The 53,820-nt window shown below is 66.4% G+C and carries 55 protein-coding genes, 3 tRNA genes and 2 pseudogenes (2 of these 60 cut by a window edge); 11 read left to right on the top strand and 49 right to left on the bottom strand.

From position 1 onward, the window contains the following. The 3 genes from ybgF to tolB all read right to left on the bottom strand — a co-directional run. Positions 1–629 carry the 5' portion of a tol-pal system protein YbgF gene (gene ybgF, locus ACVMK0_RS03220; protein ID WP_476464279.1) on the bottom strand. The gene continues 208 nt to the left of window position 1, outside the view, so only the first 629 of its 837 coding nucleotides appear in the window; its start codon is at positions 627–629; its stop codon lies beyond the left edge, outside the window. A gap of 1 nt (position 630) precedes the next feature. Continuing rightward, on the bottom strand, positions 631–1,266 hold the full coding sequence (pal, locus tag ACVMK0_RS03215) for a peptidoglycan-associated lipoprotein Pal (protein ID WP_476464278.1): 636 nt from the start codon (positions 1,264–1,266) through the stop codon (positions 631–633). A 200-nt stretch (positions 1,267–1,466) separates the two neighbouring features. Further along, on the bottom strand, positions 1,467–2,780 hold the full coding sequence (tolB, locus tag ACVMK0_RS03210; protein WP_432715229.1) for a Tol-Pal system beta propeller repeat protein TolB: 1,314 nt from the start codon (positions 2,778–2,780) through the stop codon (positions 1,467–1,469). A gap of 243 nt (positions 2,781–3,023) precedes the next feature. Between tolB and msbA the strand changes: the two genes are divergently transcribed. After that, the gene (gene msbA / locus ACVMK0_RS03205) at positions 3,024–4,814 is read left to right on the top strand and encodes a lipid A export permease/ATP-binding protein MsbA (protein ID WP_476464277.1); all 1,791 of its coding nucleotides are present in this window, start codon (positions 3,024–3,026) and stop codon (positions 4,812–4,814) included. 41 nt (positions 4,815–4,855) lie between these two features. On the opposite strand, the gene ACVMK0_RS03200 is transcribed toward msbA, so the two are convergent. The 12 genes from ACVMK0_RS03200 to sbcB all read right to left on the bottom strand — a co-directional run bounded on the left by ACVMK0_RS03200 (position 4,856) and on the right by sbcB (position 16,825). Further along, positions 4,856–6,433 (bottom strand): Rne/Rng family ribonuclease, encoded by a 1,578-nt coding sequence (locus ACVMK0_RS03200; protein ID WP_476464276.1) that lies wholly within the window; start codon positions 6,431–6,433, stop codon positions 4,856–4,858. A 93-nt stretch (positions 6,434–6,526) separates the two neighbouring features. After that, positions 6,527–7,156 (bottom strand): Maf family protein, encoded by a 630-nt coding sequence (locus ACVMK0_RS03195; RefSeq protein ID WP_476464275.1) that lies wholly within the window; start codon positions 7,154–7,156, stop codon positions 6,527–6,529. 6 nt (positions 7,157–7,162) lie between these two features. Further along, positions 7,163–7,630: a 23S rRNA (pseudouridine(1915)-N(3))-methyltransferase RlmH gene (gene rlmH / locus ACVMK0_RS03190; protein WP_476464274.1), complete on the bottom strand. Its 468-nt coding sequence runs from the start codon at positions 7,628–7,630 to the stop codon at positions 7,163–7,165. After that, a complete protein-coding gene (gene rsfS / locus ACVMK0_RS03185) occupies positions 7,627–8,298 on the bottom strand; it encodes a ribosome silencing factor (RefSeq protein WP_476464273.1) in 672 nt (223 codons plus the stop codon). Before rsfS ends, rlmH begins: the two co-directional genes overlap by 4 nt. After that, on the bottom strand, positions 8,299–9,090 hold the full coding sequence (nadD, locus tag ACVMK0_RS03180) for a nicotinate (nicotinamide) nucleotide adenylyltransferase (RefSeq protein WP_476464272.1): 792 nt from the start codon (positions 9,088–9,090) through the stop codon (positions 8,299–8,301). Continuing rightward, a complete protein-coding gene (hemF, locus tag ACVMK0_RS03175) occupies positions 9,087–10,007 on the bottom strand; it encodes an oxygen-dependent coproporphyrinogen oxidase (RefSeq protein ID WP_250961145.1) in 921 nt (306 codons plus the stop codon). Before hemF ends, nadD begins: the two co-directional genes overlap by 4 nt. After that, positions 10,004–11,296: a phosphoribosylamine--glycine ligase gene (gene purD, locus ACVMK0_RS03170; RefSeq protein ID WP_250961144.1), complete on the bottom strand. Its 1,293-nt coding sequence runs from the start codon at positions 11,294–11,296 to the stop codon at positions 10,004–10,006. The genes hemF and purD overlap by 4 nt, the downstream gene beginning before the upstream one ends. After that, entirely contained in the window at positions 11,293–12,021 is a 729-nt protein-coding gene (locus ACVMK0_RS03165) for a YebC/PmpR family DNA-binding transcriptional regulator (RefSeq protein WP_045534935.1), read from the bottom strand. The genes purD and ACVMK0_RS03165 overlap by 4 nt, the downstream gene beginning before the upstream one ends. 164 nt (positions 12,022–12,185) lie before the next feature. Beyond that, entirely contained in the window at positions 12,186–12,515 is a 330-nt protein-coding gene (locus tag ACVMK0_RS03160) for an AzlD domain-containing protein (RefSeq protein ID WP_476464271.1), read from the bottom strand. Beyond that, complete coding sequence (locus ACVMK0_RS03155; RefSeq protein ID WP_045531114.1) at positions 12,512–13,195, bottom strand: AzlC family ABC transporter permease; 684 nt, start codon at positions 13,193–13,195, stop codon at positions 12,512–12,514. Before ACVMK0_RS03155 ends, ACVMK0_RS03160 begins: the two co-directional genes overlap by 4 nt. Before the next feature lie 12 nt (positions 13,196–13,207). Next, positions 13,208–15,241 (bottom strand): helix-turn-helix domain-containing protein, encoded by a 2,034-nt coding sequence (locus ACVMK0_RS03150; RefSeq protein WP_476464270.1) that lies wholly within the window; start codon positions 15,239–15,241, stop codon positions 13,208–13,210. Between the two features lie 90 nt (positions 15,242–15,331). Then, positions 15,332–16,825, bottom strand: a complete 1,494-nt coding sequence (sbcB, locus tag ACVMK0_RS03145; protein ID WP_476464269.1) for an exodeoxyribonuclease I — start codon at positions 16,823–16,825, stop codon at positions 15,332–15,334. A 171-nt stretch (positions 16,826–16,996) separates the two neighbouring features. Between sbcB and ACVMK0_RS03140 the strand changes: the two genes are divergently transcribed. Beyond that, positions 16,997–17,968: a WD40 repeat domain-containing protein gene (locus ACVMK0_RS03140; protein ID WP_476464268.1), complete on the top strand. Its 972-nt coding sequence runs from the start codon at positions 16,997–16,999 to the stop codon at positions 17,966–17,968. 43 nt (positions 17,969–18,011) lie between these two features. Here ACVMK0_RS03140 and clpA read toward each other — a convergent pair whose 3' ends face one another. The 3 genes from clpA to icd all read right to left on the bottom strand — a co-directional run bounded on the left by clpA (position 18,012) and on the right by icd (position 22,122). Next, positions 18,012–20,360, bottom strand: coding sequence for an ATP-dependent Clp protease ATP-binding subunit ClpA (clpA, locus tag ACVMK0_RS03135; RefSeq protein ID WP_045534924.1), 2,349 nt, complete (start codon positions 20,358–20,360; stop codon positions 18,012–18,014). Positions 20,361–20,438: 78 nt separating this feature from the next. Beyond that, positions 20,439–20,777, bottom strand: coding sequence for an ATP-dependent Clp protease adapter ClpS (clpS, locus tag ACVMK0_RS03130; RefSeq protein WP_045534922.1), 339 nt, complete (start codon positions 20,775–20,777; stop codon positions 20,439–20,441). Positions 20,778–20,868: 91 nt separating this feature from the next. Then, positions 20,869–22,122 (bottom strand): NADP-dependent isocitrate dehydrogenase, encoded by a 1,254-nt coding sequence (icd, locus tag ACVMK0_RS03125; protein ID WP_476464267.1) that lies wholly within the window; start codon positions 22,120–22,122, stop codon positions 20,869–20,871. Between the two features lie 126 nt (positions 22,123–22,248). Here icd and ACVMK0_RS03120 point away from each other — a divergent pair, with 126 nt between their 5' ends. Continuing rightward, entirely contained in the window at positions 22,249–22,782 is a 534-nt protein-coding gene (locus ACVMK0_RS03120; RefSeq protein ID WP_476464266.1) for a DUF192 domain-containing protein, read from the top strand. Between the two features lie 60 nt (positions 22,783–22,842). On the opposite strand, the gene ACVMK0_RS03115 is transcribed toward ACVMK0_RS03120, so the two are convergent. From ACVMK0_RS03115 to ACVMK0_RS03085, 7 genes are all read right to left on the bottom strand, one after another. Beyond that, positions 22,843–24,051 (bottom strand): ABC transporter permease, encoded by a 1,209-nt coding sequence (locus tag ACVMK0_RS03115; RefSeq protein WP_476464265.1) that lies wholly within the window; start codon positions 24,049–24,051, stop codon positions 22,843–22,845. Positions 24,052–24,054: 3 nt separating this feature from the next. Then, entirely contained in the window at positions 24,055–24,819 is a 765-nt protein-coding gene (locus ACVMK0_RS03110) for an ABC transporter ATP-binding protein (RefSeq protein ID WP_476464264.1), read from the bottom strand. Further along, positions 24,816–26,195, bottom strand: a complete 1,380-nt coding sequence (locus ACVMK0_RS03105) for an efflux RND transporter periplasmic adaptor subunit (RefSeq protein ID WP_476464263.1) — start codon at positions 26,193–26,195, stop codon at positions 24,816–24,818. Before ACVMK0_RS03105 ends, ACVMK0_RS03110 begins: the two co-directional genes overlap by 4 nt. Further along, complete coding sequence (locus ACVMK0_RS03100; RefSeq protein WP_476464262.1) at positions 26,182–27,624, bottom strand: efflux transporter outer membrane subunit; 1,443 nt, start codon at positions 27,622–27,624, stop codon at positions 26,182–26,184. Before ACVMK0_RS03100 ends, ACVMK0_RS03105 begins: the two co-directional genes overlap by 14 nt. 236 nt (positions 27,625–27,860) lie before the next feature. After that, complete coding sequence (locus ACVMK0_RS03095; RefSeq protein WP_476464261.1) at positions 27,861–28,805, bottom strand: metal ABC transporter solute-binding protein, Zn/Mn family; 945 nt, start codon at positions 28,803–28,805, stop codon at positions 27,861–27,863. A 4-nt stretch (positions 28,806–28,809) separates the two neighbouring features. Further along, positions 28,810–29,682, bottom strand: coding sequence for a metal ABC transporter permease (locus ACVMK0_RS03090; RefSeq protein WP_045534911.1), 873 nt, complete (start codon positions 29,680–29,682; stop codon positions 28,810–28,812). Beyond that, positions 29,682–30,782 carry a metal ABC transporter ATP-binding protein gene (locus ACVMK0_RS03085; RefSeq protein WP_476464260.1) on the bottom strand — a complete coding sequence of 367 codons (1,101 nt, stop codon included), beginning with the start codon at positions 30,780–30,782 and terminating at the stop codon, positions 29,682–29,684. Before ACVMK0_RS03085 ends, ACVMK0_RS03090 begins: the two co-directional genes overlap by 1 nt. 30 nt (positions 30,783–30,812) lie before the next feature. On the opposite strand from ACVMK0_RS03085, the gene ACVMK0_RS03080 reads away from it, so the two are divergent. Genes ACVMK0_RS03080 through ACVMK0_RS03060 form a run of 5 tightly spaced genes read left to right on the top strand, consistent with a single transcriptional unit; the run spans position 30,813 to position 34,099 of the window. After that, positions 30,813–31,316 (top strand): Fur family transcriptional regulator, encoded by a 504-nt coding sequence (locus tag ACVMK0_RS03080; protein ID WP_476464259.1) that lies wholly within the window; start codon positions 30,813–30,815, stop codon positions 31,314–31,316. Further along, positions 31,313–31,969, top strand: a complete 657-nt coding sequence (locus ACVMK0_RS03075; protein WP_476464258.1) for an ABC transporter ATP-binding protein — start codon at positions 31,313–31,315, stop codon at positions 31,967–31,969. The genes ACVMK0_RS03080 and ACVMK0_RS03075 overlap by 4 nt, the downstream gene beginning before the upstream one ends. Beyond that, the gene (locus tag ACVMK0_RS03070; RefSeq protein WP_476464257.1) at positions 31,966–33,177 is read left to right on the top strand and encodes an ABC transporter permease; all 1,212 of its coding nucleotides are present in this window, start codon (positions 31,966–31,968) and stop codon (positions 33,175–33,177) included. Before ACVMK0_RS03075 ends, ACVMK0_RS03070 begins: the two co-directional genes overlap by 4 nt. A 6-nt stretch (positions 33,178–33,183) precedes the next feature. Next, complete coding sequence (locus tag ACVMK0_RS03065) at positions 33,184–33,498, top strand: hypothetical protein (RefSeq protein ID WP_349496561.1); 315 nt, start codon at positions 33,184–33,186, stop codon at positions 33,496–33,498. Beyond that, on the top strand, positions 33,488–34,099 hold the full coding sequence (locus ACVMK0_RS03060; RefSeq protein WP_476464256.1) for a DUF3299 domain-containing protein: 612 nt from the start codon (positions 33,488–33,490) through the stop codon (positions 34,097–34,099). The genes ACVMK0_RS03065 and ACVMK0_RS03060 overlap by 11 nt, the downstream gene beginning before the upstream one ends. A gap of 312 nt (positions 34,100–34,411) precedes the next feature. Here the strand turns inward: ACVMK0_RS03060 and ACVMK0_RS03055 are convergent, their stop codons facing one another. The 15 genes and pseudogenes from ACVMK0_RS03055 to ACVMK0_RS02985 all read right to left on the bottom strand — a co-directional run bounded on the left by ACVMK0_RS03055 (position 34,412) and on the right by ACVMK0_RS02985 (position 45,240). After that, positions 34,412–34,735, bottom strand: coding sequence for a helix-turn-helix domain-containing protein (locus ACVMK0_RS03055; RefSeq protein ID WP_045534907.1), 324 nt, complete (start codon positions 34,733–34,735; stop codon positions 34,412–34,414). Positions 34,736–34,890: 155 nt separating this feature from the next. After that, positions 34,891–35,241, bottom strand: a complete 351-nt coding sequence (locus tag ACVMK0_RS03050) for a hypothetical protein (protein ID WP_476464255.1) — start codon at positions 35,239–35,241, stop codon at positions 34,891–34,893. A gap of 27 nt (positions 35,242–35,268) precedes the next feature. Further along, positions 35,269–35,781 carry a Wzz/FepE/Etk N-terminal domain-containing protein gene (locus tag ACVMK0_RS03045; protein WP_476464254.1) on the bottom strand — a complete coding sequence of 171 codons (513 nt, stop codon included), beginning with the start codon at positions 35,779–35,781 and terminating at the stop codon, positions 35,269–35,271. A gap of 9 nt (positions 35,782–35,790) precedes the next feature. Further along, positions 35,791–35,973 (bottom strand): hypothetical protein, encoded by a 183-nt coding sequence (locus tag ACVMK0_RS03040; protein ID WP_144400248.1) that lies wholly within the window; start codon positions 35,971–35,973, stop codon positions 35,791–35,793. Between the two features lie 62 nt (positions 35,974–36,035). Then, the gene (locus tag ACVMK0_RS03035) at positions 36,036–36,488 is read right to left on the bottom strand and encodes a putative toxin-antitoxin system toxin component, PIN family (protein ID WP_082027191.1); all 453 of its coding nucleotides are present in this window, start codon (positions 36,486–36,488) and stop codon (positions 36,036–36,038) included. Further along, complete coding sequence (locus ACVMK0_RS03030; RefSeq protein ID WP_045534896.1) at positions 36,485–36,727, bottom strand: hypothetical protein; 243 nt, start codon at positions 36,725–36,727, stop codon at positions 36,485–36,487. The genes ACVMK0_RS03035 and ACVMK0_RS03030 overlap by 4 nt, the downstream gene beginning before the upstream one ends. Positions 36,728–36,836: 109 nt before the next feature. Next, positions 36,837–38,888, bottom strand: a complete 2,052-nt coding sequence (locus tag ACVMK0_RS03025) for a polysaccharide biosynthesis protein (RefSeq protein ID WP_476464253.1) — start codon at positions 38,886–38,888, stop codon at positions 36,837–36,839. Between the two features lie 93 nt (positions 38,889–38,981). Then, complete coding sequence (locus ACVMK0_RS03020) at positions 38,982–39,362, bottom strand: type II toxin-antitoxin system VapC family toxin (protein ID WP_476464252.1); 381 nt, start codon at positions 39,360–39,362, stop codon at positions 38,982–38,984. Beyond that, on the bottom strand, positions 39,359–39,562 hold the full coding sequence (locus ACVMK0_RS03015) for a type II toxin-antitoxin system VapB family antitoxin (protein ID WP_476464251.1): 204 nt from the start codon (positions 39,560–39,562) through the stop codon (positions 39,359–39,361). The genes ACVMK0_RS03020 and ACVMK0_RS03015 overlap by 4 nt, the downstream gene beginning before the upstream one ends. Positions 39,563–39,665: 103 nt before the next feature. After that, positions 39,666–40,226 (bottom strand): sugar transferase, encoded by a 561-nt coding sequence (locus tag ACVMK0_RS03010; protein WP_476464250.1) that lies wholly within the window; start codon positions 40,224–40,226, stop codon positions 39,666–39,668. Beyond that, complete coding sequence (locus tag ACVMK0_RS03005) at positions 40,223–41,272, bottom strand: UDP-glucose 4-epimerase family protein (RefSeq protein ID WP_476464249.1); 1,050 nt, start codon at positions 41,270–41,272, stop codon at positions 40,223–40,225. Before ACVMK0_RS03005 ends, ACVMK0_RS03010 begins: the two co-directional genes overlap by 4 nt. Next, on the bottom strand, positions 41,272–41,994 hold the full coding sequence (locus ACVMK0_RS03000) for a YdcF family protein (protein WP_476464248.1): 723 nt from the start codon (positions 41,992–41,994) through the stop codon (positions 41,272–41,274). The genes ACVMK0_RS03005 and ACVMK0_RS03000 overlap by 1 nt, the downstream gene beginning before the upstream one ends. A gap of 317 nt (positions 41,995–42,311) precedes the next feature. Then, positions 42,312–42,752 (bottom strand): annotated as a pseudogene (locus ACVMK0_RS02995) (glycosyltransferase); the annotation flags it as partial. A gap of 105 nt (positions 42,753–42,857) precedes the next feature. Next, positions 42,858–43,334 (bottom strand): annotated as a pseudogene (locus tag ACVMK0_RS02990) (transposase); the annotation flags it as partial. Between the two features lie 67 nt (positions 43,335–43,401). Further along, complete coding sequence (locus ACVMK0_RS02985) at positions 43,402–45,240, bottom strand: ABC transporter ATP-binding protein (protein WP_476464247.1); 1,839 nt, start codon at positions 45,238–45,240, stop codon at positions 43,402–43,404. A gap of 243 nt (positions 45,241–45,483) precedes the next feature. Here ACVMK0_RS02985 and ACVMK0_RS02980 point away from each other — a divergent pair, with 243 nt between their 5' ends. After that, positions 45,484–45,903: a type II toxin-antitoxin system HicB family antitoxin gene (locus ACVMK0_RS02980; protein WP_476464246.1), complete on the top strand. Its 420-nt coding sequence runs from the start codon at positions 45,484–45,486 to the stop codon at positions 45,901–45,903. A gap of 65 nt (positions 45,904–45,968) precedes the next feature. Here the strand turns inward: ACVMK0_RS02980 and ACVMK0_RS02975 are convergent. The 9 genes from ACVMK0_RS02975 to folC form a co-directional block, all read right to left on the bottom strand. After that, positions 45,969–46,045: transfer RNA gene (locus tag ACVMK0_RS02975), tRNA-Asp, on the bottom strand. Between the two features lie 7 nt (positions 46,046–46,052). Then, positions 46,053–46,128, bottom strand: a tRNA-Glu gene (locus ACVMK0_RS02970). Positions 46,129–46,172: 44 nt separating this feature from the next. Continuing rightward, positions 46,173–46,248: transfer RNA gene (locus ACVMK0_RS02965), tRNA-Ala, on the bottom strand. An 87-nt stretch (positions 46,249–46,335) separates the two neighbouring features. After that, the gene (gene gltX, locus ACVMK0_RS02960) at positions 46,336–47,790 is read right to left on the bottom strand and encodes a glutamate--tRNA ligase (protein ID WP_476464245.1); all 1,455 of its coding nucleotides are present in this window, start codon (positions 47,788–47,790) and stop codon (positions 46,336–46,338) included. Next, positions 47,787–48,998 carry an O-succinylhomoserine sulfhydrylase gene (locus ACVMK0_RS02955; protein ID WP_476464244.1) on the bottom strand — a complete coding sequence of 404 codons (1,212 nt, stop codon included), beginning with the start codon at positions 48,996–48,998 and terminating at the stop codon, positions 47,787–47,789. The genes gltX and ACVMK0_RS02955 overlap by 4 nt, the downstream gene beginning before the upstream one ends. Before the next feature lie 6 nt (positions 48,999–49,004). After that, positions 49,005–50,510, bottom strand: a complete 1,506-nt coding sequence (purF, locus tag ACVMK0_RS02950) for an amidophosphoribosyltransferase (RefSeq protein WP_476464243.1) — start codon at positions 50,508–50,510, stop codon at positions 49,005–49,007. A gap of 19 nt (positions 50,511–50,529) precedes the next feature. Then, positions 50,530–51,015, bottom strand: coding sequence for a CvpA family protein (locus tag ACVMK0_RS02945; protein WP_045534865.1), 486 nt, complete (start codon positions 51,013–51,015; stop codon positions 50,530–50,532). A 3-nt stretch (positions 51,016–51,018) separates the two neighbouring features. Further along, on the bottom strand, positions 51,019–51,747 hold the full coding sequence (locus ACVMK0_RS02940; protein WP_476464242.1) for an SPOR domain-containing protein: 729 nt from the start codon (positions 51,745–51,747) through the stop codon (positions 51,019–51,021). 93 nt (positions 51,748–51,840) lie between these two features. Then, positions 51,841–53,196, bottom strand: coding sequence for a bifunctional tetrahydrofolate synthase/dihydrofolate synthase (folC, locus tag ACVMK0_RS02935; RefSeq protein WP_476464241.1), 1,356 nt, complete (start codon positions 53,194–53,196; stop codon positions 51,841–51,843). A gap of 181 nt (positions 53,197–53,377) precedes the next feature. Between folC and ppnP the strand changes: the two genes are divergently transcribed. Further along, positions 53,378–53,698, top strand: coding sequence for a pyrimidine/purine nucleoside phosphorylase (gene ppnP, locus ACVMK0_RS02930; RefSeq protein ID WP_045534861.1), 321 nt, complete (start codon positions 53,378–53,380; stop codon positions 53,696–53,698). A gap of 13 nt (positions 53,699–53,711) precedes the next feature. Continuing rightward, positions 53,712–53,820 carry the beginning of an argininosuccinate synthase gene (gene argG, locus ACVMK0_RS02925; RefSeq protein ID WP_476464240.1) on the top strand. The gene runs 1,220 nt beyond the window's last position, so 109 of the gene's 1,329 nt are visible here — the first part of the coding sequence; it begins with the start codon at positions 53,712–53,714; its stop codon lies beyond the right edge, outside the window.

The raw sequence follows: 53,820 nt of genomic DNA, 5'->3' as shown, positions 1-53,820 counted from the left end.
TGCTGGCGCGCCGCATACTGCGCGTTGCCCTGCCAGTACAGGGCCGGCACCACGTAGCCGCTGCGCGGAAACTGCGCGACCACCTCGCCAAACAGGCGCGCTGCGCGCTCGAAGTCGGAGGCGCGCAACACCACCATGGCGGCATCGAAAGCCTGAACCTCTTCGGGCCGGGTCTGAAACTCCACCCCCTCGACCGTGACGGTGATCGGCTCCAACGGGCGCAGGCGCTGGTCGAGCTGGGCCTGCCAGTCGCGCTGCAGATCGCGCTGCTGGCGCTGTAATTCGGCTACCAAGTGCGCCAGACGTTCGTTGTGGCCCCGCAGTTCGGCCAATTCGCGGCGCAGGGCGTCGTTTTGCGCCCCGATTTCAACCAGGTTGCGGCGCAGACCCAGCAGTTCTTCGTCGAGGCGTTGGGTGAGTTCGGTTTGTTGCTGCTGCAGGGCTTGGTTGGCTTGCTCGGCCGTCAGCCGGTTGGCCTCTACGCGCTCGCGCAGCTCGATGATCGCGCGCCGGGCTTGGTCGTCGCCGCCAAACAGCTGCGCTTGCGCCGGCAAGGCCGCAGCCAGCAGCGCCAACAGCAGCCCATAGGCTGCCAAGCGGGGGGCGGTAAAAGCAAAACGCGCTGTCATTTCAGCGGTACACCAGTTCGACGCGGCGGTTCTGGCTGTGCGCGGCTTCGTCGGTGCCAGCGCTGGCCGGTTTTTCTTCGCCAAAACTGACCGCCTCCATCTGCGCGTCTTGGACACCCATCAGGGCGAGCGAGCGGCGCACCGCTTCGGCGCGCTTTTGGCCCAGCGCGAGGTTGTATTCGCGGCCGCCGCGCTCGTCGGTGTGGCCCTCGAGCGCCACGCGGCGCTGGCGGTCGGCCGCCAGAAAGCGCGCGTGCCCTTCGAGCAAGGGAACGAATTCGGCGCGCACGGTGTATTGGTCGAAATCAAAAAACACCAAGCGCGCCAAGTGTGCCGGCTGCTGCCCAATGGCGGTGGTGCCAGCCTGCGCCGGGGCCACGGCGCGCTGATCCACCGCTGCCGCTTCAGCCGGCGCGGCCGGTGCAACCCCGATTTGCTGCACCGGCACGGCGGTGCGGTCTTGCACCGGCACGTCTTCGGCCAAATTGACGTTGGAACCGCAGGCGGCCAAAAGCAGGGCCGCACACAGCACGGCGGCGGCTTGGAGCGGGCGCGTGAGCGGCCGGGGGCGCAAGCTGGCGCGCTTGCCACCGGTGTCAAAAAGATTGCCGAAATGGGTACCAAAGAGTGATTGCATGATGGTCATGAACATGAAAATGAATGGATCCGAAGCCTTCAGAGGCTGAGAGGCAATTGGGCGTGACCGAAAGGGCGCACCAAAGCGCCGCCGGCAAGGCGCAAAGCACAGCCGTAGCCCGAGCTACGGCGCGCATTTGCAACGCCGCAGGCGGTGTTTTGGAGCGTCAAGGCGGGCATGACTGATTGCCTTTCAGCCTCTTAGCGCTGAAACGGCCCCCAATCGGGCTCGCGGATGCCGCCCGGCGCGCTGGCCAGCCGGGTTTTGATGCGGCCATCGAGCGAGGTGGTCATCAACACTTCACGGCCTTGCGCTTGGGTGGCGTACATGATCAGGCGGCTGTTGGGTGCAAAACTGGGGCTTTCGTCGGCGCTGGTGTCGGTCAAGGGGGTGATGCGGCCATTGGCCAGTTCCATCACGCAGACCCGAAACGCGCCCCCGATGCGCGAGATGTAAGCCAACCAACGGCCGTCGGGGCTGACGGCCGGCGAGATGTTGTAGTTGCCTTCAAACGTGACGCGGGCCACGTCGGCACCCGCCGGCGTCATGCGGTAGATCTGCGGCGAGCCACCGCGGTCGCTCACAAAATACACCGTGCGCCCATCGGGGGTGAAGGCCGGTTCGGTTTCGATGCCGCTGGTTTGGGTGATGCGCTGCGGCTGCCCGCCACCGGCGGCGTCGATGGCAAAAATCTGCGACGAGCCACCAAAGGTGAGCGTGGCCAGCAGCCGCCGGCCATCGGGTGACCACGCCGGGGCGCTGTTGGAGCCGCGAAAGCCGGCCAGCAAGCGGCGGCGCCCAGTGGCCACTTCGTGGGTGTAAATGACCGGCCGACGCGCCTCGAACGACACGTAAGCCAGCTGTTGCCCATTGGGCGACCAAGCCGGCGAGATGATCGGCTCGGCGCTGGCCAGAGCGGTTTGGGCGTTTTCGCCGTCGGCATCGGCCACCCACAGGTTGTGGCGCTCGCCGTGGCGCGAGATGTAGGCGATGCGGGTGGCAAAAACACCCGGGTCGCCGGTCAGGCGCTCATAGACATAATCCGACAGGCGGTGCGCCGCCAGCCGCAGGTCGCTGGCGGGCACGGGGAAGCTCAAGCCCCCGAGGTCTTGCGCCCGCACCACGTCCCAGAGCCTGAAGCGCACATCGAAGCGCCCATCGGCCAAGCGGTTCACGCTGCCGGTGATGAGCGCATCGACACCAGCGGCGCGCCAAGGGGCTAGGTCGGGCCGGGCGGTTTCGTCGAGGATGGCGCTGCCCCCGGGGAGGGCACGCAGCTGGCCGCTGCGCTCGAGGTTGGCGCGCACGATCGCCGGCACATCTTGCGGCAGCCCGGTGGCCAGCCGAAACGGGGCGATGGCAAAGGGGATCTGCTGCAAGCCGACCCCGGTGACCTCGACCCGAAACTGCGCCTGCGCCGGCCCCCACGCGCCCAAGGCCAAGCCCGAGCCGCCCAGCGCCGCCAAGGCGTGAAAACGGCGCCGGGTGAGGCCAGATAGCGGAGGAACGGGCATTTGCAAGGGTGTCTGGTGCATGAATCGAGAAGCAAAAACAGTGGAAAGCGGCCGGGCTTGGCTGGCAAGCTGCCAGCGCCCCAGCCACCGGCGCATCAGACCGATAATAGCGGAAGTGCTGCGCTTCGTACCTGCTGGGTGAGGCCGTAAGCCCCTAAAGTTCCCCTGCTCGCCCCGCAGCCGGCGCGCCGCAGGCCACACCACGGCAGCGCTTGCTGCCCGCAGTTTTTACACGCTCCGATCTTGCACGACCGCCCTGCCCCTGCCCACGAGGCCGCCCACACCGCCCCGACCGATGCCCGCTCCCTAGGCCAACGCCTGCTGCGGGTCTGGCCCTATTTTCGTTTGCACAAGGGTGCGCTGGGGCTGGCTTTTCTGGGCGCGCTCATCGCCGCGCTCACCGAGCCCGCGATCCCGGCGCTGCTGCAAATCCTGCTCGACGAAGGCTTTGTGGCCGGCAGCTTTCCGCTCTGGTTGGTGCCGGTGGCGCTGATGGGGCTGTTTGCCGTGCGCGGCTTGGCCACCTTTGCCGCCAAGTACGCGCTCAGCTACGTGGCGGCTGGGGCCATGGTGCAGTTGCGCCGCGCCATGTTCGAGCGCCTCAACGACGCCGAACTGACGCTGTTTGGCGAGCAAAGCGCCAGTAAGCTCTCCAACACCCTGGTCTATGAGGTGCAGACCGGGGCCCACATGCTGGTCAACAGCGTGCTGACGCTGGTGCGCGATGTGCTCACCGTGATCGCGCTGCTGGCCTATCTGCTGTTTTTGAACTGGCAGCTGACCCTGATCGTGCTGGCGCTGTTTCCGCCGCTGGCTTGGGTGATGCGGGTGCTCTCCAAGCGCCTGTACCGCCTGACGCGCAGCAGCCAACTGGCCACCGACGAGCTGGCCTATGTGGTGGAAGAAAACGCGCTGGCGCACCGCGTGGTGCGGCTGCACGGGGCCCAGGCGCAGCAGACGCAGCGCTTTGACCGACTCAACCTGGTGCTGCGCCGGCTGGCGCTCAAGGCCACCGTGGCCGGGGCCGCCGTGGCCCCGCTGACGCAGATGCTGGCCGCCGCCGCGCTGTCCACGGTGATCATGATTGCGCTCTGGCAAAGTGCGACCAGCGGCGTGACGGTGGGCAGCTTCGTCGGCTTTGTCACCGCCATGCTCATGCTCATCAGCCCGATCCGCCAACTGGCCGACCTCGTGACCCCGATCACGCGCGGGCTGGCAGCACTCGAGCGCGCGCTGGAGCTGATCGAGCACACCCCGGTGCAGCATGGCGGCACGCACCGCACCGACCGCGCCGTCGGGCGCTTGAGCCTGGAGCAGGTCTGGGTGCAGTACGGCAGCAAAGACGACGCGGCACTGCGCGGCATCAACCTCGAGGTGGCGGCTGGCGAGGTGGTGGCGCTGGTGGGCCCCTCGGGCTCGGGCAAAACCACCTTGGCCAACTTGCTGCCGCGTTTTGTCGAGGTCAGCGCCGGCACGCTGCGGCTCGATGCCGTGGCCCTGCCCGACTGGGATCTGGCCAGCCTGCGGCGCCAGTACGCCATGGTCAGCCAAGACGTGGTGATGTTCAACGACACCCTGGCGGCCAACGTGGCCCTAGGCGCCGAGTTCGACGAGGAACGGGTGCGCCAGGCGCTGGAATCGGCCAACTTGGGCGAGCTGCTGCAGACCCTGCCGCAGGGCATGCACACCGCGGTGGGGCACAACGCCACCGAGCTCTCGGGCGGCCAGCGCCAGCGGCTGGCGATTGCGCGCGCGATCTACAAAGACGCACCGATCCTGATCTTGGACGAAGCCACTTCGGCGCTGGACAACGAATCCGAGCGCCTGGTGCAAGAGGCGCTGCAGCGGCTGATGCGCGGGCGCACGACGCTGGTGATCGCGCACCGGCTCTCGACCATCGAACACGCCGACCGCGTGCTGGTGTTGGCGCAAGGCCAGATCGTCGAGCAGGGCCGCCACGAGGCGCTGCTGGCCGCCAACGGCGTGTATGCGCGGCTCCACGCGCTCAGCTTGGGGGGCAAATGGTCGGAATGAAATGGTTGGAATGAAGCCCGGCCGGGCGCCACCCAAAGGCGCTACAACAGCACGATATCGTACTGGTCGGGGCGCAGCGCGGCCTCGCTTTGCAGCGAAATCGGCTTGCCGATGAACTCGCTCAAGCCCGCTAGGTGCGCGCTTTCTTCGTCGAGCAAGAGCTCGATCACCGGCGCCGCCGCGACGATGCGAAACTCGCGCGGACTGAAGGCGCGCGCCTCGCGCAAAATTTCGCGCAGGATGTCGTAGCAGACGCTGCGTGCGGTTTTGACGCGCCCGCTGCCGCCGCAAGTCGGGCAGCTTTCGCTCAGCATCTGCGCCAGCGACTCGCGGTTGCGCTTGCGCGTCATCTCGAGCAGCCCGAGCTGCGAAAACGCGCCGGTGCTGGTCTTGACGCGGTCGCGCGCCAGTTGCTTGCGCAGCTCGGCCAACACCGCCTCGCGGTGCGCCTCGCGCAGCATGTCGATGAAATCGACGATCACGATCCCGCCTAGGTTGCGCAGCCGCAACTGGCGCGCAATCGCTTGCGTCGCCTCGAGGTTGGTGCGAAAAACGGTGTCGTCGAAGTTGCGCGCCCCGACAAAACCGCCGGTGTTGACGTCGATCGTGGTCAGCGCCTCGGTCTGGTCGATCACCAGGTAGCCGCCCGATTTGAGCTCGACCCGGCGCCCGAGCGCGCGCGCGATTTCTTCGTCGATCTGGTACAGATCAAAAATCGGGCGCTCGCCGCGGTAGTGGCCGATGCGCTCGAGCATGGCGGGCATGTAGGCGCGGGCAAACTGCTGCAACTGGGCAAACTGCTCCAACGAATCGACTTGGATCGATTGCGTCTCGGCGCTGGCGAGGTCGCGCAGCACGCGCTGCAACAGGCTCAAATCCTGCTGCAACAGGCTGGGGGCGGGCAAGCGCGCCGCCGCCGCCTTGATGTGGGCCCAGATTTTGCGCAGGTAGGCCACGTCTTCGGCCAGTTCCTCGTCGCTGGCGTCTTCGGCGTTGGTGCGCAGAATGAAGCCGCCGCCCTCGCCCGCCGTGAGCGCTTGCAGGCGCTGGCGCAGAGCCTCGCGCTGCGCGGGCGGGATTTTTTGCGACACACCCAGATGCTGATCCTGCGGCAAAAACACCAGCTGGCGGCCGGCGATGCTGATCTGCGCCGTCAGGCGCGCGCCCTTGGAGCCGATCGGGTCTTTGAGCACCTGCACCAGCAGCGCCTGGCCCTCGAACAGCTGGCGCTCGATGGGCAAGGCGCCGCTGGCCTCGGTGGGCGCTGCGGCTTGCTCTGCGGCCTCTGGTGTGCCTAGCGTGGCTGGTGTGGCCTCCGCGGTTGGCACCGCTGGCGCGGCAGCAGCAGCTGGCGCGGCCGGGCGCTCTTTGCCCAGATGGCGGGCGCTGATGTTGGGCAGCAGGTCGGCCACGTGCAAAAAAGCGGCGCGCTCAAGCCCGATGTCGATGAAGGCCGACTGCATGCCTGGCAGCACGCGCGCCACCTTGCCCAGATAGACGTTGCCCACCAGGCCGCGTTCGAGGGCGCGCTCGATGTGCACCTCTTGCACCGCGCCGTGCTCGACCACCGCCACCCGCGTCTCTTGCGGCGACCAGTTGATGAGGATGTCTTGGGTCATGGGGCCTTGGGGGAAATGGTGGGAGGGGGTTGGATGGCTGGGGATTGGCAGGGCTGGCAACAGTTTAGTGCCGCTGCAGAGGCTGGCGGCGGCCTAGGGCAGCGCCAGACCGGCGGCGCGCAGCAGTTGCGCCGTCTCAAAGGCTGGCAGGCCGACGATGCCGCTGTGGCTGCCGCTGATGCGCCGAATCCACTGGCTGGCGCGGCCTTGGATGGCGTAGGCCCCGGCCTTGCCCAGCGGCTCGCCGCTGGCGACGTAGCGCCCGATCTCGGCTGCGCTCCAAGGCGCGAACTCGACCGTGGAGCGGCTCAGTCCCTGCCAGACTTGGCCTTGGTGCGCCAGCGCCACGGCGGTGAGCACCCGGTGGCGCTGCCCGGCTAGGCGCTGCAGCATCTGCGCGGCCTCGGCAGCGTCGGCGGGTTTGCCCAAGATCTCGCGCCCAAGGGCGACCGTGGTGTCGGCGCACAACACCGGCCCCGGCGGCCAGCACCGGTGCTGCAGCCGCTGCAGCGCCGCTTGCAGCTTGAGCCGGGTCACGCGCTGCACGTAGCGCGCCGGTGCCTCGTGCGGTTGCACGGCCTCTAGGGCCTCGAGGGCGTGCAGTTCTGCTTCGGTGTCGGGCAGCAGCAGCTCGGCGCGCCAGCCCCATTGCGCCAGGAGCTCGCGCCGGCGCGGGCTTTGCGAAGCCAGATACAGCCAGGGGGCGGCAGCGTGGTCGGGCATCGGCGTTTACTCGCGGTGGTAGGGGTGCCCGGCGTTAAGCGACCAGGCCCGGTACAGTTGTTCGATCAGCAGCACCCGCGCCAGCGCGTGCGGCAGGGTGAAATCGGACAGGCGCAGGCTTTGGTGCGCAGCGGCCTTCAAAGCCGGGTCTAGCCCATCTGGGCCGCCCATGAGCAGCGCCACGTCGGTGCCCTGCTGCTGCCACTGCTGCCACTGGCGCGCCAGCGCGACGGTGGTGAAGGCGCTGCCGCGCTCGTCGAGCAGCACCAGCCGCACCCCTTTGGGCAGCGCCGCTTCGATGCGTGTGCGCTCGGCCGCCAGCAGCTGCTCGACCGCCTTGTGGCCGCGTGGCTCGGCCTTGACCGTGCGCAGCTCGAAGCGCGCCTCGGGCGGCAGCCGCTTGGCAAAATCGTCGCAGGCGGCTTGCGCCCAATCGGGCAGGCGCTGCCCGACGGCGACGAGCACCAGCTTCATGCCTTGGGCTGGGCGGGCTTGCGCGGCTTGGCCGCTTTGGCAGGCTTGGCGGCAGCCGCATCGCTCGCGCTGGGCTTGGCTTTGGACTTATCGGTGGCTTTGGGCTTGGCGGGCTTGGCCTTCGGGGCCTTTGAGGCCTTGGAATCCGCCATGGCAGCGGGTCGGGCCGCCGGCGCCGGGGCGCCAAACTTTAGGCGCACCGGCTTGCTGCCCCAGATTTCTTCCAGCCGGTAGTACTGGCGGATGCTGGGCTGCATCACGTGCACCACCACCGCGCCGCAGTCCACGACGATCCACTCGCCGTTTTCTTCGCCTTCCACGCGCGGCTTGTCAAAGCCGGCCTCACGCACGGCGTCGCAGACGCTGGCCGCCAGCGCCTTGGTCTGCCGGTTGGAGGTGCCGCTGGCCACGATCACGCGCTCGAACAGCGCCGACAACGCCTCGGTGTTGAACACCCGGATGTCTTGCGCCTTCACGTCCTCTAGGCCATCGACGGCGGCGCGCTGCAGCTTTTGGGTGGTGCGCTTGGCCGCGGTCTCGCTTTGCGGGCTGGCGGCCGGGGCGCCCAAGGCGGCCGGGTTGGGGGAAGCGGCTGCAGCCGCCAAGGGGCCGAGGCTTTTGGGGCCAGTGGGCTGGGGGCTGGGTGCGCTGCGGGTTGGGCTGCTCATTTATGGCTGTAGGTAAAGGTGATGATCAGAAATATACCGCGCCACGGCGGCCGGCACCAGCAGCTCGAGCGCGGGTGCCGCCTGGTGGGGCGGGTGCAAGGGGCCGGGGGGGGCCTGGTCTGTGGTGCAGGTGGATTCGCCCTGGTCGCCCTGGTCGCCCTGGTCGCCTTGGCCGCCCTTGCCGCCTTGGCCACTTGGGGAAGCGCCAGCGCCACTCAAGCCACCCGTGCCCCCCGAGCGCTGCACGCGCGCGCGCACCGCCGTGGCGCTGATCGGGTGCAACGGCATGTGCAGGCGCTCGAACGGCAGATCGACGCCGCTCAGGTCGGGCTCGGCCACCGGCCCGTCGGCCACCCTGCCGTCGGCGTGCAGGGGCCGATTGGCCACCGCCAGCGTGGCGTGGCGCAGCACCTCCTGCCAGCGCTGCCAGCTCTGGAAAGCGAGCAGCTGGTCGGCCCCCAGCACCAGAAACAGCTGCGCCCCCGGGTGTTCGGCGGCCAGCTCCTGCAAGGTGTCGGCGGTGTAGCTGGGGCCGGGGCGGCGGGTTTCGCGCGCGTCGATGTGCACGCGCTCTAGCCCATCAAAGGCCAGCCTGCACATCGCCAGCCGGTGCGGCGCGGGCGTGAGTGCGCGGCTTTTGTGCCAGGCGTGGCCAGTGGGCAAAATCAGCAGCGCGTCGAGCGCCAGTTGCGCCAGCGCCGTCTCGGCCAGCGCCCGGTGCGCCCAGTGCGGCGGATCGAAGGCGCCGCCAAACACGCCGATGCGCTGCGCGGCCGCGGGGGTGGCGCTCACAGCCAGTCTCGCCGCGGCAAAAACTCGCTCGTCAGCCGGTGTTCGGGCGTGCCCTCCGCCGGTTGTTCCTGGTAAGCCCAGCGCACCAGCGGCGGCATCGAGAGCAAAATGGATTCGCTGCGCCCGCCCGATTGCAGGCCAAAGTGGGTGCCCCGGTCCCACACCAGGTTGAATTCGACGTAGCGGCCGCGCCGGTAGAGCTGAAACTGGCGCTCGCGCTCGCCGTAGGGCGTGTCGCGGCGCCGCTGCACCAGCGGCAGGTAGGCGTGCAAAAAGGCGTCGCCCACCGCTTGGGTGAGCGCCTGCCCGCCCTCGAAGCCGAGTTCGGACAGGTCGTCGTAGAAGATGCCGCCGATGCCGCGCGCTTCGTTGCGGTGCTTGAGAAAAAAATAATCGTCGCACCAGGCTTTGAAGCGCGGGTATTTGTCGGCGCCAAAGGGGGCCAAGGCGGCGGAGCAGGTGCGGTGAAAGTGCTGCGCGTCTTCCTCGAAACCGTAATAGGGCGTGAGGTCCATGCCGCCGCCAAACCAGCTCACCGGCGCGCCGCCACCCGGGGTGAGTGCGGTGATCTGGCGCACGTTCATGTGCACCGTGGGCACGTAGGGGTTGCGCGGATGAAACACCAGCGAGACCCCGAGCGCCTCGAACGGCGCCCCAGCCAGCTCGGGCCGGTGCTGGGTGGCCGAAGGCGGCAGGCGTGGGCCCTGCACGTGCGAAAAACCGCAACCGGCGCGCTCGAACACCGCGCCGCCCTCCAGAATCTGCGTCACGCCATTGCCTTGCAAGGGCTCACCGGGGGCCTTTTCCCAAGCGTCGGAGACAAAGCTCTGGCCGTCGATCTCGGTGATGGCCGAGGTGATGCGCTGCTGCAAGCCCAGCAGGTAGTCGCGCATGGCGGCCGTGGGCGCGCCACTCATGCGGGCAAGGCCCTAAAGCCGATGTCGTGTCGGTATTGCATGCCAGGGTAGTGTACGCCCTGCACCAGTTGGTAGGCGCGGCGTTGCGCTTGCGCCACGTCGGCGCCAAGGGCGGTGGCGCACAGCACGCGCCCGCCGGTGGTATAGAGCTGGCCGTCGCGCTGCACGGTACCGGCGTGAAACAGCACGGCATCTGGGCTATCAGGGGCGGTGAGTGCGATGGCGTCGCCCGTGCGCGGCTGCTGGGGGTAGCCGTGCGCGGCCAGCACCACGCCCAGCGCCACGCGCTCATCCCATTGCAGCTCGATCTCGTGCAGGCGCTGCTCGGTGGCCGCCAGCAACACCGCGGCCAGATCGCTTTGCAGGCGCAGCAGGATCGGTTGCGTTTCGGGGTCGCCCAAGCGGCAGTTGAACTCGAGCGTGCGCACGCTGCCGTCGGGGCCGATCATCAGCCCGGCGTAGAGGAAGCCGGTGTAGGGAATGCCGTCGGCGGCCATGCCGCGCAGCGTCGGCAAAATCACCTCGTCGAGCGCGCGCTGGTGCACCTCGGGCGTGACCACCGGGGCCGGCGAATAGGCCCCCATGCCGCCGGTGTTGGGGCCTTGGTCGGCGTCGAGCAGGCGCTTGTGGTCTTGGCTGCTGGCCAGCGCCAGCGCTTGCACGCCGTCGCAGAGCACGATGAAGCTGGCTTCTTCGCCCTGCAAAAAGGCTTCGATCACCACCCGCGCCCCGCCGGCGTTGTGGGCCAGCCCCGGCGCTTGGCCTTGCAGCATGAAATCGATGGCGGCGTGCGCCTCGGCCAGCGTTTGCGCCACCACCACGCCCTTGCCAGCGGCCAAGCCATCGGCCTTGACCACGATCGGCGCGCCCATTTGCTCCACGTAGGCGTGGGCGGCGGGTGCTTCGGCAAAGACTTGGTAGGCCGCTGTCGGGATGCCGTGGCGCTGCATGAAGGCCTTGGAAAAGGCCTTGGAGCTCTCGAGCTGTGCCGCCGCCTGCGTGGGGCCAAAGATGCGCAAGCCCTGGGCGCGAAAGACATCGACGATGCCCGCCGCCAGCGGCCCCTCGGGGCCGACCACGGTCAGGGCGATGCCCTGCTGCTGCGCCCAGCGCGCGAGCTCGGTCGGGTCGCTGATCGGCACGTTTTGCAGCGCTGGGTCGAGCGCGGTGCCGCCGTTGCCCGGCGCCACATAAACCTGCGCCACGCGCGGCGACTGCTTGAGCTTCCAGGCCAGCGCGTGTTCGCGCCCGCCACCGCCGACCACCAGCACCTTGAGTTCTGCGTTCATGGGTTGAGTTCTGCGTTGTGATAGACGTTTTGCACGTCGTCGAGGTCTTCTAGGGCGTCGAGCAGTTTTTGCATGCGCAGCGCCTCGTCGCCGCTCAAGGCCACCGGGTTGTCGGCGCGCAGCGTCACTTCGGCCAGCTCGGGGCGCAGGCCCGCGCCTTGCAGCGCCTGCTGCACGGCCTCGAAATCGGCCACCGCCGTGAGCACCTCGAAGGCGCCGTCGTCGCTGCCGAGCACGTCTTCGGCCCCGGCTTCCAGCGCCACCTCGAACAGCCGCTCTTCGGGCACGCCGGGGGCGAAGATGAACTGACCGCAGTGCTTGAACTGGAACGCCACCGAGCCCTCGGTGCCCAGGTTGCCGCCGTGCTTGCTGAAGGCGTGGCGCACTTCGGCCACCGTGCGCACGCGGTTGTCGGTCATGGTTTCGACGATCACGGCCGCACCGGCGATGCCGTAGCCCTCGTAACGGATCTCCTCGTACTGCACGCCTTCGAGGTTGCCCGTGGCCTTGTCTATGTTGCGCTTGATGGTGTCGGCCGGCATATTGGCCGCCTTGGCCTTGTCGATCGCCAGCCGCAGGCGCGGGTTGGCCGCCGCGTCGCCGCCGCCGCCTTGACGCGCCGCCACCATGATTTCGCGGATCACGCGGGTCCAGACCCGGCCGCGTTTTTCATCCTGACGCCCCTTGCGGTGCTGGATGTTGGCCCATTTGGAATGCCCTGCCATGGGTGTCAGATGCCTCGCAGTTGGTTGATCGGTTCGCCACGCGTGCCCACGCACGTCGCTCAGGCGCAAGGGAAAAACCCTCGATTGTACTTCCCTGGGCCCAGCTGGCGCGCTGCACCGACGCCATGAGGCTTGGCAGCATGGCCATGCCTGAGCAGAGCAACTCAGAACAGATACATCGAAAGACCGTAAGCCAAGGCACCGAACAGAGTCGGCCAAGCGATCCCGCCCAGCCGCCACTTGGCAGCAAACACGGCCAATACACCGATCAGCGCTGGCAACCACGCGTTAAGTTGCCATTCCAACTCCAGCAACGATCCCAAAGCAAGCACCAGCATAGCGCAAATGGCTGCCGGACCGATGCCATTGAGTATCGACTTTACTCCCGTGGTCGGCGCCGACGCTGCGTTGCGCCAGACCAGCATCGGCAGCCAGCGCAATAAAAAAGTCACCAGTGCAGCCGCCAGCACCGTGAACGCTTCGATCAAAGTCATGACACCCCCCGTCGGTAACCCAGCGCAGCGCCCGCGACCATGCCCAGTAGCAGCGCCAGATAAGCCGGCATAAATGGCAGTGCCGCCGTCGTCGTGAGGGCCGCCCCCAAAAGCACCAGCCACCGGGTCTGCGCAGCAATTTCAAGCAACAAGGCCAAAAACAGCGCCGGCAATACAAATGACATGGCATCGCTCCAAAAAGCTGATTGCGCGCTCAGTTGCCGACCGAACATGGCGCCCAATGCCGTACCCAAGACCCAAATCGAGTAAGCCCCCACCTGCAATCCAACATACCAGCCTTCGCGATCGGCCAGCGGGATTTGCCCCAGCTTGCCAGAGGCGGTGGCAAACACTTCATCGGTGAGCCCAAAGGCCAGCAACGGTGTAGGCCAACTGGGCCGGCCAGACCCGAGTTTGGCCAACAGGGCGGGGCCGTAGAAAAGATGACGCACATTCATCAGCAACACGGTAACCACCACAGCCATCATACCGGTGCCAGTGGCCATCAAAGCAAGCATCACAAACTGGCTGGCACCGGCAAACACCAGCGCCGACAGCAACACCGCAGCAGCGGGCGAAAACCCAGCCTCGAGCGCAGCCAGGCCAAATGAAAAAGCAATCGGGAGATAAGCGGCACCAATCGAAAGACTGTCCGTCAAACCTTTGACTATCTGCTGCATGCCACCCCCCCGCTAGCGAAACATCGGTTTTCGAAGGGTAAACACATAGGTCCCACCGCCCCATTCATCCGATCCACTGGTCGCAAATATTCTGCGCTTGCGCACCAGTTCTAGGCCGGCCAGAGCAGCCAATTCGACGAAGCGTCGCGGGTGTGTTTTGCGCTCGACTTCGTAATCAAAACCAGCCACCATAGCTTGCAATTCCAACCAGAAAAAATTGATATAAGCGTCTATCTGACTCCCATCAAACTGACCCAATCCGGCATGCTTGATTTGCGCAAAAATCTCCCGGCAGCGGTTAATGGCTGCCACTGCGTGACCCGACTCGATATCAACGAGCGCCAAAGCAAGTGCCTGGCGCAAGGCAAAATACGCCCCCCCGGCTCGACCCAGGTCTGTGAATTCCTGACATTTTTCGATCCAAGCCATGGCCCACAGGATGTAGGCAGCGTGGTGCTGGAGTAAAGCCAGACTGCGCGCTTGCGCCGAGTCAAACTCAGGGATGAATTCGTCGGCCACGATCAATAGCCCACCTGGCTGCAGCAGCCGCACAGCCTGTTGCAACATAAAGGCAGTGTTAAAATGGTGCGAGGCACCGGTTGACGTAATCAACGGCGTTGCGTTGTCTTTGCTGTCAAACTCGAGGAATCCGGTCTGCTGCGCCCGCACGGCCTCTAGCCCACAGATATTGCGCTGCAGACAAATAAAAGCCATGGGATCGGGCTCTAACGCGACAAAGTGCAGGTCGGGCAACAATTCATGCAGCATCAGAATGGGCGCTCCGGGGCCCGATCCGACATCGATCACCTCATTCAAGCCCAAATCTGGTGCGTACCGTTGAATATCTTCTGCGACTGCAACGGCTTGCCTAGCATAAGCCGGATGGATTAATTCGAATGCATCATAGCCAGCCACGTCTATTCTTTCGGAAAAAGATGTGGATTCATTGCCAGCATGAACCTGGTCAACTATTTTCGCCACCCGCTCGAGCCGTCCTGGAAGCACCAGCGCACCGCGCTGCAACAGCACTTCAGCAGCCAACGGCCCCAGTATCCATGAACGGCCTGCTGCTGCAGCTCTGGCATCCGTCAACTGAGCCATCGTCAACTTCAAACCGGGCCACTGAGCCTGACAGGACAGGGTACGTGCTGACCTCAGGGTCGCCGTCACCGAGCAAGAAGACACTGGTTCGGCAGCCCAATCTGCAGCCGTGAAGCGCAACGGCAACAACACCAGAAACGGGCCTTGCTGATCGGCATCAGCAAAACAGAATAACGGCCAACAAAAAGTGGGGTCGCGCAGCACCGGCAAACGCGTGCAAAGTTCGCTGACCGCTGCCTGCGCTGCCTGCCCGCAGGCGAAAAACCGGATCGCACGCGCGCCCACTCCGTTTGACACTTCGATCAGGAGGCGGTCCACGAGCGAACGCAATCCATCCCATCCCTTGTCTGTTGTCGGCCATGGGACGTGTATTTCGGCTTGATCGCCCAGGCCATGCCCGCTGGGGTACTCGATCAACACCATGGCTTTGGTCTGCGCCTCAACCGCTCTGTACACATGCGGCACGTCGGCTGCAAACTCGTGGGTTTGACCGGCCCGAACAAGGGCCGGGCTTTGCACGGGGCCCACCAGCAAGGCACCGCCAAGCACCGTCACACGCTCCCTTACTCCCTTGGGATGCGGTGCCGACTCTTGTAAACTGCCCAACTTTAGTTCTACGCAGTACAACTCCAACCTTGGGGCCGACTCACTTTGTTCAATAAATCGAACAGCAACCCCATCAGCTTCGAACTCGGTTGTGGACGCAAAACCTGTCGCACCCACCGTTCCAAGCAACTCCCCAAATGAAACCTCAAGGGCATTGGCGATAGCCCACAGCGTGGCCACTGTAGGATTGCCTGCTGCTGACTCAAGGCCAGAAAGAGTGGACTTGGCAACGCCTGAGCGCTCCGCCAAACCGGTCAAGGTCAAGCCCCGGCGCTCCCTGGCTGCGCGCAAGTTGCGTGCCAAATCCGAGTTGTCCGTGTTGTCCGTGTTGCTTGCCATGGTGCAGTTCCATATAATGAACTGCTATAGTTTATATAGAACACCGCCTCGCGTCAAGCTCTGTGCATCACTGATCCATTTTCATGCCAACTACGCCACGCCTTCGGCTAGGCCAAGCGCGTAGTCGTGCAGCTCGCCCAAAATGGCTTCGGCGCGTTCGTCGCCGCGCTCGCCGGCCTGCTCGGCCAGCTCGTCGATGCGCGCCATCTGCCGCTCCAGCGTCAGCGCCCCGCCTAGGCCATGCAGCAGCCGCGCCTGGCAGTGGGCGCGCCAGCGCGCTTGCTCGTCGGCACTGAGCAGATCGGGGAAACTGCGCGCCCGGTAGCGCCACACCAGCTCGCTCAAGCGCGGGTCCTCGAACTGGGTGTGCGTCCACGCCGGGTCGTCGGCTGGGCGCTGGCGCAACTCCAGCAGGCGCAGGCGGTCGGCGTCGCCCACGAAGCCGCCGTACAAATCCTGCTCAGGGTCGGACTGGGTGGCGCTGGCTTGCGCGGCCGTCTGCGCAGCCTGGGTGCCGCCGTTGCGCTCATAGACCGCGCTCCAGAGCGCGCTCAAATCGGGCAGCAGCGCGGCGCGCTCGGCGTGGCGCAGCCCTTGCTCCAGATCGATGCCCCAGCGCTGCGCCAGCTCGGGGCGCAGGGTTTTGAGGTTTCCCACCACCATGGGCGATTTGTTCAGGTGCACGCTCTTGAGCGGCAGGCGCTTGACCCCCGCAGGCAGCTCCTCTTGGCGCACAAAGAGCCGCGCGCGCACCTCGGCGGCGTTGAGCGTGGCCAACTCGGCGGGGTCGTGGGCCAAGTCCCAGGCCAGCAGTTCGTTGCGGTTGCTGGGGTGGCTGGCCAGCGGCCACATCAACCCTAGGCAGCCGCGCTCGGGCGGGAAAAACCCCGACACATGCAAAAAGGGCTGGGCCCGCTGCGGCGTGGTCGGCAGCCCCAGCTCGTGCGCCACCTGCTCTTTTTTGTGCAGGCCAAAGGCAAAATCGAACAAGCGCGGCTGGCGCTCGCGCAGCAGCCGCGCCAAGCCCAGCGTGGCGTGCACGTCCGACAGTGCATCGTGCGCCGCCCCGTGCTCGATGCCGTTGGCACGCGCTAGGTCTTCGAGCTTGAAGCTGGGCCGGCCGTCGGCCTTGAGCGGCCACTGCAAGCCCTCGGGGCGCAGGGCGTAGCACAGGCGCAGCACGTCGAGCAGATCCCAGCGGCCGCAGCCGTTTTTCCACTCGCGCGCGTAGGGGTCGAGCAGGTTGCGCCAGAGCATGAAGCGGGTGAATTCGTCGTCGAAGCGGATCGAGTTGAAGCCCACGCCCACGGTGCCGGGCTGCCCCAGCTCGGCCTCGATGCGCTGGGCGAACTCGTGCTCGGGCAGGCCGTGTTGCAGGCACTGCTGCGGCGTGATGCCGGTGATGAGGCAGCTCTCGGGGTCGGGCAGATAATCGGGCGCCGGGCGGCAATAAAACATCAGCGGCGCGCCGATGGGGTTGAGCTCGGCGTCGGTGCGCACGGCGCCAAACTGCGCCGGCCGGTCCAGCCGCGCCTTGGCGCCAAAGGTTTCGTAGTCGTGCCAGAGGAAGGTGTGTGGCTTCATGAGGTGCTGCCCAAGCGGCAGGCTGCGCTTTGCGCCACAGCCCGATGCGTTATGCTGGCAAGATTATGCTGCACCCTGCCCCTCGCCGCTGCCCTCTGCCCTGACATGAAACCCCCATTGCACCCTGCTGCCCCGGAGCAGCCCCCGCGAGCGAACCCCAACCGCAGGCAGATGCTGCGCGGCGCATTGGCCAGCGTGGGCGCATTGGGCAGCCTGGCGCTGAGCGGCTGCGCCGAACCGCCGGCCGAAACCGTGGCGCTGGGCTACGGCGGCGGCGTGCTGTCGATGCGCCTGAGCCCCAACGGCGAGCAGGCCTTGGTTGGATCGGTGCAGCAAGGCGCCGGGCTGTGGAACTGGCGCACCCAGCAGCGCTTGGCTAACCTGAGCCACGCCGAGCAAGAGCGGGCGCAGGTGTTTGCCAGCGCCTTTGCCCCCGACGGCACGCGCGGCGTAACGGCCGAGCGCAACAACCTGGTGCATTGGGATTTGGCCACGGGCCGCGTGCTTGGGCACTGGAGCGCACAGGCCAGCGTGCGCAGTGTGGCGCTCTCCAACCAAGGCCGGCGCATACTGGCTGGTCTGAACTCGCGCGAAGCTTGGCTGTTCGACGGCCTCAACGTGCGCCTGCCGGTGATCATTCCGCACGCCGAGGCGGTGCGCGCGGTGGACATCAGCGCCGACGCGGCCTTGGGCGCCACCGGCGCCGACGACGGCATGTTGCGCGCCTGGGACTTGGAGCGGGGTGCGGCCTTCATCACCTGGAAGTTCGAGGCCCCGGTGACCACCGCCGTGTTCTCGCCCGACCGGCGGCTGCTGTTTGCAGGCCCGGCGCACGGCCAAGGGCGGATCTGGGACTTGGCCCAGGGCACGGTCCTGCACCCGAGTTTGGGCGGGGTGCGCGGGGGTTTTAGCCAAGCGCGGTTTTCGGCCGACGGCGCGCTGCTGCTCACCGCCGCCGCCAACGGCCAGATCACCCTGTGGACGGTGGCCAGCGGGCAGGCGCGGCAGAGTTGGCAACTGCCGCGCTCGCTCACCGACCGCACCGAGCGCTTGGGCGTGCTCGACATCGGCTTCGATGCGCAAACGCGACTAGCGCTGGTCGCCGTGACCAGCGGCCAAGTGCTGGTCTGGCGGCTGGGCTAAAACCCAGAGCACCAGCCCTCAGCCCTCAGCCCTGCATCGGTCTTCAGTCGGCCGTGGCCTCTTCGGGCTCGGCCGGTTCGGCGCGGGCTTGGCGGTCTTTTTTGCTCAACGGCTGAATGTCGAGCTTGACTTCGGGCTTGTCTGGGTTGCTGGTGTCGATGTCCACCTCGAGCCGCCCGCCATCGGTCAGGCGGCCAAACAGCAGCTCGTCGGCCAGCGAGCGCCGGATGGTGTCTTGGATCAGGCGCTGCATCGGGCGCGCGCCCATCAGCGGGTCAAAGCCTTTGACGGCCAAGTGCTTGCGCAAGGCGTCGCTGAAGCTGACCTCGACCTTTTTCTCGGCCAGCTGCTGCTCGAGTTGCAGCAGGAATTTATCCACCACGCGCATGATGACCAGTTCATCGAGCGCCTTGAAGCCCACGATGGCGTCGAGCCGGTTGCGAAACTCGGGTGTGAACAGTCGCTTGATGTCGGCCATTTCGTCGCCGGCCTGGCGCACGTTGGTGAAACCGATGGCCGCCTTGTTCATGGTCTCGGCGCCGGCGTTGGTGGTCATGATCAGGATCACGTTGCGAAAATCCGCCTTGCGCCCGTTGTTGTCGGTCAGAGAGCCGTGGTCCATCACCTGCAGCAGCACGTTGAAAATGTCGGGGTGCGCTTTTTCGATCTCGTCGAGCAGCAGCACGCAGTGCGGTTTCTTGGTGATGGCCTCGGTGAGCAGGCCGCCTTGGTCAAAGCCCACGTAGCCGGGCGGCGCGCCGATCAGGCGGCTCACCGCGTGGCGCTCCATGTATTCGGACATATCAAAGCGCGCCAGCTCGATGCCCAAGATGAAGGCCAGTTGCTTGGCGGCCTCGGTCTTGCCGACGCCGGTGGGGCCGCTGAACAAAAAGGCGCCGATCGGCTTGTCGGGCTTGCCCAGCCCCGAGCGCGCCATTTTCACGCTGGCCGCCAGCAGTTCGAGCGCCTTATCTTGCCCGAACACCACCGCCTTGAGGTCGCGCTCTAGGGTTTGCAGCTTGCTGCGGTCGTCGCTGCTGACGCTGGCGGGCGGAATGCGCGCGATCTTGGCAACGATTTCTTCGACCTCGGCCTTGCCGATGGTTTTCTTGCGCTTGGACGGGGTGAGGATGCGCTGCGCCGCGCCGGCCTCGTCGATGACGTCGATGGCTTTGTCGGGCAGGTGGCGGTCGTTGATGTACTTGGCCGACAGCTCGGCCGCCGCCTGCAACGCCGCCGCCGCATACTTAACGCTGTGGTGTTCCTCGAAGCGGCTTTTGAGGCCCTTGAGGATGTCGATGGTCTGCGCCACCGTGGGCTCGACCACGTCGATTTTCTGGAAGCGGCGGCTGAGCGCGGCGTCTTTCTCGAAAATGCCGCGGTACTCGGTGAAGGTGGTGGCGCCGATGCACTTGAGCACGCCGCTCGAGAGCGCCGGCTTGAGCAGGTTGGAGGCGTCGAGCGTGCCGCCCGAAGCCGCGCCGGCCCCGATCAGGGTGTGGATCTCGTCGATGAACAAAATCGCGTTGGGCTTGTCTTTGAGCGACTTGAGCACGCCCTTGAGGCGCTGCTCGAAATCGCCGCGGTACTTGGTGCCCGCCAGCAACGAACCCATGTCGAGCGCATAGACGGTGGCTTCGGCCAGCACCTCGGGCACCTCTTTTTGCACGATGCGCCAAGCCAAGCCCTCGGCGATCGCTGTTTTGCCCACGCCGGCCTCACCCACCAGCAGCGGGTTGTTTTTGCGCCGGCGGCACAAAATCTGGATCACGCGCTCGACCTCGTAGTCGCGGCCGATGAGCGGGTCGATCTTGCCGTCGCGCGCCAGCACGTTGAGGTTTTGCGTGAACTGCTCGAGCGGCGAGGCCTTTTCGGGGGCTTTGCTCTCGCCGCTGGCTTCCTCGTTGTCGGCGGCGCCACCGCCCTCAGAGGGCTTGGCGGGCTCGGGCGGGTCGCTCTTTTTGATGCCGTGGGCGATGTAGTTGACCACATCGAGCCGGCTCACGCCCTGCTGGTGCAGGTAGTAAACGGCGTGCGAGTCTTTCTCGCCAAAAATGGCCACCAGCACGTTGGCGCCGGTGACTTCTTTCTTGCCGTTGCCGGTGCTCTGCACGTGCATGATGGCGCGCTGGATCACGCGCTGGAAGCCCAACGTGGGCTGGGTGTCCACCTCGTCGGCCCCGGCCACTTGGGGCGTGTTGTCTTTGATGAAGTGCGACAAGGACTTGCGCAACTCATCAATTTTGGCCGAACAGGCGCGCAGCACGTCGGCGGCGCTGGGGTTGTCGAGCAGGGCCAACAGCAGGTGCTCGACGGTGATGAATTCGTGGCGTTGCTGGCGCGCTTCCACGAAGGCCATGTGCAAGCTGACTTCGAGTTCCTGGGCGATCATGGTGCGTTTCCTTCAGTCTAGCCTGTAATTTACTGCGATTTGCGGCATCTGTGCGCAGCAATTGGGGCAAATCCGCCCTTATTCAATGGGTTCACTCACACATTGCAGCGGATGGCCGTGGTGCGCCGCGGCTTGCAGCACCTGTTCGACCTTGGTCTGGGCCACGTCGCGCGTGAACACGCCGCACACCCCCCGCCCTTCGAGGTGGATTTTGAGCATGATCTGCGTCGCGTGCTCGCGGTCTTTGTTGAAAAACTCCTGCAACACCTGCACCACGAACTCCATCGGCGTGAAGTCGTCGTTGAGCAGCAGCACCTGGTGCAGCTTGGGCGGGCGCACGCGCTGGCGGCGGCGCTCCAACACCGCCACCGGGTCGCCGGTGGGCAGTTGCGGGCTCAGATCGGGTTGCTTGGGCATGGGGCCGATTTTAGCGAGCGCGCGGCGCAAATAAAAAACCCCCGCACCCTCACGGGTCGGGGGGAGAGTTGCCAGCCTGCGGGCCCGCAGATTACATGTGCTCGATCATCACTTGGCCAAAGCCCGAGCAGCTCACCTGCTCGGCGCCTTGCATCAGGCGCGCGAAGTCGTAGGTCACGCGCTTGGACTGGATGGCTTTTTCCATCGAGCTGATGATCAGGTCGGCGGCCTCGGTCCAGCCCATGTGGCGCAGCATCATCTCGGCCGAGAGGATTTCGGAGCCCGGGTTGACGTAGTCTTTGCCGGCGTACTTGGGCGCGGTGCCGTGCGTGGCCTCGAAGCAGGCCACCGAATCGCTCAGGTTGGCGCCGGGCGCGATGCCGATGCCGCCCACTTGGGCCGCGAGCGCATCCGAGATGTAGTCGCCGTTGAGGTTGAGCGTGGCGATGACCGAGTACTCAGCCGGACGCAGCAAAATCTGCTGTAAAAAGGCGTCGGCGATGCTGTCTTTGATGACGATGTCGCGCCCGGTTTTGGGGTTTTTGAACTTGCACCACGGGCCGCCATCGACCAGTTGCGCGCCAAACTCGCGCTGCGCCAAGCCGTAGCTCCAGTCGCGGAAACCGCCTTCGGTGTACTTCATGATGTTGCCCTTGTGCACGATGGTCACGCTGGGCTTGTCGTTGTCGATCGCGTACTGGATGGCCTTGCGCATCAGGCGCTCGGTGCCTTCTTGGCTCACCGGTTTGATGCCGATGCCGGAGCTCTCAGGGAAGCGGATTTTGGTCACGCCCAGCTCGTCTTGCAGGAACTTGATGAGTTTTTGCGCCTTGGCCGAACGCGCCTCGTACTCGATGCCGGCGTAGATGTCTTCCGAGTTCTCGCGGAAGATCACCATGTCGATTTTTTCGGGCTCTTTGACCGGCGAGGGCACGCCCTTGAAGTACTGCACCGGGCGCAGGCAGACGTAGAGGTCGAGCTCTTGGCGCAGCGCCACGTTGAGGCTGCGGATGCCGCCGCCCACGGGCGTGGTCAGCGGGCCCTTGATCGAGACCACGTAGTGCTTGAGCGCGTGCAGGGTTTCTTCGGGCAGCCAGACGTCGGGGCCATAGACTTGGGTCGATTTCTCGCCGGCATAGACTTCCATCCAGTGGATTTGGCGCTGGCCGGCGTAGGCTTTGGCCACGGCGGCGTCCACCACCTTGAGCATCACCGGGGTGATGTCGTAGCCGGTGCCGTCGCCTTCGATGTAGGGGATGATGACCTGGTCGGGGACGTTGAGCGAGTAGTCGGCGTTGACCGTGATGGGCTGACCCTGGGCGGGCACCTGGATGTGTTGGTACATGAAGCGATGACTCCGGGATGGGAAAAAAACAGGCGACGACTGGGTTGCTAAGCCCCGGGTGCGTGCCCTCTAAGGAAATAGTTGGCAAAATTGTAGCAACGAACCCTGCACCGACCTGACACGCCCATGAATGTCCGCAAATATCTTTGTTTTGCCGCCCGGCCCGCGCTGCGCCCGGGCGCCCTGTGGGCGACGCTGGCGCTGCTGGCCAGCGTTCTGCTGCCTGTTGCCCCTGCCAAGGCCGGTCAGCCGCAGCTCGATCTGCCGCGCGTGCAGCTGCAAGCCGGCCTGCACCTGATCACGGCGCAGGTGGCGCGCACGCCCGAGCAGCTCAGCCTGGGCCTGATGTGGCGCCGCACCATGCCCGCCAACGAAGGCATGTGGTTTGTGTTCGACGCTCCCGCCACCCAGTGCTTTTGGATGAAAAACACCTTCCTGCCCTTAACGGCGGCCTTTGTGGCCGACGACGGCCGCATCGTCAACTTGGCCGACATGGAGCCGCTGTCGCAGCGCTCGCATTGCTCGGCCGAGCCGGTGCGCTACGTGCTCGAGATGCACCGGGGCTGGTTTGCCGAACGCGGCATCGGCGCTGGCATGCGGCTGCGCGGCGGCCCGTTTGTAGATGCGCCCTCAATCGCGCCCTCGACCGCGCCACGCTAGCGCTCAACCCGCAGCCCACGGCGCCTGTGCCCGGGCAAGCGGCTGGCCGCTTAAGCGCGGCTACTCATGCCGCAAGGCTTCGATCGGATTCAGCCGGGCTGCGCGCCGCGCCGGAAAGAAGCCAAACAGCACCCCGATGGCCGCCGAAAAGGCAAAGGCGAAGGCGTTGATGCCGGGGTCGAACACGAACGGCACGCCCATGAGCGCGGCCAAGCCCACGCTGGCCCCCAGCGCCAGCGCCATGCCGATCAGCCCGCCGATGGCCGCCAGCACCACCGCCTCGATCAAAAACTGCAACAGCACCTCGCGCTCGCGCGCGCCGATGGCCAGGCGCAGCCCGATCTCACGCGTGCGCTCGGTCACGCTCACCAGCATGATGTTCATGATGCCGATGCCCCCCACCACCAGGCTGACTGCCGCCACCGCGCCCAGCAGCAGCGTCATGATGCGCGTGGTGCCCGAGAGCGCTTCGGCCAGTTGCCGGGTGTCGAGCACGTTGAAGTTGTCTTCGTCGGTAGGGCCTAGGTGGCGGCGCTCGCGCAGCAGCTGCACGATGCCGGCGCGCACCACGGCGGCGTCCATGCCGTCGAGCATCGATACCTGCAAAATGCCGATGCGGGTGTGGCCCACGATGCGGCGCTGAAAGGTGTTGAGCGGCATATAGACCAAGTCGTCTTGGTCCTGCCCAAAGGCGCCCTGCCCCTTGGGCGCCAGCACCCCGACCACGGTGCACGGCATCTGGCGCACGCGCAGCAGCGCGCCCACGGCTGGGCTGGGGCCAAAGAGCTCGCGCCGCACGGTCTCGCCGATCAGGCACACCGCCGCCCCGGCGACCTGCTCCTCGTCGGTGAAAGGCCGGCCGTCGGCAAGGCGCCAGTTGCCGGTGAGCAGCCAGTCGTTGCTGCTGCCGATCACCGTCGTGCCCCAGTTGCGCCCGCTGGCCACCACGGTGGACCCAGTGCGTGCTTCGGGGGCGGTGGCCAGCACGCCCGGCACCTGCTCAAAAATGGCTTGCGCGTCGGCGGCCACAAAGGCCGGGGCTGCGCCGGGGCCGCCGCCGGGCCCCATGCGCTGGCCCGGCCGCACCTGCAGCAAGTTGGTGCCCAAGCCCTGGATCTGGGTCTGAATCGCCAGCGTGGCGCCGTTGCCGACGGTGACCATGGTGATCACCGCCGCGACCCCGATCACGATGCCGAGCATGGTCAGGAACGAGCGCAGCAGGTTGCGCCGGATCGAGCGCAGCGCCAGCAGCAAGGCGTTGATATACATGGCTCAGGCCTCCGCAGGGTGCAGCACCGCGCTGGCTGCCGGCGCTGGCATGGCTGCTGCTGGTGCCAAGCCCGCCGGGGGGCTCAGGCTGTCGCTGGCCAGCAAGCCATCGACAAAGCGCACCTGGCGGCTGGCGTAGGCGGCGATGTCGGGCTCGTGCGTGACCATGAGCACGGTCAGGCCGCGGCTGCGGTTCAGGCCTTGGATCAGCTCCATGATCTCGTGCCCGCGTTGGCTGTCGAGGTTGCCGGTGGGTTCGTCGGCCAGCAGCACCTGGGGTTCGGTGACGATGGCGCGCGCGATCGCCACCCGCTGCTGCTGCCCACCGGAGAGCTCGGCCGGGGTGTGGCGCTCCCATGGCCCCAGGCCCACGGCCTCGAGCGCGGCCCGGGCGGCGGCGTGGCGCTGGCGCGCCGGCAGGCCGCGGTAGATCAGTGGCAGCTCGACGTTTTCCAGCGCCGTGGTGCGCGCCAGCAAATAAAAGCCTTGGAACACGAAGCCAAAATACTGGCGCCGCAGCAGCGCCAGCGCGTCGCGCTCGAGGCCCTGCAGCGGCACGCCGCGAAAGCGGTACTCGCCGCTGGTGGGCCGGTCGAGGCAACCCAGCAGGTTCATGGCGGTCGATTTGCCGCTGCCGCTGGGCCCCATGATGGCCACGAACTGCCCGGCGGCAATCTCCAAGTCCACGCCCTTGAGCGCGGCAAAGGCGGTGGCGCCGTGGCCATAGACCTTGGTCACGCCGCGCAGCTGGATCAGGGGCGCAGTCACGGCGCCTGCCCCGCCCGGCGCTGCTCGACGATCACGGCCAGCCCCTCGACCACGCCCTCACCCGAGACTTCGGTGTGGCGCCCGTCGCTGATGCCGGTGCTCACCTGCAGCGCCACCGGCTGCCCGTCTTGCAGCACCCAGAGCTGGCGCAAGCCCGGGCGCGGGTCCATGCGCGCCACCCGCGGCGGCTGCTGCGGCAGGCGCGGCAACAGGCTGGCCAACACGCCGCCGCCAGCGGGTGCGGTGGTGGCAGCGGTGGGCATGAAGCGCAGCGCGGCGTTGGGCACGCGCAACACGCCTTGGCGCTCGACCGCGACGATGCTGGCGGTGGCCGTCATGCCGGGGCGCAGGCTCAAATCGGCGTTGTCCACCCGAATGGTGGTGCTGTAGGTGACCACGTTGTCGGTGCGCGTGGCGCCAAAAGCCACCCGGCTGACGCTGCCAGCAAAGCGCCGCCCCGGTTGGCTGCTGACGGTGAAGCTGGCCGATTGGCCGGCACGCACCACGCCGATGTCGGCCTCATCGACGCTCACTTGCAGCTCGAGCTGGCGCAAATCTTGCGCCAGTTGCAGCAGGGTCACGGCCTGCAGCGACGCCGCCACCGCGTTGCCGGGATCGACCGAGCGCGCCAGCACCACGCCGTCGATCGGCGAGCGGATGGAAGCCTTGCTCAGGTTGGTCTCGTGGCTGGACAGGTTGGCCTGCGCCTGCTCGACCGCTGCCTGGGCGCTGTTGACGTTGGCGCGCATGCGCTCGAGCACGGCTTGGGTGCGCTCAAAGGCGGCGCGCGCGGTGTCGAGTTCGGCCGCCGAGGGCACTTTGCCGCCGGACAGGCGCGCCACCTCTTGCAGCCGCTGCAGCTGCGCTTGGGTCTCGCGCACGCTGGCCTCGGTTTCGCGCACGCTGGCTTGGGCTTGGGCCACTTGGGCTTGGGCAGCGAGCACGGCGGCGCGGCCGTGGCGCACCTGGTCTTGCAAGCGCTCGGTGTCGAGCTCGACCAGCACCTGCCCGCGGCGCACGGTGTCGTTGATATCGACGTGCACGGCGCGCACCGTGCCCGACAGTTCGCTGCCGATGTTGACCGCGCGCAGCGGCTGCAAGGTGCCATTGGCGGTCACGTTGAGCACCAGGTTGCCACGCGCCAGCGGCTCGGTGACGAACACCGGTGCCGCCTGGCGCTGCTGCGCGGCGCTCCAAAACCACAGCGCCAGCGCCACCAGGGCCAGCAACAGCAGGCCCAGCCAGAGCCAGCGCGACTGCCACCAGCGCCGCGCTTGGGGCAGGCCGAGCAGCAGTTGCTGGGCCGCTGGCGCCGGGTTGGGGGTGCGGGGCGTAGGCGGCACAGGGGGTGTGGGGGTGGTTTCAGGCGGGGTCATGGGGCTCGGGCAGTGCTGCTTGGGGTTTGTCGGCGCTCCAGCCGCCGCCCAGGGCTTTGTAGAGGCGCACGTGGTCGGCGCTCCAGGCGGCGCGGGCGGCCGACAGCTCGTACTGGGCGCTCAAGAGGTTTTGCCGCGTCTCGAGCCAGATGCGGTAGTCGATCAGACCGCTGGTCAGGCGCAGCAGGGCCAGCGCTTCGGTGGCGGCCGCAGCGTCGGCGGCCTGCTGCTCGTGCTGCAGGCGCTGGGCGCTGGCTTGCAGCGCCAGCAGGGCGTGCTCGACTTCGCGCAGCGCCGTCAGCACGGCCGCCTCGAGCTCGAGGCGCGACTGCTCCAGCGCCGCTTGTTGGGCTTGCAGCTGCGCCCGCGCCGCGCCGCCATCGAACAGGCTGGCGCTCAGGCTCAGCAGCAGGGTGCGGGTGAGCGCGGCCGGGTCGAACAAATCGCTCACCCGCGGGCTGCGCCAGTCGAGCGTGCCGACCAGGGCCAGCGTGGGCAGGCGCGCGGCGTCGGCCTGGGCCACGCGCGCCGCTGCTGAACTCAGGCGCTCTTGGGCCCGTTGCACATCCGGGCGCTGGCGCAGGGTGTCGGCCGGGATGGTGCGCGCCAGCTCCAGCCCGGGGCTGGGGATGGGGCCGGCGGCGGGCAGATCGAGCGCGCTTTGCGGGCTGCGCCCGGTGAGCAGCGCCAGCGCGGCCTCTGCCTGCCCCTGTGCGGCCTCGATCTCGGGCAGGGTGGCGCGCAGCTGCGCCAGGTTTAGGCGCGCTTGCTCGAGGTCTTGGCTCGACATCAGGCCAGCTTGCAAACGCCAGCCCACGATCTGCACAAACTCCTCTTGCAAGGCCAGGCGGCGCTGCGCCACCGCCCAACGCTGCTGCTGCAAGCGCCACTCGAAAAAGGTGAGCGCCACTTCGGCTGCCACGCTCACCTGCGCCTGCGCCACTTGGGCCGCCGCCGCGCGCGCCTCGGCCGCGGTGGCCGCACGGGCCTGCTGGCGCTGGCCAAACCAGTCCAGCTCCCAGCTGGCGTCGAGCCCGGCGCGCCAAGCGCTGGCCGCCGACGCCGATCCCACCTGGGCGCGCTGGCTGCTGGCCGTGGCCTGCACCTGCGGCCCCTGCGCAGCGGCGCTGACGGCATCGAGCGCACGCGCCTGCTGCAGCGCCGCCTGCGCGCTGCGCACGCTGGTGTGGGCCTGCAAGGCCTGCCCGATCAGGCGGCTCAGGTGCGGGTCGTCAAAGGCCAGCCACCACTGCGCCAGGTCGGTGGCTGGGGGGGCGGCGGCGGGAGACGCTGGCTTTGCAGCCGGGCTTGGCGCCGCGCCAGGTGTGACTTCGGCGCCAGCCTCAGGCCAGGGGCTGCGCCATTGGGGCGCCAGCGGCTGCGCCAGCACCGCGCTGGCCGCAGCTGCGGGTTCTGGGACGGCAGGCAAAGCGGCGCAGCCGCTAAGGGCCCACAGCGCCAAGCCGGCCAGCGCGCCCGCACTGAGGCGGCGCGCTGTAAACGCCCTGGCAGGGCCCGCAACACCCACATCACCTACAGAGGGGCGCGCTCCACAAAAGCAGTGACAATCCAATCGCATTCCAAGCCAAGCCAAGCCGCGCCCAAAGGGGGCGCCTGCATGGCTAGATTGTGCCTGATGATGGCACGCTGGGTGCAAGCTGGCGCTTAAATGCCCGCCACAGCGCGGGTGAGCGCTTGGGTGTTGTGGCGCAACATCTCGACGTAGGTCGGGGCCGTGCCGCCGGGGGCCGAGAGCGCGTCGGAGTACAGCCGCCCGGCCGGGCGCAGACCGGTTTCACGCCCGATCTGCTCGATCAGGCGCGGGTCGGTCACGTTTTCGACAAACAAGGCCCGAATCCGCTCTTCGCGGATCTGCTGCACCAGCCGGGCGATGCCGCGCGCCGTCGGTTCGCTGTCGGCGATCACCCCGCGCGCCGCCATGAAGCGCACGTTGTAGGCCTGGCCGTAGTAGGCAAAGGCGTCGTGGGCGACGATCACGCGCCGCTGCGCCACCTCGATAGGGGCCCAAGCGGCGCGGATCTCGGCGTCGAGTTGGGCCAGCACGGCGTCGTAGGCCTGCGCGCGCTGGCGGTAGAAGTCGCAGCCGGCGGCGTCGGCAGCGCACAAAGCGTCGGCGATGTTGCGCACGTAGACGCGCACGTGGGCCACGTTCTGCCAAGCGTGCGGGTCGTGCTCGCCGTGGTCGTGCCCGTGCCCGTGCCCGTGGGCATGGCGGTGGCCGTGGCCGGGGTTGCGCAGCGGCTCGATGCCACGGCTGAGCACCACGTGCTGGCCACGGAAGTTGGCGCTTTGCAGCAGGCGCGGCATCCAGCCCTCGAAGCCCAGCCCGTTGGAAAACACCAGCCGCGCCTGCCCCACCAAGCGCGCCTGCGCTGGCCGTGGCTGGAACACGTGCGCGTCGCTGTCGGGCCCGATGAGCTGCGTGAGCTGCACCCGCTCGCCCCCGACCTGCTGCACCAAATCACCCAAAATGCTAAAACTTGCCACCACTGGCAGCGCGGCGGGTGTGGCGGTGGCCCAAGCCGCGCCACCCACCCCCGCCAAACCCAAACCCGCCACCAGGCCTTGGCCAAAAATCCGTCGTTTCATGCGATTACCCTTTCAAATGCACTGCAGACACCGAGCGCTGCCGCCAAACCCCAAAGCGGCCCAAAATCATCGACAGCAGCCACAGCGCGCCCAACGCGATCACGATGGCCGGGCTGGTCGGCCAGTCGGCGTGGTACGAGAGCAGCAAACCGGCCACGCAGCACACCAGCGCCAGCGCCGGCGCGAGCCAGAGCAGCGATCCGATGCGGCGCACCCAGAACCGCGCCGCCGCTGCGGGCAAGACCATGATCGCCACCGCCATCAGCGTGCCTAGGGCATGGAAGCCGGCCACCAGATTGATCACCACCAGCACCAAAAAACCGTAGTGCGCCAGCGCGCTCCAGCGCGGGCTGTGGGCGCGCAAAAAATCGGGGTCTAGGCATTCCAGCACCAGCGCGCGGTAGAGCAGGCGCATGGCCAGCAGCGTGATCAGCGCTATGCCCAGCAGCAGCGCCAGCGCGGCGTCGTCGAGCGCCAGCACGGTGCCAAACAGCACGTGCAACAGATCGACTTGGCTGCCGTAGGTCGAGATGATCAACACCCCCAGCGCCAGCGAGAGCAGGTAAAAGGCTGCCAGCGAGGTGTCTTCGCGCAGCACCGTGCTGCGCGCCACCAGGCCCGAAGCCACCGCCACCACCAGCCCGGCCACGATGCCGCCCAGCGTCATCGCCCCCAGCGACAGGCCCGAGATCAAAAAGCCCACCGCCGCGCCCGGCAAAATGGCGTGCGCCATGGCGTCGCCGGTCAGGCTCATGCGGCGCAGCATCAGGAACACGCCCACCGGGGCCGCGCTCAGGCTCAGCAGCACGCAACCCAGCAGCGCGCGCTGCATGAAGCTAAACGCCCACAAGGGTTCAAGCCAGGCCAGCGCGGCCATCAGAGCACCCCGGCTGCGCGTGCGGGCGCTGCCTGAACCTGGGGCCGGGACGGTTGGGCGCTATGGCCGGAGCCGTGCTCTTCGTGGCGGTGGCTGTCACCGTGCGCGTGTTCGTGCGCGTGTTCGTGCACATGGTGCCCATGCACCGCCGGCTCCGCCTCGGCTTCGCACCAGGGCGCGCCCTCGTCGAAGGCTTCGCGCATATTCATGGCGCGGCGCAGGTTGGCGGGCGTGAGCACGGCGGCGGTGGCACCAAAAGCGATGGGTTCACGCGCCAGCAGCAGGGTGTGCGCAAAGTGCCGGCGCACCAAGCTCAGGTCGTGCAGCACCACCAGCACGGTCTTGCCAGCGGCGCTCCAGCGCTCGAGCAACTGAAGCAAGTCGAGCGTGGTGCCCTCATCGACGGCGGCAAAGGGCTCGTCGAGCAGCAGCAGGTCGGCGTCTTGCAAGATCAGACGCGCAAACAAGGCGCGCTGAAACTGCCCGCCCGACAAGGTGTCGATGGTGCGGCGCTCAAAGCCCTGCAGGCCGACGCTGGCCAAGGCCTCGAGGCAGCGCTGGCGCTGCGCCGCGCTCCAGCGCCCGAGGGCGCCGCTCTGGTGCCACAGGCCGTACTGCACCATATCCAGCACCGTGACCGGAAAGCTGCGGTCGATCTGCGGCGTCTGCGGCAGATACGCCACGCGCTGCCCAGCCAAGCCGTCGATGCGCCCGGTGAGCGGCCGCAACTGGCCCGCCAGCGCCCGCAGCAGCGTCGATTTGCCGGCGCCGTTGGGGCCGACGATAGCCAGTTTGGAACCCGCCGGGCAAAACAGAGACAAATGGTGCACCGCCGGATGGCGCTCGTAGCCCAGCGTGAGGTTGTGCAGCCTAAGCCCCAGCCCAGCTGCCGGCTGGCTGTCGGGCGCGGCAACAAACGCACCCGCTCCCGCACCGGCCCCAGCGGCATAAGGCGGGGCTGCAGGCGGTGCAGGCTCAGGCACGCGCAACTGCGCCGCAGCAGCCAAAGCCGAAGCCGAGGCAGCCAGCGGCTGGAACCAAGAAAGTAAAGGCTTGATGAGCACCTTGTTGCAACTCGATTGCGTTAATATCGGGATCATAACGCAACTTTGTTGCAGCAGCCGAGTCCCATGACCATGCCCCAAACCGCCGCCCCCTCATCCAGCCCGCTCACGCCCGAGCTGCTCGAGCGCTTGCACCGCGCCGGCTTGCGCGTCACGCCGGCCACGCGCGCCGTGCTGGGCCTGTTTGCCGCCGACCCCTGCGCCGCGCGCTGCCACTTCGAGGTGCTGGCGCAGCTGCAGGCGCGCGGCCTGCTCATCAACCGCGTCACCTTGTACCGGCTGCTCGATCGGCTCGCCGCCTGCGGTGTGCTGCTGCGCCACGCCGACGCGCACGAGCGCCGCTGGCGCTTCACCTGGGCCGGCAACGGCGCCGCCGCGCTGGCGCAACCGCGCTTTGAGTGCGACGCCTGCCACTGCCTGCTGCCGCTGCCTGCGGCGGCGCTCGAGGCGCAGCAGCTGGCGCAGAGCTGGAGCGAGCGCATGACCGCGCTCGGGCACCAGCCGCAGCGGCTCGATTTCACCTTGCACGGCACCTGCTCCGACTGCCTCCAACCCCACGCGCGCCCATGATTTTCAGCTCCGCCCTTCGCTACGCTTGGCCCAGCGGCCCTACGCTCGACTTTCCCGACCTGGAGCTGGCCAGCGGCGGCGCGTTGCTGTTGCGCGGCCCCTCGGGCAGTGGCAAGTCCACTTGGCTGGCGCTGCTGGCCGGGCTGCTCACGCCCAGCGCCGGCGTGCTCGAAGTCGCCGGCACGCACCCGGCGCAGCTGGCGCAAGCCGAACGCGACGCTTGGCGTGCGCGCCACATCGGCTTTTTGCCCCAGCGCGGCCTGCTCAGCCAGGCCTTGAGCGTGCACGACAACTTGCAACTGGTGGCCTACGCCGGCCAGCAGCCGCTGGATCGCGCGCACACCCAGCACCTGATCGAGGCCCTTGGGCTGGGCGGTTTGCTGCAGCGGCGCCCGCACCAGCTCTCGACCGGGCAGGCGCTGCGCGTGGCGCTGGCGCGGGCGCTGTTGCGCCGCCCGGCCGTGCTGCTGGCCGATGAGCCCACCGCCAGCCTCGACGACGACCTCGCCGCCCAAGCCATGGCGCTCATCAGCCAGCACGCGCAGCAGCATGCCGCCACGCTGGTGGTGGCCACACACGACCAGCGTGCCGTGCAAGCGCTGCCGCACGCGCGCACCCTGCGCTTGCAGCCACACGCGGAGGCTGCGGCATGAACACCCTCGGCCTGTCGTGGCGCTACCTCTGGTCGCGCCCCCTGAGCACGGTGCTCAACCTGCTCATGCTCACCTTGGGCGTAGCGGCCATGGTGTTCGTGCTCAGCGCGCGCGAGCAGCTCACGCACACCTTTGAGCGCGATCTGGCCGGCATCGACGCCGTCGTCGGCGCCAAGGGCAGCCCGATCCAGCTCATCATGTCGGGCGTGTTTCACCTCGACGTGCCGCCGGGCAACATCCGCTTGGCCGATCTGGAACAACTGCGCCAACACCCGCAAGTGGCCGCGATCATCCCGCTCAGCTTGGGCGACAACCTGGGCGGCTACCGCATCGTGGGTACCACCCACGACTATGTCGCGCTGTATGGCGCCGAACTGGCCCAGGGCCAGCTCTGGAACGCGCCGATGCAAGCCGTTCTGGGCGCCCAGGTGGCGGCCAGCAGCGGCTTGGGGCTGGGCCAAAGTTTCGTCGGTGTGCACGGGCTGGATCCGGTCGGCAAGGCGCACGATCAGTGGCCCTACACCATCACCGGCATCTTGGCGCCCTGCGGCTGCGTGCTCGACCGGCTGGTGCTCACCGCCACCGAATCGGTCTGGCTGGTGCACGACGATCTGCACGGCATGGCGCAGATGAGCCCCGAGGAACGCGCCGCCGTCGAGGCCGAGCGCGAAGTCACCATGGCCCTGATCCGCTACACCACGCCGCTGGCCGCGGTCACCTTCCCGCGCTTCGTCAACGAGCAGACCAATATGCAGGCCGCCGCCCCGGCGCTCGAGCTCACGCGGCTGCTCACGCTGCTGGGCGCGGGCACCCAGGTGCTGCAGGGCTTTGGCCTGACGCTGCTGCTCATGGCGGCGCTGTCGGTGTTCGTGGCGCTGTGGCAAGCGGTGCGTGAACGCGAGGCCGATCTGGCCATGCTGCGCATGCTGGGCACGCCGCCGCGGCGCTTGGTCGCTTTGTTGCTGACCGAGGCCTTTGCGCTGGCGCTGCTGGCGCTGCTGCTGGGGCTGGCGCTGGCCCAAGGCTTGCTGGCGGCCCTGGGCGGCTGGTTGCCCACGGGTGCCGCCACCTTGGTGCAGGCCGCACACTGGAGCCCGACGCTGTTGTGGGTGCCGCTGGGGGTGTTGCTGCTGGCGCTGCTGGCGGCGGCCCTGCCGGCTTGGCGCGTGCACCGGCTCGACGTTTTGACCCTACTCAACCGGAGCTAAAACCCCATGAACCCGATGAAAACCACCCACCGCACCCTGCTGGCCCTGCTCGCCAGCGCCGCCTTGGCCCTGCCCGTCTGGGCCAGCCCAACCACGCCGACCACGCCTGCTGCCCCGCACGGCCACACCCACGGCCAGCAGCACACCCCGGCGCAGATTCAGCAAGACATCCAACGCCACCAGGCGATGGCCGCGGCGCACCAGGCTGCCGCTGAATGCCTGCAAGCCGGGCGCGGCGAACGCGTCTGCCACCAGGCCCTGCGCGCCGCCTGCACCGGCATCGCCTTGGGCAACTACTGCGGCATGCGCCATGTCCACTGACGAAGGGCTTTGGCTGCGGCGCTCTTGGTTGCGCCGCATCGCAGCCCTGGGCGCCACCGCCATCGCCGCACCCGTGTTTGGGCAGAATGCGCCGGCGGCTGGCGCTGCTGGCGCCCCCAATGCGCCCGCGGCTCCCGACGCGGCTGGGATTCCTGGCGCCGCTGGCCACCCCAACCCACTGGCCGGCGGCACCGGCATGGGCTACCACAGTCCCCTAAGCGCCTTTGCCCCACTGCCCCAGCGCAGCGACGTGGTGCCGTGGTCCACCCTGGCCGATTTCACCACCCGCATCGAACGCCAGCGCGTGGTGCAGGTGTATTCCGCCGCCATATTGGCGCTGGATCAGCGCACCGTGCGCCTGCAGGGCTTCATGACGCCGCTCGACCCCGGCACGCGCCAAGTGCATTTTTTGCTCAGCTCGGTGCCGCTCACCTGCCCCTTTTGCACCCCCGGCGGCCCCGAAAGCCTGGTGCAAGTGCGTGCCCGGCGCCCTATTCGCTACAGCATGGGTGCCGTCGTCGTCGAAGGCCGCTTTCACGTGCTGCACAACGACTCGCTGGGCTTTTTTTATCGCATCACTCAGGCTATCGAGGTCGATTGAGCGCCCTGCTCTAGGTGCACCCAATCGACGATCTCGCCCTCGGGGGTGTGGTGCTTTCGACCAGCTCTTGCTGCAGGATCGGTGGCGTGATTGTCTAGCCGGCGAGTCGTGCAAAATTGCTTTGCATGGCCTGAAGCACTTGGGTCACGGTGGTTTTGCGCAGCGCGAGACCTTCGGCCAAATCCAGTGCCTTGCTATCCCGGGCAGTAAGTCAGGTCATACGGCGGCGCCAGCTGCCAGCTGCCAGCTGCCGTCGGCTTCCATCACGAACGACAGGTTCTTGGCGTGGTCATACGCCAGTGAATCAGCCTATCACATCGAGCGCTTTCGCGCCTTGGTGTAGGCGCGCTGACGGGTGGCGACTGCTGCTTTCAGGCGCATGTCCTCAATCGACTTCGATTGCAAGACCAGCACGGGGGATAGGTCATGGAGGGCGTTGAGCGCCTCCAGAATGCGCGCAAAAGTCTCGAGCGTGCAGCGGCCCGTGCGCTCGAAGTTTCCGAGCGTCTTGTTGGAGATGCCGACGCGCTGCGCCAACTCGTCAACCGAGAGGTTGAGCGCCAGCCGCCGAGCCCGGGCGCGCTGACCCAGCTCCAAGCAGACTTCCTCGGGCAGTGCAAGCGCGAAATCGACCATTTTTATACCTGAAGGCTTGGATATCCAGCCATTACAGGAAGAATTGTAGCCAATAGCAGCCCTGCAGTCAAAGCGTTTTCGCCATCGGGGGTGGTGCCTTCGACCTGCTCTTGCAGGTTGCTTGGGTGCACCGCCTTGTCGCAGTGCTCCCCAACCTACCCCATCGACTGTTCTGGATGCTGTTTGGCCCGGCGCGCGTTCAGCCAAGCGCTGCGCACCAAAACCCAAAGCACGCCCAGCATGGCTGCGGCCATGGCCGCCACCACGAGCATCATCAAGCGCGCGGGTGAGACCGGGTGAGCAGGGGCAAAAACCGGCTCGATCGTGCGCGTGGGCTGCGTCAAGGGGCTCTGCAATGCGGTCTCGTACATAGAAATCGTACTGCGCACAGCAAAAACCTCGGCTTGCATTTGCGTCAGCATCATGTTGGCAAGCATGATCTGATTGAACCTGGCATCTGGAACCCGATCGACAACGGCCAGTTGCGACAATTTATTCAGGCGCATTTGACTCGCCTCCAACTGCTCCCGGTTTTAAGCCAGTTCGCTGCGCAGGTTGTCAATTCTGGGTTGGGCAAATTCATTGTGTATGCGCACCAGTTCGGCCAAAGTTGCTTCGGTTTGCATTTTTGCCTGCTCGCGGCTCGGAGCGCGCACTTTGAGCTCGATCAACGGCGATGCATCGGCTTGGGTTGCTCGAACCAGTTGCGCTTGAATTCGACCGGCATCAGCGCCAGAGCGGATTGCATTGATCCAATCTTGGTCTGTGGTTGCTTCAGCAATACGCTGCTGAAAAGTCAAAGACCGCAGACGCTCAACCGCAAGCAACGGCGACTCGACCGGCTGGCGCGTCACATTTACCTGCCCAACCTGCCCAACCTGCCCAACCTGAATCAGTGCCGTGGCCTGATAAACAGACGGACTGAGCATGCCAATGCCCACGCCCAAGGCAATACCAACTGCCAAGAAAGCGAGCAGCGTCTTCCACGCCCCGATCAAGGTATCCCACAAGTCAAGCAGGCTGATTTCGTCGTCGTTTGAATTCATTGTTTGATTCTACCGCACCACCCCCTGCCCCACCGCCTGCTCTAGGTGCACCCAATCCACGATCTCGCCCTCGGGGGTGTAGCCTTCGACCAGCTCTTGCAGCAGCAAGCGCAGCAGCGCGGCGTCGCGCAGCTCAACGCTGTCACCCTGTTTGCAGCCCGCTAAGGGCTGGCGCCGCTGCCAACGGGGCAACGCAAAACACTGTTGCAAAAGCGCTTTGAAGAGTTGTTGACGTAAGACCTGAAAAACCGTAGCTACGGCGTTTCCAGCAACCCCGCCGCCTCGGCAGGTGTCACGATGCGCACGCCCAGGTAGTTGCCGCCCAGGCTGTGCAAATGCTGATCGCCAGAGGCAATCAAATGGGCGCGTGCTTCCACTGCACACGCCAAAACCTGATCATCATCGGCATCCTTGGCAATCACTCTTGGCACCTGCTGGGGCACCACCAGCGTGACCATAGCGCTGTAGTGCGCCACCAGTGCCTGCGCCGTGGTTTGCAGCGCTGTGATGCGCTTGGTCAGCTTGGCATAGTGCAGGGTCTGACTCAACTCATCGACCAGCACCGGGCTGCTGTACAGCGCAATGGTGTCAGTTAGCGCCAGCTCCAGCAAGCGGCGCGCATGGCCGCCCCACAACAAACCAGACACCACCACATTGGTATCGAGCACCAGGCGCAGCCGGATGCCTCTGAGGCTGCTACCGCTCAATGGGCCTCCTGCTTGCTGCGCTGGGCACGCACTGCCTGCACCTGTTCATCAATCATCTGCTCGATCTCGGGCGTCAATTCCTCGGGCGGTGCGCTGGCCCATAGGGCGCGCAAGGATTCGCCTGCCTGGCGCTTGAGCTGCTCGCGTAGCATGGCCTCCAGCGCTTGCGGTGTGAGCAGGCCAGCGGCTTGTGCGCTTTGTGCCAGCACATCGGGCAATTCAACTTGAACGGTGGTCATGGGGATTCCTTTGTTAGCGGCCAAAAACCAAGTCTACAACGTGACCGTGGGCGACAGCGCCGAAGTCCAAGCACTGGCGTTTTTTTGCTTGCAGCGCCCTGCGGGCAGCTCACAGTCGGCCCTGCCCCACCGCCTGCTCTAGGTGCACCCAATCGACGATCTCGCCGTCGGGGGTGTAGCCTTCGACCAGCTCTTGCAGCAGCAGGCGCAGCAGCGCCACGTCGTTGACTTGCAGCGCCAGTTCGAGCGTGGCCAGCTTGGGCTGCAGCTGCGGCCAGGGCCAGCTGGCTTCGTGCGCTTTCATGATGCGTGGGTGCACCGTGGGCTGGGGGTCGTTGCCGATGAGCAGCTCTTCGTACAGCTTTTCGCCCGGGCGCAAGCCGCTGATCTCGATGCCTATGTCGCCCTGCGGGTGTGCGGCGTCGCGCAGCGTCAGGCCCGAGAGCTCGACCATGCGCTGCGCGAGGTCGTAAATGCGCACCGGCTGGCCCATGTCGAGCACGAACACGTCGCCGCCCTTGGCCATGGCGCCGGCTTGGATCACCAGCTGCGCCGCCTCGGGTATGGTCATGAAAAAACGCGTCACCTCGGGGTGCGTGAGCGTGATCGGGCCGCCGTCGCGGATCTGCTGCCGAAACAGCGGCACCACCGAACCCGACGAACCCAACACATTGCCAAAGCGCACCATGCACATGCGGGTGCGGCCACGCAGCGCCGGTTCGGCGGCCAGCGCCTGCAAGGCGAGCTCGGCCAAGCGCTTGCTGGCGCCCATGACGTTGGTCGGGCGCACGGCTTTGTCGGTGCTCACCAGCACAAAATCGCTCACCCCATTGGCCGCCGCCGCCTGCGCCGCGCGCAGCGTGCCCCAGACGTTGTTGCGTATGCCCTCGGCCGGGTTGTGCTCCACCAGCGGCACATGCTTGTAGGCCGCGGCGTGATAGACCGTGTCGGGGCGCCAAGTGCGCATGATCTCGTCGAGCCGCGCCGCGTCTTGCACATTGGCCAGCAGCGGCACCCGGCGCACGCCGCCACAGAATGAGTCGTCTGGGTTGGTTGGGCTTGTGGATAAGCCATCGGCGCCGCCTGCGCCGCCCTCGCCTGCTTCGGCGTCATCAGCTCCATCGGCGCACAAGGCATGGAGCTCGCGCTCCAGCGCATAGAGCGCGTACTCGTTGTTTTCGAGCAGCAGCAGCACCGCCGGGCGCTGGCGCACGATCTGGCGGCAGATCTCGCTCCCGATCGAGCCCCCGGCACCGGTCACCAGCACCACCTTGCCGACGATGTTTTTGGCCAGCAAAATGTGGTTGGGCGCCACCGGCTCGCGCCCCAGCAGGTCGTCCACATCCAGTTCGTGCAGATCGGCGCTGCTGATGCGGCCGTGCGCTGCGTCGCTCCAGCGCGGCAGCGTGCGCAGCGCCACCCGCAGCGGGCGCAGGGTCTCGAGGATCTGGTTGCGGCGCGCGCGCTCCAGCTTGGGCATGGCCAGCAGCACCGTGCGCACCCCGTCTTCGTTGACCAGTGCGGGCACATCGGCCGGCGACACAATCGGCAAACCGCCTAGCACCTGGCCATGCAAGCGCTCGTCGTCGTCGATGTAGCCGGCCAATTTCAGCTCTTGGCTGTGCGCCAGCACCCGGGCCAGTTCGCGCCCGGTCTGGCCGGCACCGTAGATCAGCGCCTTGGGCAAACTGCTGCGCGCCGACATATCTTGGTACAAACCGCCCAGCCAATAGCGCGCCAACGACCGCGTAGCCCCCACCGCCACCCCCAGCAGCAAGGGCTGGATGATGCCCACACTGCGCGGCACCCCGGGCAGCCCCAGCACCGTGACCACACCGGCGTACAACACGGCATAAAGCGCAAACACGCGCAACAGCGTCTGCGCTGCCGCCCAATCGGTGTAGCGGAAAATGACGCGGTAAAAGCCATTGACCACAAACAACGGGAGCGCAATGGCCAGCGCCGCCAGCGCCGCCAAATAGGGGCGGTACAAATTGTCAGCCGTACCCTGCCACGGCAACCAAAGGTCGAGCCGCAAATAAAACGCCAGCCACACCGTGAGCACGCACAACGCCCCATCCACCACCAGCGCCAGCGTGCGCTTGAGCGGGCGCGGCAGCGCCAATACGGTTTGCGCTGTACGCACCAGGTGTGAGCTCAATGCATTGCCTCGCTTTGGGTGTGGGCTTCGGGAGGAATCAAGGGGCGGTGTCAAGCAGCACGCACTGCACGGCGTGTTGTTTCAAACGCTGCCCTAGTGCTGATGTGCGCCGTAACACAAACCGAAACGCTGGGCCAACGAAGCCAAACGCTTGTCGAGGGTCCATAAACTGGCCCCCGGCGTCAGCAGCGTCGAGGCCAGCAGCTGCATGTCCACCAAGCCACAGCCCAGCCCAAACAACCGTTCACGCTCCACAAAGTCCACCGTTTCGGCGAGAGATGCCTGCTGGACTTGCCGCAAACTGCGCAGGTCTTTCAGGGTATCGGTCCTGTTGGGTGGCGTACCACAAGCCAGCTCGCCCCACACCAAAGGGTGTATGCTCACCTCGTCCAAGGCCAGCAAAGTCACCAAGCTCGGGTTGCCATGCCGAAAATGCGCAATCCATACCGAGGTATCCACCAGCACGCTTCTCATGCTTGGTGGGCCTCTTGCCTTCTGGGCACTTCATCCATATTCGGGGCAGAGCCGCCCAGCGCAGCCAGACGTCGCGCCGCCTGAATGCGCACAAATGCCATCACGGCCTCACGAAACAAATCGGACTTGTCCATGCCAGGGTCAGCCACTTCCAAGGCGCGCTGGTACAAGGCATCGTCGATGGTGATGGTGGTTCGCATGGCGGTTTTTGTCATCAAATTCGATGAAATCATACATCAATTTTGATTCCACCCCTTGGTGAGCGCGTCATGCTGCGCACCTCGTCGTCTGCATGGTATGCACTCAATGCGCCACCCCGTCGCGCTTGAGCACCTTGAGTGCGGTGAGCCATATGATTTTGATATCAAAAGCCAGCGATAGGCGCTGGGCGTATTCGGCATCGAAGCGCACCTTGATGGGGATGGGCAGATCGTCGCGGCCGTTCACTTGCGCCCAGCCGGTCAGGCCGGGGCGCAGGTGCTGCACGCCGGCCTGGGTGCGCAGCGCGATCAGGTCGTGCTGGTTGAATAGCGCCGGGCGCGGCCCGACAAAGCTCATGTCGCCCTTGAGGATGCTCCAGAGCTGGGGCAGTTCGTCGAGGCTGCTGCGGCGCAAAAAGGGGCCGATGGGTGTGAGCCAGCGCTGCGGGTCGGTGAGCAGGTGCGTGGCCACGGCCGGGGTGTCGGTGCGCATGCTGCGAAACTTGGGCATGCAAAAGTTGCGGTTGTTGCGCCCGACGCGCTCGCTCCAGTACAGGGCCGGCCCGGGCGAAGTCAGGCGCACCGCTAGGGCCACCAGCGCCAGCGGCAGCAGCAGCACTAGGGCGGCCAGCACAGCCAGCACCAAATCAAAACCGCGCTTCATTCAGCAGCCCCCATACCGGCCGCTGCGCGCCGCAAGCCTTCGTCCACCGAAACCGGCGGGCGCCAGCCTAGGGTGGTGCAGGTGTGGGCAATGTCGAGCTGCAAATTGCCCAACAGGCGCCGCGCCTTTTCGCGCTGGCCCAGCAGCGCCGCTGCCGCCATCAGGCCCCAGGTGGGCACAGGCCACAAGCGCGCCGGGCGGCCCAAGGCCACGCCCATGCGCTGCAGCAGTTCGGCAGTAGAAAGGTCGTGGCCGTCGCTGACCATAAAGGTCTGGTTGGCCGCAGCCGGGTGCTCTAGGCAGGTGCAGAGCAAATCTACGAGGTTGTCTAGGCCCACAAAACTGCGCCGGTTGCTGTGCGCCAGCCCAAGGGGCAAGGGCCAGCCGCGCTGCACCGCGCGCATCAGGGCGGCAAAGTTGGCCTTCACGCCCGGCCCATAGACCAAGGGCGGGCGCACGATCACCAGTTCTAGGCCGCTGGCAGCCGCCAGCGCGCGCAAGCCCTGCTCGGCCTCGTGCTTGGACAGGGCATAGGCGTCTTCGGGTTGGGGCACGTCATCGTGGCGAAAGGCGCGTCCGGCTGCGGTGTGCTCGCCGTTGACCTTGGCCGTGCTCACAAACACAAAGCGCCGCACCCCCGCCGCCACGGCCTGCTGCGCCAGGTGCAGGGTGCCAGCCGTGTTGGCTGCGCGAAAGGCGGCCAGCGGATCGGGCGCCGTGTCGTGCATGATGTGCACCCGCGCCGCCAAGTGCACCACGGCGCTGCACCCGCGCAACAAGCCAGACCAATCTTGGCTGGTGTGCAGCTGCGCCACCCCGGCCAGTGCGCCGCCCGCCATGCGGTGCTCGTGCCGCGCGCTGCCCGATACCGCAAACCCAGCATCGTGCAAACGGCGCTCGAGCGCTTGGCCCACAAAGCCGGATACGCCGGTGATCAAAACGCCTGTGCGGGTGCTGGTGGTGTTGGGGGTGCTGGAGTTGGGTGGGTTTGATGTCATGTAGAGGATTGGGCCGCCGGCCGGTTTGTGCTCAAAGCTGCGGCTCATCAACCGCGCGTAAGGCCATACACCAGCAGCCCCAGCCACTCGTGCAAAGCCGTTTGCCAGCGCAGCAGGCTACGGGCCAATGAATACTCGGTGAGCGGCGTGCTGGTGCCCGTGCGAAAGTCCACCGGATAGGGTGTCACGCGGCAGCCCTGCGCCTGAAACTCGGCCATGGCGCGCGGCATATGCCAGGCCGATGTGAGCAGTAGCCAAGGCTGCTGGCAGCGCGGCCCCAGCAGTTGCGCCACCTTGATGGCGTTTTCGCGCGTGTTGCGGGCGCCGCCTTCAAGCTGCACGCGGCGCATGTCCAGCCCCTGCTGCGCAAAAAACACGCCTGCCAGCTCGGCCTCGGTCGTGCCGGTGGGCAGCAGCCGCCCTTCGCCACCCGAAAATACCAGCTCCAGTGTAGGGTGCTGGCGCATCAAATACAGCGGCGCCGTCATGCGCTCGGCTGCATCGCCCAGGGGCACTTGGCCGTGGGCTGCAAAACTGCTTGGGTGCCCGGTGGCACCACCCAGCACAATCACACCCACATGCTGCCCCACGGTGTGCGCGGGCGGCGCGGCGTAGCGGTTCTCGAGGGGGCGCAACAACGCATCGGGCAGCGCCATGAACCCCAGCAAACCCAACACCACCAAACCCGCCCAAAGCATAGACATGCCCAGCACACGGCGGCGCCACAGCACCAGCAAGGCCAGACCCCACCACAGCGCCAGCCAAAACATGGGCTGGGTGATAGCGGATAGGAGATTGGAGGCAATGAACAAAATAGTCAAGATGCACTTGGCGCACGGGATTCACCTGACACCAAAGCGCACCAAATGCACATACCATAAACTATAAACAGCAAAAGCTGCACACAGAAAAAACAACAACACATGCGTCTGATCGTACCAAACCACAGCCATAAGTACCAGCGACGCGCTATAAAGGCACAACGGTAGACTAGTCATGGAATTGCGCACCGGTAGCCAGATTCTGACACGGGGGGTATGGACTTAGTTTGTCGAGCTAAATTTGCAACAAACCAAAAATATTAAGGCTACAACGCGCTCACAATTTGTTCGACTGTTTTTTTAACTGCAAAATCGCGTGCAAACAAACGTTTACAACGGTTGGTCAAATCTACATCCCCATCTATTTGCTGCAAAAGCGTAACACAAAGCCGCGCCAAATCTTCTACATGATTGCTTTCGCACACTTGCCCAATGCGCTCTAATTTTATCAACTGCGCCAAGTCATTTCCCGCATTGATATTAGCCAGCACAGGCAAGCCGTTTTGCATATAAGTTATGAATTTCCCCGGAATGTTGTGCGATTTGTGCTTAGGGTGCAGCGCCACCAAACCGGCAACACACTGCGCGTACAAGTCTGGAATTTCGTCCGGGTCGATCTCATCCAAAAAAAGCACATTGTCCAACTGCCGCGATTGAGCATCAACCTTGAGGCGTGCCGATTCGCTGCCACGGCCCACAAATAATAACCCCACATTCGGTCGCAGTTTCAAGCGTTCAGCCAAATCGAGCAGAACGTCTATGCCCTGTGCCACACCTGCTTGAAGCCAAACTGGCACTTGATGACCCGAAACGGATGCGTCAGAGACGTTGCCCGAGGTGCCGCACACCGTGTGCACCAGACCCGAGTCAGCATCGACGGCGGTGCCGGCTTTGAGCAACAAGCCGCGTTGCTCGAGCAGTTCGTTGACGCTGGCCAAGATGCGCTCGGCCAGCTTGTGCTTCTCTAGCCGGTGGCGAAAGCGCAGAATGGTGCTCTCATCGGGCAGTCGGCCAAAGGGGCTCAACTGGGCAAACTCGCGGTACAGCGGTGTGTCAAAGAAGGCCTCTTGCATGGCCGGATCGGACAGGTTGAACCACTGCTGCATGAAGTGCACGCGCAGCATGGTCTCAAGGGGAAAGGGTGGCCGGCCGTTGCGCCCGTCGCTGTAGTACGGGGCGATGAGCTCGACCAAGGCAGCCCAAGGCACCACGGTCTCCATCTGCTGCAAAAACACCTGTTTGCGGGTCTTGCGTGTACACAGGCTCAGATCAAGCGGGCTTTGTTTCATGATGCTGAAGTGTGCCACCGCAGGCTTACAGCTTGAATACGGCGGGGGGTAGTTATGCAGGGTTTCCCTAAACGACAATACTTGTGGAAAATTTAGTAACCGCGAGCGTCACCCCACCGCTCTCCACCCGCCACACCGCATCCATGGCCCGCAGGGGCCGCAGGCGGTGGGTGATGAGGATGATGGTCAGTTCGGGGCCGAGCGCCTCGATGGCCTCCAGCACCGCGTCTTCGGTGGCGTCGTCGAGCGCGCTGGTGGCTTCGTCGAAGACCAGCACGTCGGCGTGCTTATAGAGCGCGCGGGCGATCGCCAGCCGCTGGCGCTGCCCGCCCGAGAGGCGCACGCCGCGCTCGCCGACCATGGTCTGGTAGCCCTGCGGCCAGGCCTCGATGGTGCTGGCGATCTGCGCGCGCTCCGCAGCGGTCTGCACCCGCTCCAGGTCGACCTGCGCGGCCGGCACCCCAAACGCGATGTTGGCGGCTACGCTGGCATCGGCCAAAAACATGGCTTGGGGCACGTGCGCCACCCGGGCTTGCCAAGCGCGGCGGTTGGCTTCGGTTATCGGGCAGCCGTCAACGCACAGTTGCCCTTCGGTGGGGGGCAGCAGGCCCATGAGGATGTCCATGAGCGTACTTTTGCCGCTGCCGGTGGTGCCCACGATGCCGATGCGCGCTCCTTTGGCAATGCCCATGTTTACGCCGCGCAGCACTTGCGGGCCATTGGTGTGGTAGGCAAAGCCGAGGTTTCGCAGCTCGATAGCCTGATCAAACGGCAGTGCAGGTTCTGTGCTGCCTACAGCGGGATCGGCGGGCATGGGCTGCTCGACCAGGGTGAGCACTTCGGTTAAGTAGCCGTGGTTGCTGCTGAGGTTGCTCCAAGCGGCGTATATGTTTTGAGCCAGCGGCAGCATGCGCTGCGCTGCCAGGGCCAACGCGCCCAGAACCGGCACCACTTGCCCCAAGCCGCCAGGTCCCTGGGCCATGAGCAAGGCCACGCTGGCGATGAGCACCATGCCCAGCGCCTCGATCATAAAGCGCGGGGTGATGGCAAAGACCACGCTGCGCACTTGGGCGCGGCGCATAATCAGATCAGCTTGCTCGAAGCGGGCGCAAAAGGTGGCGTGGGTAGAATCGAGCGTGATGTCGCGTATGCCGCCTAGGCCCTCTTGCAGCGCCTGCACGCGCTGGGTGGCGGCTGCGGCGGCGCGCTGGCCGTCGCGCCGCAGGCGGGCTTGGGTCAGGGCATAAATCAAACCGTAAATGCTGCCTAGGCCCAAGATCATGCTGATGGCCACCCAAGGCTGAAACACCAGCACGGCCGCGCACACCACGAGCACGATGAAGACTGCTGCAAAGCCGTTGGCTGTGGGCAAGAGCACAAAGCCGATGACGCGCTCGACCTTGAGCACGATGCCATCGACCACCTCGCTGCTGTTGCGCTGGATGTGGATGGTGTAGGGCTGGTGCAGGGTGCGGCGAAAGATGCCGGCCACCAAGTCGTGGCCTATAGACAGAGCCAGCTTGGTGCTGGCCCACTGCACGCCGATGCGAACCAGGCCAGCCAGCACGGCTGCGCAGCCAAAGAGCACGGTGAGCGGCAGCAGCAGGTCTTGCGGCTGCTGCAAGCCCAGCGCGGCGATGAAGGGCTGCATGAAGGGCAGCACAAACAGGGCTTCGGGCGCAGTGAGCGCGGCCAAAAACGGGATGAGCGCCCCGATGGACACCAGCTCGGCAGCCGATGCCACCACCGTGAGGCCCAGCAGCGCCACGCTCTGCCCTTTGCGCCGCGCCGACATGCTGCGCCACAAGCGGCGCAACTGCGGCAGCGCAGCCAGCAGCCCGGGCTCGGGGGTGGCGCTGGGGCTAGGGGTGGCGCTGAGGGCAGCGCTGGAATTGGCGGGGGGCATTGAGGGGGTGGGCCAGAAAAGCGTTTGGCCACGCTACCGCCGTGCCGTGTCACGTTCGGCGGGCGCGTTTAGGGGGTGTATAGAGCCGGCCCTAGTGTGGCCTAGCGGGCTGCTGCACGGGGCAGCAGCGTTATGGCCTGAGTATACACAAGCCTTTGGGGGGAGGTGCCGCCTTCAGGCTTGACAAACACAACAGAACTGTTAAGATTCGGCCTGTGAACTCAAAACAGATGAAGAAGTGAAATGTTTAACTACCCTGTGACCCTCACACCGGACGATAACGGCACTGTGCTCGTAACGTTTGTAGACGTACCCGAGGCGATCACCTTTGGTGCGGATGAGGATGAGGCGCTGCTGAACGCGATTGACGCGCTGGAAACCGGCCTCTCCTTCTACGTTGACGCACGCAAGCCCCTGCCTGCTGCCAGCAAACCAGAACAAGGGCAAAAAACCGTCAGCCCTTGCGCACTCGAATGCGCGAAGCTCGGGGTGTATCAGGCCATGACTGAGCAGGGTGTGAAAAAATCAGAACTCGCCCGCCGCCTAGGTTGGCATATGCCGCAAGTGGATCGGCTGCTTGACCTTCGCCATGCCTCTAGGCTTGAGCAAATTGAAGCCGCTGCCAATGCGCTCGGCAAGCACGTGCATGTGCACGTGGCCTGACCCGCAGAAACAAAAAAGGTTATGGGCCGCAGCACATAACCTTTTGATTGCTTTATCTTAATTTTTGGCGGAGCGGACGGGGCTCGAACCCGCGACCCCCGGCGTGACAGGCCGGTATTCTAACCAACTGAACTACCGCTCCGTGCGGTTGGCGACCCTACGGGGATTCGAACCCCGGTACTCACCGTGAAAGGGTGATGTCCTAGGCCTCTAGACGATAGGGTCAAACCTAGAAAACTGTTACCGAAAAAACCAGTTGCAGCCCGCTTTGGTGGAGGTAAGCGGGATCGAACCGCTGACCTCTTGCATGCCATGCAAGCGCTCTCCCAGCTGAGCTATACCCCCTTTTGGAGAGCTGCAACCTTTGCACTCGGTTTAGAGCCTTGGCTCTGCGCTTTGTGCATCAGCAAGACTCGAATTATAGACAGGTTTTTAGGCCTTTTGCAAGGCGCGCAAAACTTTTTCGCGCGGCTGCAGCGCCAGCACGGCGTCGAGCGCGGGCGTGTTGGGCGTGCCCATCACAAGCACGCGCACCGGGATGGCGAGCTGCGGCATTTTGAGGCCGTGTGCGGCCAGCACGGCTTTGAGCGCGGCGGCGATGCCGGGGCGGCTCCACTCGCAGCTTTGCAGCTCGGCGGCCAGCGCCGCCAGCGCCGGGCGCAGCGCCGCGCCGCCGTGTTCGGCCAGCGCGTCGGGCGCCACTTGGGGCTCGCGGTAAAAGCAGGCGGCCCAGTCGGCCAGCGCCACGGTGGTGTCGCAGCGGTCTTTGAATAGCGCGCAGATGGCTGGCAGGCGCTCATCGGAGATCAAGCCGCGGCGCGCCAGTTGCTCGGCCACCAAGGGCGCCAGCTCGGAATCGGGCAGGGCCTTGAGGTGTTGGGCGTTGACCCAGCGCAGCTTGGCTTCGTCGAACTGGGCCGCGCTGCGCCCTAGATGTTCGAGGTCGAACCACTGCAAAAACTGCTGGCGGCTAAAAATTTCGTCGTCACCGTGGCTCCAGCCCAGCCGCGCGAGGTAGTTGAGCATGGCGTCGGGCAGGTAGCCTTCGTCGCGGTACTGGGTGACGGGCTTGGCGCCGTTGCGCTTGCTCATCTTCTCGCCCTGCTCGTTGAGCACGGTGGGCAGGTGGGCATAGACCGGCGGCTCGTGCCCGAGGGCGCGCAGGATGTTGATCTGGCGCGGGGTGTTGTTGATGTGGTCGTCGCCGCGGATGACGTGCGTGATGCGCATGTCGATGTCATCGACGACGACGCAAAAATTGTAGGTCGGCACGCCGATGCGCGCGGACTCTGGGCTGTCGGCTGCCGCACCCGCTGTGCTGCCCGGTTCTGCAGCCGGGGCCGGGCGGGCAATCACCAGATCGTCGAGCTCGGCGTTGGCGATCTCGATGCGGCCCTTGACCTTGTCGTCCCATGCCACCACGCCGCCGATCGGGTTTTTGAAGCGCAGCACCGGCAACACGCCCGCCGGGATGGGGGGCAAGACCTTGCCGGGCTCGGGCCGCCAGGTGCCGTCGTAGCGCGGCTTTTCTTTGTGCGCCAGTTGGCGTTCGCGCAGCGCGTCGAGCTCGGCCACGCTCATGTAGCACGGGTAGGCCAAACCGCGCGCGAGCATGTCGGCCAGCACCTCTTGGTAGCGCGCCATTCGCTGAATCTGGTAGTAGGGGCCTTCGTCGAAGTCGAGCCCGAGCCAGGCCATGCCCTGCAAAATCACATCGACGGCGGCTTGGCTGGAGCGCTCTTGGTCGGTGTCTTCGATGCGCAGGATGAAGTCGCCGCCTTGGGCGCGGGCAAAGGCCCAAGGGTAGAGCGCCGAGCGGATGTTGCCTAGGTGGATGAAGCCGGTGGGCGAAGGGGCAAAACGGGTGCGGATGCGCGGGGTGCTCATGGGTGGAAGGTGTCGATGCGGTCGAGGCCGCGCAAAAGGTCGGCTTGGATGTCGGGCAAATGCTCGAGCCCGACGGCCACGCGCACCAGCCCCTGGACGATGCCGGCGGCCTGGCGCTGCGCTTCGCTGAGTTTGCCGTGCGAGGTGCTGGCCGGGTGCGCGCACAGGGTTTTGGTGTCGCCCAAGTTGGTGCACAGCGACAGCACCTGGAGCGCATCGAGCACGCCGAAGGCGCGCGCACGCGCTTGCTCGGGGCTGCTGGCCGCCACTTCAAAGGCCAGCACGGCGCCGCCGCAGCCGCCCATCTGGCGCATGGCCAGCGCGTGCTGCGGGTGGCTGGCTAGGCCCGGGTAGTGCACCCGCGCCACGGCCGGGTGCGCTTGCAGCCACTGCGCCAGCGCCAGCGCCTGTGCGCTTTGCGCCTGCAGGCGCAGGCTCAGGGTTTCGAGGCCCTTGAGCACCACCCAGGCGTTGAAGGGCGAGAGCACCATGCCGGTGTTTTTTTGCACCGGCAGCAGGCGCTGGTGGATGAGGTCGGCGCTGGCGCAGACCGCGCCGGCCATGACGCGGCCTTGGCCGTCGAGGAATTTGGTGCCCGAGTGCAGCACGATGTCGGCACCGAACTCGAGCGGGCGCTGCAGCGCCGGGGTGGCAAAGCAGTTGTCCACAGCCAGCCAGGCACCGGCGGCGTGCGCCAGATCGGCCAGCGCGGCGATGTCGCAGACTTCGGTGAGTGGGTTGGTGGGGGTTTCGGCCAGCAGCAGCCGGGTGTTGGGGCGCACGGCACGCGCCCAAGCGCCCAGGTCGGTCTGTGGCACAGCAGTGGATTCGACGCCGAAGCGCGCAAACTCGGTGCCCACCAGCTTGAGCGTAGAGCCAAACATGGACTGCGAATAGAGCACGTGGTCGCCGGCCTTGAGCAAGCCAAAGCAGACCAGCGTGATGGCGGCCATGCCCGAGGCCGTGGCCAGCGCGGCCTCGCTGCCCTCGAGCGCGGCCAAGCGCTGCTCGAAGCTGCTCACGGTCGGGTTGCCGCTGCGGCCGTAGGTGTAGCCGTCTTCGTCGCCGGCAAAACGGCGCGCGGCGGCGGCGGCGTTGGGCTGCACGAAGCCGCTGCTCAAATACAGCGCCTCGGAGTGTTCGCCGTGCAGGCTGCGCTCGACGGCCACGCGCAGCGCCAGCGTGTCGCGGTGCAAAGGGCTGGACATGGCGGCTTACTGCTCGCGGGAATTGGGCAGCGACAGGCGCGAGCTGTCGGCCTCGTCCTCTTCGCTGCCGCTGCGCTGCGCGTGCAGGCGGTTCACGTCGTCGGCGCTGATGTCGCCGGTGACGTACACACCGTCGAAGCACGAGGCCTCGAAGCCGTCGAGCGCCGGGTTGATCGAGCCCACGGCGCGCTTCATGTCTTCTACGCTTTGGTAGATCAGGGCGTCGCAGCCGATGATCTGGCTCACTTCTTCGAGCGTGCGCCCGTGCGCCACCAGTTCGTCGCGCGTGGGCATGTCGATGCCATAGACGTTGGGGTACATCACCGGCGGCGCGGCGCTGGCCATATAAACCTTGACCGCGCCGGCTTCGCGCGCCATCTGCACGATCTCGCGGCTGGTGGTGCCGCGCACGATGGAATCATCGACCAGCAGCACGCGCCGGCCCTTGAATTCGCTGCCGATGACGTTGAGCTTTTGGCGCACCGATTTTTTGCGCACCGCCTGCCCCGGCATGATGAAGGTGCGCCCGACGTAGCGGTTTTTCACGAAGCCTTCGCGGTAGGGCTTGCCCAGCAACTGCGCCAGCTGGGTGGCGGCCGGGCGGCTGGATTCGGGGATGGGGATGACGACGTCGATTTCGTCCAACGGCACCTGCAGGCGCAAGCGCTCGGCCAGCGTGTGCCCCATGTTGAGCCGGGCCTGATAGACCGAGATGCCGTCGAGCGTGGAGTCGGGCCGAGCCAGATAGACGTACTCGAACACGCAGGGGTAGCGGCGCGGCTGGGCAGCGCACTGGCGCGACTGGATTTGGCCGTCGGCGCCGACAAAAACCGCCTCGCCGGGCGCTATGTCGCGCAAAAAATCGTGTCCGGTGCCTTCGAGCGCCACCGATTCGCTGGCCACCATGACGGTGCCGTCTTTGCCACGCCCGATGCACAGCGGCCGGATGCCAAAGGGGTCGCGGAACGCCAGCAGGCCGTGGCCGGCGATGAGCGCCACCACCGCATACGAGCCTTTTAAGCGCAGCTGCGTGGCGGCCACGGCGGCAAACAGCGCCTCGGTGCTCCAAGCGCCGTGGGCGCCGGCGCGGCCGATTTCGTGCGCGAGCACGTTGAGCAGCACCTCGGAGTCGCTGTCGGTGTTGATGTGGCGGTGATCGAGCTGCACCATGTCGCGGCGCAGCGCCTGGGCGTTGGTGAGGTTGCCGTTGTGCGCCATGACGATGCCAAAGGGCGCGTTGACGTAGAAGGGCTGCGCCTCTTCCTCGCTGTAGGCGTTGCCGGCGGTGGGGTAGCGCACCTGCCCCAAGCCGTGGTTGCCGGGCAGCGCGCGCATGTTGCGCGTGCGAAAGACGTCGCGCACCATGCCTTTGGCCTTGTGCATGAAGAACTTGCGCTCTTGTTCGGTGACGATGCCGGCGGCGTCTTGGCCGCGGTGCTGCAGCAGCAGCAAGGCGTCATAGAGCAGCTGATTGACCGGTGCCGTGCTGGCCACGCCTACGATTCCACACATACGACGAATCCTGTTGTTATCAAGGGAAATGGGCCGCCAGCCAAAGCGGCATCAGGCCTTCAAGGGCTGACAGACCGTTGTAGAGCCAGCCGGCCCCGAGCGACTGCTGCCAAGCCGGGTGCTGGTGCAGCGGCGTGAGGTGCAGCAGCACGGTGAGCGCCAGCAAAACCACGACGCCGCGCAGCACGCCGAAGGCCGCGCCCAAGCTGCGATCGACCGGGCGCAAGCCCACTTGATCCATGCCTTTTTTGCACAGCCAGGCCAGAAATCCGCCGGCAAACACGCAGGCCACGAACACCAGCGCAAAGCCGATGGCAAAGGGCAAGGGCGGGTCGAGCTCGGCCAGCGGCAGCCACGCGGCGGCGTCGGCGGCCCACCACTGCGCCAGAAAAAACGCCGCCACCCAGGCGCTGAGCGACAAGACCTCGTACACCAGCCCGCGCCAAGCCCCGATCAGCAACGAGGCCAGCAGCAGCAGCAGCAAAAACACATCGACGGCAGCCACGGCTCATAGCGTGAGGATGGCGGCGGGCAGGCCGAGCTGGCGCACGCGCTCGGCGGCGCGCTCGGCTTCGGCGCGGCTGGCAAAAGGCCCCAAGCGCACGCGGGTGCGCGGACCGTCGGGGGTTTGCGCGACATGGGTGTAGGTGACCAGGCCGGCGCGCTCGAGGCGCTGGCGCACCTCGCGCACGCGCTCGGCGCTCTCGAACGCGCCCACTTGCACCACCAGGCGTTGGGGGGTGGCGGGGGGGGTGGCCGGCGCCGTTGGCGCGGCGGCGGGCGTGCGCCCTTCGAGGATGGCTTGGGCGCGGTTTGCCTCGGTGGGGGCCGGAGCCGGGGCGGGTGCTGGTGGCGTTGCCGGGCGGGCCGGGGCGGCGGGTGTGGGAGCGGCAGGAGCGGGTGCGGGTGCGGTGGCTGGCGTGGCAGGCACAGGGGCAGTAACGGGAGCGGCGGGTGCAGGAAGGGGCGCTGCCGGGGCTACCTCGGTCGCAGGCGCTGGCGCGGGCGGCAGCACGGGCAAAGGCTGAACCGGCTGGCGGTCTGGAATTTCGATGGCGATGTCAACCGGCACAGGGCGCGGCTGGGTGTCAAAGAGCAGCGGCAAGCCGATCACCCCTGCCAACACCAATATGCCGGCCCCGATCAGGCGCTGTCGCGCACGCCGGCGCAAGGTTTCGATGGTGGGCGGCGGGGCTGGGGCGTTGGCACCGCTGCCGCCTGAACGCAGTTTGAACATGAGCCGCTGTGTCACCGTGGGTTGCAAAAAATCGGGCCTACCCCTGCACCCCAAGGGCCAGCGCACGGCAGCCTTTAGGCTGTGGCAGGGGCTTTATGTGGGCAAGTGTGGGGCCGCCAAACGCGGCACCCCGTGCTCCAGCACCGCCCCCACCGTGAGGAAAGACCCAAAGACCACGATTCTATCAGCCGGGTCGGCGGCGGCGCGGGCGGCGGCCAGCGCCGCCAGCGCATCGGCATGGGTGCTGGCGCTGCTGCCCGGGCGTGGCGCCAGCGCCTGCCAGCGCGCCAGCAGATCGGCCGCCTTGGCGGCGCGCGCGCCGGGCAAATCGGTGAAGTACCAATGCTCCACCAGCGCGCCGGCGCGCTCGAGCATCGGGGCCAGGTCTTTGTCGGCCATGGCGCCAAATACCGCGTGCGTGCGTGGGAAGTAGCCTTGGGCGTCGAGGTTTTGCACCAGCGCCGCCACCGAGTGCGGGTTGTGCGCCACGTCGAGCACCAGCACCGGCTGCCCGGGCACGATCTGAAAGCGCCCGTGCCACTGCACCAGCGCCAGCCCGTTGCGCACCGCCTGCGCCGTGACCGGCAGGCGCGGGTGCAGGGCCTCGATCGCCGCCAGCGCCCCGGCCGCGTTTTGCAACTGGTTGGCCCCGCGCAAGGCCGGGTAGGCCAAGCCGCTGTAGCGCTTGCTGCGCCCGCTCCAGTTCCACTGCTGGCGGTCGCCGCTGAACTGAAAATCAACCCCGATGCGGCGCACCTCGGCCCCCAGCGCGCGCGCGTGCTCCAGCACACTGGTGGGCGGCAGCGGGTCGCTCACCACCACCGGGCGGCCGCTGCGCATGACGCCGGCTTTTTCGAGCCCGATGGTTTCGCGGTCGGGGCCCAGAAACTCCATGTGATCGAGGTCGATGCTGGTGATGATGGCGCAGTCGGCATCCCACAGGTTGACCGCATCGAGCCGTCCGCCCATGCCGATTTCGAGCACCAGCACCTCGGGCTGCGCCGCCACCAGCGTCTGCACGATGGCCAGCGTGCTGAACTCAAAGTAGCTCAAAGAAACCTCGGCCTGCCCGCCCTCGCCCAAGCGCGCGCGCTCGACTTCGGCAAATGCCGCCGCCAGCGCCTCCGCCTCCACCGGCTCGCCGCGCACTTGGGCGCGTTCCTCGAAGCGCACCAGGTGCGGCGAGGTGTAGAGCGCGGTGCGGTAGCCGGCGTGGCGGTAGATCGATTCGAGCATGGCGCATGTCGAGCCCTTGCCGTTGGTGCCCGCCACCGTGATCAGCGGGCACGGCGGCACGATGCCGCGGCCGCCGTTCATGCGCAGCATCACCGTGCGCACACGATCGAGGCCCATTTCGATGCTCTTGGGGTGCAGGCGCTCGCAATGGGCCAACCATTGGTCGAGGCTTTGGGGCGGCGCTGCGGGGGCGGGGGGACGGGGGTCGGTCATGGCGTTATTGGGTGGCAAGGGGCCAGGGGGGCTGGGGGAAACAAGGCTAAGGGGGGCGCACAAAGCCGATCCACGGGCGGGATTGTCGTGCATGGCCGCTGCTGCGCAGGAATTAGAATCGGCTGCAAGCGCAGCGTTCCGCCAGCGCGCCCGCACACCCCCCACGATTTTCGACGCTTTTATGCCCACCACCCAATTCGACGGCGTGACCGTCCAAACCCAAGCCAATGTGTATTTTGAGGGCAAATGCATCAGCCACAGCCTGACGCTGGCCGACGGCACCAAAAAATCGGTCGGCGTGATTTTGCCCGCCACCCTCACCTTCAACACCGGCGCCGCCGAAGTGATGGAGTGCGTGGCCGGCGCCTGCGACTACCTGCTCGCGGGCAGCAGCGCTTGGCGGCATTGCGCTGCGGGCGAGTCGTTCGCCGTGCCCGCCCATTCGAGTTTTCAGATTCGCGTCAGCGACCAGCCCTACCACTACATCTGCCACTTCGAATAAGCCGCGCCACCCCATGCCCACCATCTTGCAAAACCTGCCCGTCGGCCTCAAGGTCGGCATCGCCTTCTCGGGCGGCCTAGACACCTCGGCCGCGCTGCTGTGGATGAAGCTCAACGGCGCCC

The sequence above is a fragment of the Serpentinimonas sp. SSL01 genome (assembly GCF_056323735.1).
Note: the sequence above shows the minus strand (reverse complement) of the source record. Positions and strands in the feature narration are given on the sequence as shown.

What these genes read in the sequence shown, in the direction of transcription:
- ACVMK0_RS03005 (WP_476464249.1), bottom strand. Translation starts at nt 41,272, where the DNA reads ATGAGCCGCAGCTTTGAGCACAAACCGGCCGGCGGCCCAATCCTCTAC.
- ACVMK0_RS03010 (WP_476464250.1), bottom strand. Translation starts at nt 40,226, where the DNA reads ATGAAGCGCGGTTTTGATTTGGTGCTGGCTGTGCTGGCCGCCCTAGTG.
- ACVMK0_RS03020 (WP_476464252.1), bottom strand. Translation starts at nt 39,362, where the DNA reads ATGAGAAGCGTGCTGGTGGATACCTCGGTATGGATTGCGCATTTTCGG.
- gltX (WP_476464245.1), bottom strand. Translation starts at nt 47,790, where the DNA reads ATGAGCACCCCGCGCATCCGCACCCGTTTTGCCCCTTCGCCCACCGGC.
- sbcB (WP_476464269.1), bottom strand. Translation starts at nt 16,825, where the DNA reads ATGAAGCCACACACCTTCCTCTGGCACGACTACGAAACCTTTGGCGCC.
- ACVMK0_RS03200 (WP_476464276.1), bottom strand. Translation starts at nt 6,433, where the DNA reads ATGACCCAAGACATCCTCATCAACTGGTCGCCGCAAGAGACGCGGGTG.
- ACVMK0_RS02955 (WP_476464244.1), bottom strand. Translation starts at nt 48,998, where the DNA reads ATGTCCAGCCCTTTGCACCGCGACACGCTGGCGCTGCGCGTGGCCGTC.
- tolB (WP_432715229.1), bottom strand. Translation starts at nt 2,780, where the DNA reads ATGCCCGTTCCTCCGCTATCTGGCCTCACCCGGCGCCGTTTTCACGCC.
- clpA (WP_045534924.1), bottom strand. Translation starts at nt 20,360, where the DNA reads ATGATCGCCCAGGAACTCGAAGTCAGCTTGCACATGGCCTTCGTGGAA.
- ACVMK0_RS03150 (WP_476464270.1), bottom strand. Translation starts at nt 15,241, where the DNA reads ATGGCAAGCAACACGGACAACACGGACAACTCGGATTTGGCACGCAAC.
- ACVMK0_RS02980 (WP_476464246.1), top strand. Translation starts at nt 45,484, where the DNA reads ATGTTTAACTACCCTGTGACCCTCACACCGGACGATAACGGCACTGTG.
- purF (WP_476464243.1), bottom strand. Translation starts at nt 50,510, where the DNA reads ATGTGTGGAATCGTAGGCGTGGCCAGCACGGCACCGGTCAATCAGCTG.
- ACVMK0_RS03080 (WP_476464259.1), top strand. Translation starts at nt 30,813, where the DNA reads ATGACCATGCCCCAAACCGCCGCCCCCTCATCCAGCCCGCTCACGCCC.
- ACVMK0_RS03075 (WP_476464258.1), top strand. Translation starts at nt 31,313, where the DNA reads ATGATTTTCAGCTCCGCCCTTCGCTACGCTTGGCCCAGCGGCCCTACG.
- ACVMK0_RS03085 (WP_476464260.1), bottom strand. Translation starts at nt 30,782, where the DNA reads ATGATCCCGATATTAACGCAATCGAGTTGCAACAAGGTGCTCATCAAG.
- ACVMK0_RS03050 (WP_476464255.1), bottom strand. Translation starts at nt 35,241, where the DNA reads ATGCGCCTGAATAAATTGTCGCAACTGGCCGTTGTCGATCGGGTTCCA.
- ACVMK0_RS03030 (WP_045534896.1), bottom strand. Translation starts at nt 36,727, where the DNA reads ATGACCACCGTTCAAGTTGAATTGCCCGATGTGCTGGCACAAAGCGCA.
- folC (WP_476464241.1), bottom strand. Translation starts at nt 53,196, where the DNA reads ATGACCGACCCCCGTCCCCCCGCCCCCGCAGCGCCGCCCCAAAGCCTC.
- rsfS (WP_476464273.1), bottom strand. Translation starts at nt 8,298, where the DNA reads ATGAGCAGCCCAACCCGCAGCGCACCCAGCCCCCAGCCCACTGGCCCC.
- ACVMK0_RS03045 (WP_476464254.1), bottom strand. Translation starts at nt 35,781, where the DNA reads ATGAATTCAAACGACGACGAAATCAGCCTGCTTGACTTGTGGGATACC.
- ACVMK0_RS03060 (WP_476464256.1), top strand. Translation starts at nt 33,488, where the DNA reads ATGTCCACTGACGAAGGGCTTTGGCTGCGGCGCTCTTGGTTGCGCCGC.
- ACVMK0_RS03055 (WP_045534907.1), bottom strand. Translation starts at nt 34,735, where the DNA reads ATGGTCGATTTCGCGCTTGCACTGCCCGAGGAAGTCTGCTTGGAGCTG.
- ACVMK0_RS03090 (WP_045534911.1), bottom strand. Translation starts at nt 29,682, where the DNA reads ATGGCCGCGCTGGCCTGGCTTGAACCCTTGTGGGCGTTTAGCTTCATG.
- ACVMK0_RS03105 (WP_476464263.1), bottom strand. Translation starts at nt 26,195, where the DNA reads ATGACCCCGCCTGAAACCACCCCCACACCCCCTGTGCCGCCTACGCCC.
- ACVMK0_RS03120 (WP_476464266.1), top strand. Translation starts at nt 22,249, where the DNA reads ATGAATGTCCGCAAATATCTTTGTTTTGCCGCCCGGCCCGCGCTGCGC.
- hemF (WP_250961145.1), bottom strand. Translation starts at nt 10,007, where the DNA reads ATGAGTGGCGCGCCCACGGCCGCCATGCGCGACTACCTGCTGGGCTTG.
- ACVMK0_RS03155 (WP_045531114.1), bottom strand. Translation starts at nt 13,195, where the DNA reads ATGCAGCAGATAGTCAAAGGTTTGACGGACAGTCTTTCGATTGGTGCC.
- rlmH (WP_476464274.1), bottom strand. Translation starts at nt 7,630, where the DNA reads ATGAAGCTGGTGCTCGTCGCCGTCGGGCAGCGCCTGCCCGATTGGGCG.
- ACVMK0_RS02940 (WP_476464242.1), bottom strand. Translation starts at nt 51,747, where the DNA reads ATGTTCAAACTGCGTTCAGGCGGCAGCGGTGCCAACGCCCCAGCCCCG.
- ACVMK0_RS03070 (WP_476464257.1), top strand. Translation starts at nt 31,966, where the DNA reads ATGAACACCCTCGGCCTGTCGTGGCGCTACCTCTGGTCGCGCCCCCTG.
- ACVMK0_RS03000 (WP_476464248.1), bottom strand. Translation starts at nt 41,994, where the DNA reads ATGTTTTGGCTGGCGCTGTGGTGGGGTCTGGCCTTGCTGGTGCTGTGG.
- ACVMK0_RS03195 (WP_476464275.1), bottom strand. Translation starts at nt 7,156, where the DNA reads ATGCCCGACCACGCTGCCGCCCCCTGGCTGTATCTGGCTTCGCAAAGC.
- ACVMK0_RS03095 (WP_476464261.1), bottom strand. Translation starts at nt 28,805, where the DNA reads ATGAAACGACGGATTTTTGGCCAAGGCCTGGTGGCGGGTTTGGGTTTG.
- pal (WP_476464278.1), bottom strand. Translation starts at nt 1,266, where the DNA reads ATGCAATCACTCTTTGGTACCCATTTCGGCAATCTTTTTGACACCGGT.
- ACVMK0_RS03015 (WP_476464251.1), bottom strand. Translation starts at nt 39,562, where the DNA reads ATGCGAACCACCATCACCATCGACGATGCCTTGTACCAGCGCGCCTTG.
- ACVMK0_RS03140 (WP_476464268.1), top strand. Translation starts at nt 16,997, where the DNA reads ATGCTGCGCGGCGCATTGGCCAGCGTGGGCGCATTGGGCAGCCTGGCG.
- purD (WP_250961144.1), bottom strand. Translation starts at nt 11,296, where the DNA reads ATGAACGCAGAACTCAAGGTGCTGGTGGTCGGCGGTGGCGGGCGCGAA.
- clpS (WP_045534922.1), bottom strand. Translation starts at nt 20,777, where the DNA reads ATGCCCAAGCAACCCGATCTGAGCCCGCAACTGCCCACCGGCGACCCG.
- ACVMK0_RS03160 (WP_476464271.1), bottom strand. Translation starts at nt 12,515, where the DNA reads ATGACTTTGATCGAAGCGTTCACGGTGCTGGCGGCTGCACTGGTGACT.
- ppnP (WP_045534861.1), top strand. Translation starts at nt 53,378, where the DNA reads ATGCCCACCACCCAATTCGACGGCGTGACCGTCCAAACCCAAGCCAAT.
- ACVMK0_RS03115 (WP_476464265.1), bottom strand. Translation starts at nt 24,051, where the DNA reads ATGTATATCAACGCCTTGCTGCTGGCGCTGCGCTCGATCCGGCGCAAC.
- icd (WP_476464267.1), bottom strand. Translation starts at nt 22,122, where the DNA reads ATGTACCAACACATCCAGGTGCCCGCCCAGGGTCAGCCCATCACGGTC.
- ACVMK0_RS03065 (WP_349496561.1), top strand. Translation starts at nt 33,184, where the DNA reads ATGAACCCGATGAAAACCACCCACCGCACCCTGCTGGCCCTGCTCGCC.
- ACVMK0_RS02985 (WP_476464247.1), bottom strand. Translation starts at nt 45,240, where the DNA reads ATGCCCCCCGCCAATTCCAGCGCTGCCCTCAGCGCCACCCCTAGCCCC.
- ACVMK0_RS03165 (WP_045534935.1), bottom strand. Translation starts at nt 12,021, where the DNA reads ATGGCAGGGCATTCCAAATGGGCCAACATCCAGCACCGCAAGGGGCGT.